This window comes from Pseudomonas lini (assembly GCF_001042905.1).
Classification (GTDB): Bacteria; Pseudomonadota; Gammaproteobacteria; order Pseudomonadales; family Pseudomonadaceae; genus Aquipseudomonas; species Aquipseudomonas lini.
Map to the genome: position 1 here is coordinate 54,979 of NZ_JYLB01000011.1, position 57,671 is coordinate 112,649.

Below are 57,671 nucleotides of genomic sequence, written 5' to 3' on the forward strand. Positions count from 1 at the left end.
CAGTGGATGAGCGAGTAAACCCGGCCCATAACTCTTTAACCCTTAGCCGTAGTTGGATTAGCTGATGAACAAATTGATCGTGAGTCTGCTGTTGACCGTGGGGATCTCCGGCATTGCCCATGCTGCAGGTGATGCGACTGCTGGTCAGGCGAAAGCCGCAGTATGTGGCGCCTGTCATGGCCCGGATGGCAATAGCATGGCGCCAAACTTTCCGAAACTGGCAGGTCAGGGCGAGCGTTATCTGAACAAGCAGCTGCACGACATCAAGGCCGGCAAACGCACGGTACTGGAAATGACCGGCCTGCTGACCAACCTGAGCGATCAGGACCTGGCTGATATCGCCGCCTACTACGCCAGCCAGAAAGGCAGCGTCGGCGCCGCCGACCCGAAAGTCGTGGCTCGCGGTGAAGCACTGTTCCGTGGCGGTGATCTGGCCAAGGGTCTGCCAGCCTGCACCGGCTGCCACTCTCCAGACGGCAAAGGCAACGCTGCTGCCGGCTTCCCGCATCTGGGCGGCCAGCATGCCCAGTACGTCGGCAAGCAACTGACCGATTTCAGAAAAGAAGAAGGTGGCCGGACCAACGACGGCGATACCAAACCGATGCAGAGCATCGCTAAAAAGCTGAGTGACGAAGATATCGCCGCAGTCTCCAGCTATATTCAAGGCTTGCACTAAGGCCTGCGATCGAGCGTTGCGAGTGATGTACATCTCTTGCAACGTTAACACTCGATTAATCCGTCGATGCAAACATAAAAAGGGTAGCTTTGGCTGCCCTTTTTTGTGGCCGCTGCCGTTACACTACAGCACTCAAGCCCGCCAGGATCTGTCTGAAAACAGGTCGCGCGAGGCGCCCCAATTGTCCAGGAGTAAAGCATGCGTAATCTGATCATCAGCGCCGCGCTCGTCGCTGCCAGCCTGTTCGGCATGACTGCCCAAGCCGCCGAAAAACCTGAAGCGCCCTATGTCGAACTGAGCAATCCGGTCCCGGTGGCCGTGCCTGGCAAGATCGAAGTCGTGGAGCTGTTCTGGTACGGCTGTCCGCACTGCTATGCCTTCGAACCTGTCGTTAACCCATGGGCTGAAAAGCTGCCTGCCGACGTGAATTTCGTGCGTATTCCGGCGATGTTTGGCGGCCCTTGGGACGCACACGGCCAGATGTTCCTGACGCTTGAAGCCATGGGTGTCGAGAACAAGGTTCACGCAGCGGTGTTCAACGCGATTCAGAAAGAACACAAGAAACTGACCGACAAACAAGACATGGCGGACTTCCTGGCGACCCAAGGTGTAGACAAGGACAAGTTTCTGGCCACCTTCGACTCCTTCGCCATCAAGGGCCAGATCAACAAAGCCAAAGAACTTGCAAAGAAATATGAAATCACCGGCGTGCCTACCATGGTCGTCAACGGCAAGTATCGTTTTGACATCGGCTCTGCCGGTGGTGCCGAACAAGCGCTGAAACTGGCCGATCAACTGGTCGCCAAAGAGCGAGCGGCAACCAAGGCCGTCGCCAACTAAGCGCGGCACCTGCCATGCGCCGCTGGGGAACTGAACGCATCGTTGGCCTGCATCATCCGCAGGTCAACGAGCATCACCTGGAATCGACGGGGTTGCCCGTGGACAGCCGTCTGCGTTTGCTCAGTTTCAATATCCAGGTCGGCATCAGTACCGAGCGCTATCGGCACTATCTGACCCGCGGCTGGCAACATCTTTTGCCGCACAACGGGCGTGCCGATAACCTGCAAAAAATCGGCAATCTGCTGGGCGACTTCGATCTGGTCGCCTTGCAGGAAGCCGATGGCGGCAGCCTGCGATCAGGCTACGTCAATCAAGTCGAACACTTGGCGCAGCTCGGCGCCTTCCCCTACTGGTATCAACAACTCAATCGCAATCTGGGTCATCTCGGTCAGCACAGCAATGGCGTGCTCAGCCGGCTGCGCCCGTGGGCAATTGAAGATCATCCGCTACCGGGGCCCAAGGGTCGCGGAGCTATTCTGGTGCGCTTTGGCGAAGGTCCTGAGGCGCTGGTGGTAGTCATGATGCACCTGGCGCTGGGCGCTCGCGCCCGCAGCCTGCAACTGGCTTACATCCGCGAGTTGATCGGCGGTTATAAACACCAGGTGCTGATGGGCGACATGAACACCCATGCCAGTGACTTGCTGCAAAACTCCCCGTTGCGTGATTTAGGCCTGCTCGCGCCGCAACTGGAAGCGACCTTCCCCAGCTGGCGCCCACAGCGTTGCCTGGACCATATTCTGCTCAGCCCCACCCTGACCCTTGAAAAGGTCGAAGTGCTGGCACATCCCATTTCCGATCACCTGCCGGTCGCGGTAGAGATTCGTCTGCCGGGTTCGCTCACGGCCGATGCATTGCCCGCGTTGAGTCCTGCCTGAATGAGCGACGAAGCACAGCGCTGGAAAGAGAAATACCTCAAAAGCATCGAACAACAAGAAAAACTGGAACGTCGATGGGACGCCCGGCTTGATCTGCTGCGTCGTGGGCTGGTGCGCAGTACCCTGGCCGCGGAAGGTACCGATCGCGCCGTTGATCAATGCATGAAGGAAATGCGTGAAGTCGTACGCACCGATGACATGGATGCCGGCCTGGCTGCCTTGCTGCCGCGCCTGGAAAAAGCCGTGCTCGACTCTGAGCAACGCCGGGAAACCCGAGTCGATCAAGTCAGTGCCGCACTGACGGCGCTGGTCTCTCAGCTGCAAGCGTTGCCACTGCCCAGGGAAGTGAGCCGGCCACTGAAAAAATTCGCCAAACAGCTCGACGGACGCGTAAGCCAGGCTCGCGAAATTCCGTTGCTGCTTAGCGAGCTGAGCGGCTTGCAAGGCAAAGCCTTGAACCTGCTGGAGAACCCTGCCGAACCTGATCGTCCGGGGTTTCTGCAGCGGTTGTTCAGTAGGGAAACGGAGGAGACTGCGCCACAGATCGTCGCCCCCGAATCACAAAGACCTGCCGCGCAACCTGTCGAACCGGTTGCAGCAGCGCCGACCGTGCCCCTGGAAGCGACGGTCAATCTCGCGCCAGCCGCCGATAAACCGCAAGTGGTGCTGCCAACTGTAGAAGTCGCTCTACCCGCCGCTGCACCGCTGCAAATTCAGGCGCCAACAACAATGGCACCTGCGGCTGAAGTCATGGCGTTTGTCCCGCCAGTCCTTGATCCAGAAGCTAAAAGCAGTCAGATCCCAGAGCCTCAAACACGATTACACATTGAGCGACCACAAGAGCCGGCTCCCTCAATTGCCGCCCCGGTCACTGCGGCCCCCTTGGCAATCAATCCCGATGAACTGACTCCGGTCACTATCGATCCAGAGCCGTCTGAGCACGATATTCTGTATGCCCTGCCGGACTCGCCGAAACCGTCCTACAGCTCTGTCGCCAAGCATATCGAAGAAACGCTGCTGGGCCTTCTCGATGATCTGGCGTTGCCCGAGCGCCATCGTCCGCAAGCCGAGGCGATGCGCGATCGTCTTCAAAATGGCTTGAACTGGTACGAACTACTACCCATCCTCGATGACCTGGCCACATTGATGCTGGCAATCACCGACAGCGGCCAGCACGAATTCGAAGCGTATCTACAGCAACTCAACGAACGACTTGAGTCATTCCAGAGCAACCTGCAGGCCGCAAGCGACGGCCACGCCGACAACCGTTCGGCCGCGCGCGAGATGGACACGCAGATTCGCGAGCAAGTCGACGGCTTGCAAAGCAGCATGCAGGAAGCGGCAGATCTTGATGATCTCAAGCATGTGCTGGAAAACCATCTCGAAGGCCTGCTCGGCACCATGGACCAACACCAGAAGCAGCGCGATGAGCGTGAGCAGGAAGTAGCAGCCCGTCTGCAAAGCCTGGCCGAAAGGGTTGCCCATATGGAGCAGGAAGCCCTGGGCTACCGCGAGCATCTTGAAGAACAGCGCCAGAAGGCGTTGATCGATCCATTGACCAGCCTGCCGAATCGAGCAGCCTGGAGCGAGCGCCTGGAGCATGAAGTCGGCCAATGGCAGCAACATGGCAATACCCTGTTGCTGGCAATGCTCGACCTCGACCATTTCAAACGCATCAATGACAACTATGGGCATCTGGCGGGCGACAAGGTGCTGAAAATCATCGCCAGCGTGCTACGCAAGCGACTGCGCGGGACTGATTTCATCGCCCGATTTGGCGGTGAGGAGTTTGTACTGTTGATGCCTGCCACAATCCCTATGGTCGGCGCGAAACTGCTGGAAACCTTGCGCGCATCGATCGAAGCCTGCCCGTTCCACTTCAAGGGCGAGCGAGTCACCATCACTATTTCCATGGGACTGACAGCATTCAGGGCTGGGGAACACAGCGACCTGGTGCTTAAAAGAGCCGATCAGGCGCTATATCGTGCGAAAAATACTGGACGAAATCGGGTAGAACTGGGCTGACGGCCAATTGTTCCATTTTGTTTAAAGGAACGTTTTTTGCCGTCAGCGCCGCAAGGCGATACGTTACACTGTTGCATTATTGTCTCGCGTGTATTGCCCTAGCCATGAAATGTCTTGTTCTTATTGCGTCGCTGCTTCTATTAGCCGGTTGTGCCAGCGGCCCCCGAATCGATACCAGCCACCCTTCAGCCAATCACGACAGTCGTATTCAGTTCGTGGTGATGCATTACACCTCCGCATCCCTGGAAGAGTCGTTGCAATTGCTGACCCATGGCGAGGTCAGTAGCCACTACCTCATCAGCGACGACAAGCGCGCCACTATTTATAAGCTGATGGATGAAAATTTCCGGGCCTGGCACGCTGGTGAAAGCGAATGGCAAGGCCGGACCTGGCTGAACTCCAGTTCCATTGGTATCGAGATCGTCAATCAGGGCTTTAAGGACACCCCGAACGGGCGTCTTTGGTATCCCTACAGCGAAGCCCAGATTCAGTCGATGATCTTCCTGCTCAAGGACATCAGTAAGCGCCAAGGGATCAGCCCCCGCCACATCATCGGTCATAGCGACATCGCACCGATGCGCAAACTCGACCCAGGCCCGCTGTTCCCCTGGAAGCGCCTGGCTGCCGAAGGCCTGGGGATCTGGCCAGACGAGCAGACCGTGGCGCGGCAGCAAGTGCAGTTCGCCGTGCAACTGCCAAGCATCAGTTGGTTTCAGGGACAGCTTGCCCGCTTGGGCTATGCCACGCCGCAAACCGGCGAACTGGATGTAGAAACACGTAATGTACTGGCGGCCTTTCAGCTGCATTTTCGCCCTTCCCGTTTCGACGGTACACCGGACGCACAAACCGCGGCGATTCTTCAGGTGTTGAATCAGACAAAATAATGACGCCCGCCCGACGGTCAGCGCTTTTTCCAAATCAGCAGCTATAACTCATTGGTAATTCTTCGGATATTCCATGATGCCTGCTGCTCGGGAGAGACTGCATAGCTGGTTCTATCGCCCTTGGTTTTTGGCGATGCTGGCTACTGCCTTGAGCGCAACGCTTCTAACGGTTGGCAGTTTGTTCGTGGCGATGAATCAAGTCGAGCACAATGAAAGCCAGGAAATGAATGCCCAGGGAGAACGTTTTCTGGTCCGTCTGGAGCAGCTGTTCGGGCAGTTGCGCGAAAGCCTAGATGATCTGCAAGCCCAACCGCTGCGAGGTTGCGATGACGAAATGATCGCCACCCTGCAGCAGGTCAGCTTCAATTACCGCTTCGTTTATGAAGCCGCTTATATGGACACTTCGCGAACCTGCTCCAACCGCCCCCGCCAGGAAGGGGTATCGCTGATCCGACCGCCGGACATCAAGGGCCCCACCTACAGCTATTGGCTGAACACCACCACCGAACCCGATGAGAACCGCGCCGCACTGATGCTTGGGCGCGGCAATTTCCGGGTGGCGACGTCGCGCGGGCATTTGACCGATATGGTCGATCTGTCTCCGGGGAGCAGCCTGTTGGTGGTACTCGACCAGGGCACCCGGGCGATTCCGGTACTCGGTGTCGCGCAGGCCTGGCCCCCCGCGGAGCCCTGGCCCCCGAAAAGCCGCGATGCGCTGCAAGTCACCCATACCCGACTGATTTACCGAATGCCCACTAACACCCCCGAATACCAACTGGTACTGATCACCCCACGCACTGGAATGCATGTACCGGCGGTATGGTGGTGGCTACTGCCGGCCAGCCTGGCGCTGAGTGCCTGTGTCGGTATTCTGGTGTTTTTGCTGGTACGCCAGCGTCAGTCGCTGGATGCCGAACTGCAAGGCGCCATACGGCGAGGCGAGCTACAGGTGTTGTATCAACCGATCTTCGACCTCGACAGCCGCAACTGCGTCGGTGCCGAGGCCCTGCTGCGCTGGCGAAGGCCGGACGGCACGCTGACCAGTCCCGACCTGTTCATTCCCATGGCGGAGAATACCGGCCAGATCCGCCAGATGACCGACTTCGTATTGCAGCGCCTGCTGGAACAGCTCGGGCAACTGTTGCGGTCCAATCCGCAGCTGTACATATCGGTCAACCTGGCAGCCTGCGATGTCATGGTGCCGCGTATCGGCCAGGTGATGGCGCGCCTGCTGAGTGTGCACCGAGTGGCGGCCAGGCAGATTGCCTTTGAAGTGACCGAGCGCGGATTGGTCGATGTGGTGGTGGCCAGAGAAAACCTGCAAGCCCTGCGGGATGTCGGGCATCAGGTGCTGATCGATGACTTTGGCACCGGCTATTGCAGCCTCGCCTACCTGCAAACCCTACCGGTGGACTGCCTGAAAATCGACAAGGCGTTTATCGATGCACTAGGCCATGATGCTGCCAGCAGCGGCGTGGCACCGCACATCATTCGCATGGCTCAGGCCCTGCAACTCAAGGTGATTGCAGAAGGCATCGAACATGAAGCCCAGGCGGTGTTTCTGAGCAGCGAGGGGGTGAAGTTTGGTCAGGGCTGGCTGTTCGCCCATGCACTGAGCGCCGTGCAGTTCATCGAACTGATTACCCGTGGCCGCCGACTGAGCACGCGACGCCTGGACGACGAGGCCTGAGAGGGCCCCCAGTTTATATCGCCAGCGCCATGTAGAACTGCGTCCCCTGCCCCGGCCGCGAGTAAACACCCATCCGCCCGCCATGCAGTTGCACGATTTCCTTGCACAGCGCCAGACCAAGCCCGGCACCGCCCTTTTTACGGCCGACCTGGACAAAGGGCTCGAAGATCCGTCCCTGCTGGCCGTAGGCAATGCCTTCGCCGTTGTCCTCGACGCTGATAATCATCCGCTCGCCATGGCGCCGGGCTTGCAAACGGATTAGTCCATCGTGGGAGGTATGGCGCAACGCGTTGTCGATCAGGTTATCGAGCACCCGCTCCAGTTGCGCCTGATCGGCTTGCAGCCGCGGCAACGGTCCCTGCACTTCCACCAGCAGTTCAATGCCCTTCTCCTGTGCCGGGCCGGCAAAACGTATCTGGGCCTGATCCAGCAAGTCTTCGATGGAGCACGGTGCCAGCGTGAGTTTTTGCAGGCCGTTTTGATAGCGAGAGAAATTCAGCAGGTCGTTGATCAACTGCATCAGGCGCTGCATTTCTTCGTTGACGGTGTCCAGCAGGTCGGCTTCGCGGGAGTCTGCGGCAAAATGCGTCCGCTCGCGGAACAAGCCGAATGCCATGTGCATCCCGGTAACCGGTGTGCGCAACTCATGGGAGGCACGCAAGACGAACTCGCTGCGTACCCGTTCGAAGGCACGCTGTTCGGTGACGTCATGCAACACCATCACCGCGCCGAGAATATGACCCTGGGTATGGCTGACTGGCGTCAGGCTATACGTCAGCAATCGCGACTCGCCATCGACCTCGATGCTCAGGTCGTCCGGCGCTCGTTCCAGGGTGCCGCCGCGCAACACCAGTTGCAGTTGCTCATCCAGTTCGGGACGCTCAAGCGCCGTGCCCAGCCCTTGGCCGAGACGATCGGTGTCCCAGCCTAGCTGGCGCTGAGCCACTGGGTTGAGGTGCTCGAGATGACCTTGACGATCGATAATCAGCAAACCGTCGTCGATGCTGTCGAGCACCGCTTGCAAACGTTGCTGGCCGGCGAGCAGCTCGTCGATATTGGTAGCCTGGTGCTCACGCAGGGCCTCAGCCATGATTCCGAACCGCCGGCTCAACTGGTTCATTTCCACCGCGGACGAAATCGGCAGGGTCACTTCGAAATTGCCCTGGCCGATATTGTCAGCTGCCTGCACCAGAGCCTCGATCGGAGCCCCGAACCGCCGGGCGATCGCATGGGCGGTAATGAACCCGATGAACAACACCGCTACCCCGACCAACCCAAGCAGGCCGGCAATCAACAGTGCCCGCTCCCGGGACTCGCGCTCGATCTCAGTGATGTTATCCAGTGCGCGCTTCTGTTCAGAGATCAAACCGTTACGCAACGCGTTGAATTTTTCCGTGAGATCTCCGTCATCATTGACTACCTGTACCGGAGCGCGGGAAAGATCAAAGGCCTGCAGTAAGCTCTGATAATCAGCCTTGGCCTTTCTGAAACCATACTGGCCACCCTCGCTGGACGGCTCGCGAGCAATGCCTTCGTCAAGCAATTCGAGGGAATGCTGCCTGGAGGCCTCGAACGCCGCAGGGTCAGGGTTCTCGCCAAGCACGATAATCAGTTGATCACCCAGGCTCTGACGCAGCTTCAATCCCAGATCCAGCGTGACGAAGTTGTCACGGAGCAGGGCTTCCTGAGTCCCAGCCATCTGCATCACGCTGACCAGCCCGAGCAAGAGCCCTAGCAGCGCCACGGTGATCAGCGCGGAAATACTCAGAAACAGCCGGGTGCGCAACGTCATCGCCAGTTTCATCGGTTAAGACTCACAGGTTGTACTGCTTGCGTTTGCGGTACAGGGTCGAGGCATCGATACCCAGGGTCTTCGCCGCCTGGTCCAGCGTGTCGGCCGTGGCGAGGACCGCGCCAATGTGAGCTTTCTCCAACTCATCCAGGCTCAACGCAGCACCAATGCGCGGCGTGTGGTTGGCCGGGATCTCGGCCATGCCCAAGTGGCTGAGCTCTACCCGCTCCTGCGGACAAATAATGCTCGCGCGCTCCACCACGTTGCGCAGTTCGCGAATGTTGCCCGGCCAGCGGTAGCTGAGCAGCGCTTCGCGGGCCTCGTCGCTGAAACACCGGGCCGGACGCGAGTATTCCTTGACGAAGCGCGCCAGGAAGCGGTCTGCCAGGTTCAGAATATCTTCCCTGCGCTCGCGAAGCGGCGGTAGGTGCAAGGTGATGACGTTCAGGCGATAGAGCAAATCTTCACGAAAACGACCATCGCGGACCATGTCTTCCAGGTTGAGGTTTGTGGCTGCGAGGATTCGCACGTCGGCGCGACGGGTCACCGGGTCGCCCACGCGCTCGTATTCCTTGTCTTGGATGAAACGTAACAATTTTGGCTGCAAGGTCAGTGGAAAATCGCCGATCTCGTCGAGAAACAACGTTCCGCCGTCGGCCTGATTGACGCGACCCAAGGTGCTTTCGCTGGCACCGGTGAAGGCGCCCCGGCTGTGGCCGAAAAGCTCGCTATCCATCAACTCTGCAGTCAGGGACGGGCAGTTGATGGTGACGCAGGATTTCTTCTGGCGTTTGCTCCAGCCGTGAATCGCCCGTGACAGCTCACCTTTACCGGTGCCGGACTCGCCGAGAATCAGGATGTTGGCGTCAGTACTGGCGACCTGACGTGCGGTTTCGAGCACCACTTTCATGGCCGGACTGTGGGAATCCAGGCCCTCCTTGGGTTTGCGCACTTCACCTTCGAGGGCTTCCAGCCGCGCCGAGAGTTGTCGCACTTCCAGCTGTTTGGCCGTGGCCAGACGCAACTGGTCGGGGCTGCAAGGTTTGACCAGATAGTCGGCGGCACCGGCCTGAATCGCATCCACCGCAGTGTCCACGGCCGAATGAGCAGTCACGATCACCACCCGCATCCACGGCGCCTGGATGCGCATTTGGGCCAGTACATCGAGCCCATTGTCTTCACCCAGCCGCAAATCGAGAAAGCACAGATCGAAAACCTGGCGCTGCAACAAGGCTTCGGCCTGAGCAGCGCTGGTCGCGGTGGCCACGCTGTAGCCTTCATCTTCGAGGCAATAGCGAAAGGTTCGAAGGATGGCGGATTCATCATCCACCAGCAGAATGCGGCCTTGATGCTCAGTGGCTGATTCCATGTTCCTGCGCTCCTTTAATTGTTGATTTTGGTTAGGCCCAGAAAAATCGGGCAAGTTGCATGATTGATTGTGGCCGATTTCAGCTAAATCAGCGGAGCTATCTACTTATCAACAAGATAACCAACTGATTTATTTTATTTTTTATTAATGAACCGTTCTGCGCCGATGGCCTGCGTCCCTTTCTGACATCTGCGCCCTTCCCTCAATTCCAAAAATATTGAAAGTTTTCGCTAGTCCATCGTGCATTACGCACGACCTCAGAAGGTCCATCGTGCAGGATGCGTCCAAAACGATTTGGACAAACCATCTAATTCATTGATTTTTAACATATTAATACCAACAAAAAGCTGGCATGCAGGCTGCAGGAGTCTGGGTAACCAGGGCATTTAACGAATCAGCGCCCGCCAAAGATCACTACCCCAGCGTGGGAGGAACTTCAGGATGAATCGCCAAGGTGCCGCCCAATTGCGTATCTCGCCTTTGCTTGTCCAGCAAGGCTTGTTTGTCCTGCTGGCGCTATTGATCACCTTGATTGGCGGCCAGCAGTACTTGCGTTGGGAACAGAGCCAGCAGCCAGAGACGCCGCACCTGTCGATTCCACCTCAAACCCACTTCAGCGCCGCCAGCAGCAGCCTGGCTGACAGCGACTCGATGCGAATGATGGACGTCGACCAGGCCCAGCCTGTGGATGAGACGCCTCAGGAGCGTTGGGTGTTTTAAGCAAACGAACTTGGCGCGCTCAACGCGCCGGGATAAGCACCACAAGCAACACCTTTAAATAGAAGCGTAAGGAGAATCACCATGTTGAGCTGGGCAATCACATTCTTGATCATTGCCATCATCGCTGCAGTATTGGGCTTCGGTGGTATCGCGGGCACCGCCACGGGTATCGCCAAGATTCTCTTTGTCGTATTCCTGGTGATGTTCATTGCTTCCTTCTTCTTTGGCCGCCGCGGTCGAGGCTGAACATGAGCATTTCGTTAAAGACAGTGGCAGCCGCCCTGCTTCTGGGCGGCAATGCCATGGCGATGGCGATGGCGGCCAATGATGGCCAGATACGCCAATGAATGGCTCAATTGATGGAACAACTAAAAAAGATCCAGGCTGGTACTGAGTTTCGAAACACGAAAGAGGCCCCAGCGCTTCTTTCCACTGCGCTACCCGAGGACGGTAGACGCATGACCAAGGGGTCGGGACGTTCTGACTGTTTCAGGGTCGGAGTGACCTACGGGTACAGGGAGTACCTGCGCAAGGGCCGGGTCAGGCAAAGCTGCGACGCAAGTTCGCCGCAGGCAGCGCCTCGACGGACTTGCGGAGAGCTTCAACGTGCAAAACGTTGATCTAGAGCATTCAGCTCATCTGTTCTTAGTGCATATTCCCCGCAAAACCGTTTCGCGGTGTTTCTTCTTGACCGTATATCGAGAAAGCTCCGACTTTCCCGAGAAGAAAATTCGCAGCCAAACGTAGGCCTTTTCCTAAATTTCCGCCTATTTAAAAAACATCGACCTGCGCTGAAATGGCCGGCATACGGCACTTATGCCCGCCTGAATGTCGTATTCAAACCGGGTGGGATGCGGGTTTCAGTTAGAAAATCTCATGCCGATTCGGCATAGGGTAGGCGTTTACGGCATTAGACGGCGCTTCCCGGCATCGGAATAGTTGCGCCTTTTTCACTGCCTGAGAGCTGTAAATGCTCGCTCGCGGGGACCTTATACGGGGGCCGATGCAAGACTTGTTCGCCATTGAGCGTTTCAGTTCATGCATCAGCCTGAGTCAAACGCAAGTAAGGGTAAAGATATGAAGAAGGCAAAGCTTAGCCTCGCCTGGCAGATCCTCATCGGTCTGGTTCTGGGGATAGCAATTGGTGCACTGCTCAACCATTTCAGTGCCGAAAAAGCCTGGTGGATCAGCAACGTGCTGCAACCGGCAGGCGATATCTTTATCCGTCTGATCAAGATGATCGTGATCCCGATCGTGATCTCCTCGCTAGTCGTCGGCATTGCTGGCGTGGGCGACGCGAAGAAACTCGGTCGCATCGGTCTGAAGACCATCATTTACTTCGAAATCGTCACCACCATCGCCATTCTGGTCGGTCTGGTGTTGGCCAACGTGGTCCATCCGGGCACCGGCATCGACATGAGCACCCTGGGTACGGTGGATATTTCCAAGTACCAGGCCACTGCCGCCGAGGTTCAGCATGAACATGCGTTCATTCAGACCATCCTCAACCTGATCCCGTCGAACATCTTCGCGGCCATGGCCCGCGGCGAAATGCTGCCGATCATCTTCTTCTCCGTGTTGTTCGGTCTCGGTCTGTCGAGCCTGCAATCGGACCTGCGCGATCCGCTGGTGAAGATGTTCCAGGGCGTATCGGAAAGCATGTTCAAGGTCACCCACATGATCATGAACTACGCCCCGATCGGTGTGTTCGCATTGATCGCGGTAACCGTGGCCAACTTCGGCTTCGCCTCTCTGCTGCCACTGGCCAAACTGGTCGTTCTGGTTTACTTCGCCATCGCTTTCTTCGCCTTCGTGGTGCTGGGCCTGATCGCTCGCCTGTTCGGCTTCTCGGTGATCAAGCTGATGCGCATCTTCAAGGATGAGCTGGTCCTGGCCTACTCCACCGCCAGTTCCGAAACCGTGCTGCCGCGCGTGATCGAGAAGATGGAAGCTTACGGCGCGCCGAAAGCCATTTGCAGTTTCGTGGTACCGACCGGCTATTCGTTCAACCTCGACGGTTCGACCCTGTACCAGAGCATCGCGGCAATCTTCATTGCCCAGCTCTACGGCATCGACCTGTCGATCAGCCAACAATTGCTGCTGGTGCTGACGCTGATGGTCACCTCCAAAGGCATCGCCGGCGTACCGGGCGTGTCCTTCGTGGTGCTGCTGGCCACCCTGGGCAGTGTTGGTATTCCGCTGGAAGGCCTGGCGTTCATCGCCGGCGTCGACCGCATCATGGACATGGCCCGTACCGCGCTGAACGTGATCGGTAATGCCTTGGCCGTGCTGGTCATCGCACGTTGGGAAGGTATGTACGACGACGCCAAGGGCGAGCGCTACTGGAACTCCCTGCCGCACTGGCGCAGCAAGGAAAAGCTGCCGGTTGGCGAGATTTCCAGCAACTGACGTAGATCCCTGTAGGAGCGAGGCTTGCCCGCGAATGGGACGCCGCGGTGTTTCAGTTGCACCGCGTTATCGTTCTTCGCTGGCAAGCCATACTCCTACAGGACCGAGTTGCACGCACAATGTGTAGGGCGCAATCCCGCAGCGCGATAAACGCTCGCAAACAAACCCCGGAGAAATCCGGGGTTTGTCGTTTCTGCCTACCCCGCTATCATTCGCCGCATCTTCCGGGGGATTTGACTGATGCTTAATGGCCTGTGGCTTGGCTTCTTCATCGTGGCTGCCGTTTCGGCGCTGGCGCAATGGCTGATCGGCGGTAACGCCGGGATCTTTGCGGCGATGGTGGAGAGCATTTTCGCCATGGCCAAATTGTCGGTCGAGGTCATGGTCCTGCTGTTCGGCACCCTCACCCTCTGGCTGGGTTTTCTGCGGATTGCCGAAAAGGCAGGGATCGTCGAATGGCTGGCCAAGGCGCTGGGCCCATTGTTCCTGCGCCTGATGCCGGAAGTGCCGGCCGGTCACCCGGCCATCGGCCTGATCACCCTGAACTTCGCCGCCAACGGCCTGGGGCTGGACAACGCCGCCACACCGATCGGCCTCAAAGCCATGAAGGCGCTGCAAGAGCTCAACCCCAGCGACACCATCGCCAGCAACGCGCAGATCCTCTTCCTCGTACTCAACGCCTCCTCCCTGACCCTGCTGCCGGTGACGATCTTCATGTACCGCGCCCAGCAAGGCGCGCCCGACCCGACCCTGGTGTTCCTGCCGATTCTGCTCGCGACCAGTTGCTCGACCCTCGTCGGTCTATTGTCGGTTGCGTTCATGCAGCGTCTGCGCCTGTGGGACCCGGTGGTGCTCGCCTACCTGATTCCCGGTGCCTTGGCCCTCGGTGCGTTCATGGCGCTGCTGGCGACGCTCTCGGCGACCGCTCTGGCGGGCTTGTCATCGATCCTCGGCAACGTGACGCTGTTCGGACTGATCATGCTGTTTCTGATCATTGGTGCATTACGCAAGGTGAAGGTTTACGAAGCATTCGTCGAAGGCGCCAAAGAAGGCTTCGACGTAGCCAAGAACCTGCTGCCGTATCTGGTGGCGATGCTGTGTGCCGTGGGCGTGCTGCGGGCATCCGGAGCGCTGGACTTCGGTCTGGACGGGATTCGGCATCTGGTGGAATGGGCCGGTTGGGACACGCGCTTCGTCGATGCGCTGCCAACGGCCATGGTCAAACCCTTCTCCGGCAGCGCCGCGCGGGCGATGCTGATCGAAACCATGAAGACCTCCGGGGTAGACAGCTTCCCGGCGCTGGTGGCGGCGACGATTCAGGGCAGTACCGAAACAACCTTCTATGTGTTGGCGGTGTACTTCGGCGCGGTGGGCATTCAGCGCGCACGGCACGCGGTGGGGTGTGCGTTGCTGGCGGAATTGGCGGGTGTTCTTGGCGCGATCGGGGTTTGCTACTGGTTCTTCGGCTAAACCAGGAACCCTGTGGGAGCGGGCTTGCTCGCGAAGAGGCCGGTACATTCAACATCTCTGTTGACTGACACACCGCCTTCGCGAGCAAGCCCGCTCCCACATTAAATAGGCGTCGGACCTTTATGGCCTCAGCGGCGGCGCAACTTTCTGACCTTGCTCCACCGTCCAAGCCACCACCTGCGCCGTCAATTGGTCGCTGGCCAAGCCAAAACCGGTCACCACTGCCGGCACCTTCACATCACTCAACGGCTGACGCACTTCAAAGCGCCGGCTGGCGAGGATTCGCTGGTCATACCCACGCACCAGCAACGCATCCAGGCGCACGACCACACTCGCTGCCGTGCCCTGATACTCGGTCTGGAATGCTTGCAGGTTGCCGCCCAGTTCCAGGTCCGCCTGGAAATTGCTGTCATCGGTGCTGAGCAACGGCACCCGACCGTCACGCTGGAAACCATCGAGCAGACGATTGCGCAACAGCACCGGTGCCGGATCGCTCCAGCGTGAAGCCTTGTAGCTGCTGATCAGGTCACCTTGAGGTATCACTGCGATTTTCGGGTTATTCAAGGCTTCGCTGGTCTGAGGCTTGGCCAGCCGCAACGACCAGCGCTGCGGCGTGCCGTGTTGGGCCGATGCGTCGCGCTGTGCCGACGGCAGTCGATAGACATCGGACGGCTCGGCCTTGGGGAAAATCGAACAGGAAGCGATCAACGCAAAACCGGCGAGGAGGGCGAGATGAGCCAGCTTCATGGCGTGAACTCCTTGTTCTTGTCATTGCCCAGCAGGTAACCGCTGGGGTTGGCCTCAAGCCGCTGGGAAATGGTCCGCAACGAACTCAAGGTATCGCGCAGCTCGCGCACCGCCGGTGCCAGGCCATTGAGGCCCTGCATGCCGTTGTTGAGGGAGTCCTGATTGGCGGAGAGCAACGTGTTGATGGTCGCGCTGCTCTGTTCCAGGGACTTCATGGCTTGCTCGGCACTGCCGAACATCTGCTTGCCCTGATCGTTGAGCAGGCCGTTGGCGTTGCGCATCAACGCGGTGGTCTGTTCCAGGGTGGCGCTGGCCTGCTTGCCAACCGAAGCCAGTTGCTGCATCGCCTGACGAATATCGCCGCGCTGATCGGCAATGGCGCCGGTGGTTTGCTCCAGGTTCTCCAGGGTGCTGCTGATACGCGCGACGTTCTCCGAGGAAAACAGCTGATTGGCGTTGTGCATCAACACGTTCACGCCCGCCATCAGATCGCTACTGTCATTCATCAACCGGGCAATGGGCGAGGGCGATGCAATGATTGTCGGCAAATCGCCGTCCTTGCCCTTGAGCGTCGGACTTTGTGGCGTGCCGCCGCTGAGCTGGATGATCGAAGTCCCGGTGATCCCGGTCAGCGCCAGTTTGGCCTGGGTGTCTTCTTTGATCGGAGTGTCTCCGCCCAAGCGAATCCGCGCCAACACCCGGCGCGGATCATTCGGGTCCAGGCGCAGCATCACCACGTCGCCGACCTTGATCCCGCTGTACTGCACGGCGCTACCGTTGGACAGGCCGCTGACCGCCTCGTTGAAGACGATTTCGTAATCCTTGAATTCGGTATCGACACTGGACTTGGCCAGCCACAGACCGAAGAGCAGGGCGCCTGCCACCACTATGACGGTGAACAGGCCGATCAATACGTGATGGGCTCGGGTTTCCATGTCAGACCTCGTTGAGCTGGTTAGCGGCCGTCAGCGCCGCGCGGCCGCGAGGGCCATGGAAGTATTCGTGAATCCACGCATCATCGGTTTCCGACACCTTGTCGATCGCGTCCGCCACCAGCACTTTCTTCTGCGCCAGCACTGCCACCCGGTCGGTGATGGTGTAGAGCGTGTCGAGGTCGTGGGTCACCAGAAACACGCTCAGGCCCAAGGCATCGCGCAGGGTCAGGATCAGCTGATCGAAACCTGCGGCGCCAATCGGGTCTAGACCGGCGGTGGGCTCGTCGAGGAACAGGATGTCCGGGTCCAGGGCCAAGGCACGGGCCAGGGCCGCGCGCTTGATCATGCCGCCGGACAGTGAAGCAGGGTATTTGTCAGCCGCCGACAACGGCAACCCCGCCAACGCCAGTTTCACCGCCGCCAGGTGCTCGGCGTCGGCACGGCTCAGGCCAGCATGTTCAATCAGGGGCAGGGCGACGTTCTCAGTCACGGTGAGCGAAGAGAACAAGGCACCTTTCTGGAACAACACACCGAACCGCCGTTCGACCAGCGAGCGCTCGTGTTCCGACAGGCTCGGCAAGTTCTTGCCGAAGACCTTCACCAGCCCTTCGCTGGGCTGACGCAGACCGACAATGCTGCGCAGCAGCACCGATTTGCCGCTGCCGGAACCGCCGACCACCGCCAGAATCTCGCCCTTGTACAAGTCCAGGTCGAGGTTCTCGTGCACGCTCTGTCGGCCGAAGCGATTGCACAGCCCGCGGACTTCGATCACCGCCTCTGAAGGCGCTCGGGGTAAACGACTCACCAGTCCATCTCCATGAAAAACAACGCAGCCACGGCGTCGAGCACGATCACCACAAAAATCGACTGCACCACACTGGACGTAGTGTGCGCGCCGACGGACTCGGCGCTGCCGCTGACCTTGAAGCCCTCGAGGCAGCCGATGGCGGCAATCAGGAACGCAAAAATCGGTGCTTTGACGATCCCCACCAGAAAGTGCTGAACGCCAATGTCCGATTGCAGCAGTGACAGGAACATCGCCGGCGAGATATCCAGCGACAGCGCGCAGACTACGCCACCGCCGACAATCCCTGACACCATCGCCAGAAAGGTCAACATCGGCAGCGCCACCAGCAACGCCAGGACGCGGGGTACTACCAGCAACTCCATCGGGTCGAGGCCGAGGGTGCGGATCGCGTCGATTTCTTCGTTGGCCTTCATCGAACCGATCTGCGCGGTGAACGCACTGGCGGTGCGGCCCGCCATCAGGATCGCCGTGAGCAACACGCCGAACTCCCGCAGAAAAGAGAACGCCACCAGGTCCACGGTGAAAATACTCGCGCCAAAACTGGCCAGCACCGTCGCCCCGAGAAACGCCACCACAGCGCCCACCAGAAAGGTCAGAAGGGCGACGATGGGCGCGGCGTCGAGGCCGGTCTGTTCAATGTGAGCGACCATCGGCGTGAGGCGCCAGCGCTTGGGCCGAAACAGTCCGCGAGCGATGGTTTCCAGGATCAGGCCAACGAACCCCAACAGTTGCAGCGTGTCCCGCCAGACTGTGTCGACCGCACGACCAATGCGGGTCAGCAGTTGAATGCCGACGCTGATTTCCGGCTCTTTGATCGGCACACAGAAATCGGTGAGTGAGCAGTACACCGTCTGCAACAAGGCGCGATCAGCGCAAGAAAGGGTGCAATCGGGATGTTCGGCAGATTTGCCCAGACGCTCGGCCCCCAGCAGCTCCACCAACAATGACGCACCCGCCGTATCGAGCGCACCGAGGCCATTGAGATCGATGTGGGTGTTGCTGTCGTATTGGCCACGGAGCTTTTCGCTCAGGCGGCTGAGATCGGCGTAATGGGCGAGCGTCCAGTCACCCGTGACCCGCAACAGGGCAGGGCTGTGCGAGGTGTCCAGTCGGGCACTGCCGGGCATTGTGCTGCTAGTCATAAGCTCCGTGCTTGTTCGGCTATTACGCAGATCTGACTAATAGCACGAACCGCGTTACTTTTCTTTGATGGGTGTGCTGTCCAGGACCTTGAAGCGCAGCACGCCAATCAACTGACCGTCTTCGGTGAGCACCCGAACCTGCCATTTGCCGGCGGGGTTGCCGGGGAAGTTCTGCTTGTGAGTCCAGGCGCGGTAGCCTTCCTTGCGCCCGCCGTGGATGTCCAGAGGAATACGGTCGACTTCTTTACCGTTGAACATCCAGACGTGATAAATCCGCTCGGCCAGACCCCGCGGAGCGTTGATCGCGGTATACGCGTACAACCCACCTCCGCGAATCTGTTCGGCGCTGACTTCTTCCAGGCTCTTGCCGGGGGTTCGATCCTGCATTTGGGTGCTGATCGCCACATCGGTCATCCACAGAGTTGCCGGCGGAACCCAGGAACGCAGCACCCAACCGGCGGCGCCGATGCCGACGGTGATGCTGAGGATCGCCAACGCATTGCGCACGGTACGAATCGGGAAGATCGAGGCCAGGCTCGGGAACGACAGCAGCATGGCAATGCCCAGCGCCAGCTTGAAGCTCTGGGCAGTGGTCAGGTGCAGGATGACGGGCAGGGCGGTCAGCAGAGCCGCGAACAGGGTCAGGGTGTGCAGCGCCAAAAACGCCCAGCGGCGCGGTGCCAGCCATTTGTAGTAGAGCGGGTCGATGATCGAAATCAGCGCCGCCATGCTCAGTAGTCCAGTGAAGAACAACTGGCCGCTGTTCCAGGTGGTGGTGATCAAAAAGAACGGCAGGACGAAGAACAGGCTTTCCTGATGGATCATCTGCGTCGCGTAACGCAGCAGCGGCTGAGGTATTTCGCGCTTGAAGACCCTGGCGAACAGCTTGGTGAGGCTGTTTTCCAGCATCAGCCAGACCCAGCTGATCAGCATGATGGTGGTGATCCACGTCGCCAGACCTTGTTGGCGATCCACCAGCATGAAACTGCCGACCCCGGAGATGAAACCGCCAAGCGCAATGACCCCGGGATAGCGCTTCATCAATTCGAGGATGCGCTGTACGTACAGGGTCAGATTCGGCATTCGGCGATTCACAATAGTCGTGGGGAAAATCCTCGACAGGGTACCGCCCGAAGGACCCCTGTGGCGAGGGGGCTTGCCCCAATGCCGCGACGAAGATCCTGTAGGAGCGTGGCTTGCCCGCGAAGAATACACCGCGGTTTTTCAGGTATTACGCGTCATCGTTCTTCGCGGGCAAGCCACGCTCCCACAGGTTCTGCGCCTTGCCACAGGGAAATCATTACTTTCTGCGGCGAACGCGCCAACCCAATATTCCAAACACCATCAATCCAAATCCCCCGACAATCGCCCACATCACCTGGTCATAACTCATCAGCGGCTTCTCGATCCGCAGATACCCCGGCTGCAGCAGCAACTCGCGCATTGCCTTGTTCGCCTCGGCCAGTGTCACGTCTTGCAGTGCCTTGGCCGGGTTGACGAAATGGCCGTCCTCGTAGTCGCCAAGGGCGCTCCAGTAATAGTCCGCCAGGGCGCTGTTGCCTTGCACGGCCCAAGCCTGGCGAGCGATGGCGGCTTGCTTGAGACGGGCGAAGGTGGCGGCGTCGAGGCCGTTCTTGAGTAGATCGGCTTTAAGCTCATCCAGCACCTGTTCCGCTGCCAGCACGTCGTCGCGATCAAGGTCGGCGTTCAGGCTCATGAAGCCCACCCCGCCAAATACCTCGCGCTCGGCCGAGGGACCGTAGGACAGCCCATGGGCCAGGCGCAATTGGCGATAGAGCGCCCAATCCAGATAGTCCTTGAGCAGGTCGAAGGTTTCGTCATGCTGGTCTTCCAGCACCGGTTCCGGCACCAGCCAGTGCAACTTGGCTCCGCCGCCGACGAAACCGTTACTCAAATTGCGCTCGTGGGCCGCGCTGGCCTGAATGTCTGGCAGCGGCAGGTGAGCGCTAGGCTCAACCGCTTCGAGCGCACCATAGGCCCGTTCCAGATAGGCCGGCAGCAAGCGGTCGAGGTCACCGACCACGATCAGGGTCATGTTGTTGGGCGCGTACCAGTCCTTGCGCACCTTCTCCAATTGCTCGCGGGTCAGGTGATCGACTTGCGCGCGCTCGGGGCATTTGAGGCCCAGCTCCACCGCCAACTGATTACTCGCGGTGTGGCCCAGGTCCTGGCGATCCAGCCAGCGTTGCAGGTGCGAGTAATGACCACCGTCTTCGCGCTCGACCACTTGCTTGGCGACGTTGATCGCATTGTCATCGATCCGGGTCTGGGTCAGCAGCGCCAATAACAGGTCGAGGACCTTGCGCTGGTTTTTCGCCGGGGCTTCGATGACGAAAGTCGTGTCGGCATTGCTGGTGTAAGCATTCCACTCACCGCCCAAGGCCTGCATGCGCTCTTCCAGACCGCCTTCGCCGGTGGCGTCGATGCCGCTGAACAACAAGTGTTCGAGCAGATGCGGCAGCTCTTTGTCGGCACAGCTGAAATCATCCAGGCCCACGCCAACCACCAACCGGATCGCCACATGCCCGCGCTCGGTGCCCGGTTTGAGGACCAATTGCAGGCCGTTGCGCAAGGTGTAGCCCTCGACCTGAAAGCGATCCAGGGCAAATGAAGGCAGTGAGCCAAGCAGCAGACAAGCGAACAGCAGACAACGCATAACGAGTTTCCGTACGACCAGCGTAAGTTCAACAGACTTCAGGTAACTGTGGACGTTCAGGGTGAATGAGTGATGTCAGTCAAATCGTCGACCGCCAGAGCGCCGGTGTCCGAAGTGCCCAACACCGCATAGGCACTGCTGCAGAACAGCGAATTCAAGCGTCTCATGTCAGCAATCAGTTCCAGATGCAGCGAACTGGTCTCGATACTTTGCACGATCTTACGGTTTAAACGGCTGACATGAGCGTGGGCCAGGCGGCGCTCCTGCGCGCGAAAGCGACGTTTCTCACGCAGTAACTGGCGAGCACTTTCCGGGTCGGCACTAAGGAACACTGACAACCCCAGACGCAGGTTGGCAATCAGCTGACTGTGCAGCCCCGCCAACTCCTCCAGCCCGACCTCGGAAAAAGACCGGCGTTGCGAGGTTTTCTGCTGCTGAACCTTTCGCAGCATGCGTTCGATCAGGTCGCTGGAGAGTTTCAGGTTGATCGCCAGCTCGATGGTTTCCGCCCAGCGCCGACTGTCCTGCTCGCTGAGGTCTTCGCGGGGCATTTGTGCCAGATAGAGTTTGATGGCGCTGTAGAGCGCTTCGACATCATCGGTCAGGCGACGAATTTCCTGGGTGACGGCGGTCTGTTTGCCGCGCAGCACGTCGAGCATGGCTTCGAGCATGCTGTCGACCAAATCGCCGATGCGCAGGGTTTCCCGGGCAGCATTGGCCAGCGCCAGACTCGGGGTGACCAATGCGGTTGGATCAAGATGCCGCGGTTTGGCTGTGCCATTGATGTCCGGCCGCTCTGGCAGCAACCACGCACAGAGCCTGGCCATCGGCCCGACGCTGGGCAAGAGGATCAGGCAACGCACGGTGTTGTAGAGCAGGTGGAAGCCGATGACCATTTCCTGAGGGCTGAAGTCGAGGCTGTCGATCCAGTGCACCAGCGGGTCGAGCACCGGAATGATCAGCAGCAGGCCGATCAATTTGTACAACAGGCTGCCGAGCGCCACCTGACGGCCGGCTGCGTTCTGCATGCTGGTGCTGAGGAACGCCAGAATGCCGCTGCCGATGTTGGCACCGATCACCAGGCCGATGGCCACTGGCAGACTGATCACGCTGGCACCGGCGAGGGTCGCGGTCAGCAGGACGGCGGCCAGGCTGGAATAGGAAATCATCGCGAACAGCGCGCCGACCAAAGCATCGAGCAGGATGTCGCCGGTCAGGGAGGCGAAGATGACCTTCACCCCTTGCGCCTGAGTGATCGGCGCGGCGGCCTCGACGATCAGTTGCAGCGCCAGAATGATCAGCCCCAGACCGATGCTGACCCGGCCCATCTGCCCGACCCGGGTCTGCTTGCGCGACAGGAAGAAAATCACCCCGAGGAAAATCAGCAGCGGCGACAGCCACGACAAGTCGAGGGTCAGTACCCGCGCCATCAGCGCGGTACCGACATCGGCGCCGAGCATGGTCGCCAGCGCCGGCGTCAGCGCCATCAGGCCCTGACCGACAAACGAGGTCACGAGCATGGCGGTGGCATTGCTGCTCTGGACCATGGCGGTCACCATGATCCCGGCGACAAACGCCAGCCAGCGCCTGGACATGTTATGGGCGATCACGTGGCGCAAGTTGGAGCCATAAACCCGCAGGATGCCGGTTCGGACGATGTGCGTGCCCCAGATCAAAAGGGTCACGGCCGATAACAAATTGAGCAGGGTGAGCATGCAGGCCCCCTGTGGTGGTAGCGCCCCAGTGGGGCAAGTCAACGGTGCCGCGCGTTTTTCTACGTTCTACATAAGCTGTAGTTGGCTAACGGTCTGGGCGCCAGCATCGCATAGCTAAAGAGACGATTGAAACAAAACTGTCATGAAAACAGTTTGCTGCAGAGATGACAAAGGGGCCCGAAGGCCCCTTTGTCATCGCAGGGTGTTCGGGTTACTGACCCGGAACATCCTTGCGCAGTTTCACCGGATCCTGCTGTTTGCGCTTTCTCGCCATGGCGGTGCGCAACTTGATGTTGATCGCTTCCACCGCCAACGAGAACGCCATCGCGAAGTAGACGTAGCCTTTTGGCAAGTGCACGTCGAGCGATTCGGCAATCAGCACGGTACCCACCAGCAACAGGAACGACAGCGCCAGCATTTTCAGCGACGGGTGCTTGTCGATGAACGCGCTGATGGTGCCCGAGGCCGCCATCATTACCAGTACGGCAACGATGATCGCCGCAACCATGACCGGTACGTGGGAAACCATGCCCACCGCCGTGATCACCGAGTCCAGCGAGAACACGATGTCGATGATCGCGATCTGGATGATGGTGTACAGGAAATTGCCGCCCTTGCCCGAAGGCTCGTCGCCGCCTTCATCTTCACCTTCCAGCGCGTGGTACATCTCTTGCGAGCTCTTCCACAGCAGGAACAGACCACCGAAGAACAGGATCAGGTCTCGCCCGGAAATACCCTGGCCGAATACTTCGAACAGGTCTGCGGTGAGGCGCATGACCCAGGTGATCGACAGCAGCAACAGGATCCGCGTGATCATGGCCAGCGCCAGGCCGAAAATCCGGGTGCGCGCCTGCATGTGCTTGGGCATGCGGCTGACCAGGATCGAGATCATGATGATGTTGTCGATGCCCAGGACGATCTCCAGGGCAGTCAGGGTAAAGAAGGCAACCCAGATTTCAGGGTTGGTCAGCCATTCCATGTGTATTCCTTTGAGCGAGTGTTTAAACCACAAAGGGCCCGGGCTTCAAACAACAAAGCCTGGACCCGTCATGGTGAGTCTTGGGCTTATAGAGTGCTGAACAGCGGAAAAATCCCCATCAGCAACGCAGCGACCAGTATGCACAGGCAAACCAGCACTGCCCACTTCAAGGTGAACCGCTGATGGTCACCGAATTCGATACCGGCCAGGGCCACCAACAGGTAGGTTGATGGTACCAGCGGGCTCAACAAGTGGACGGGCTGACCGACGATCGAGGCACGTGCCATTTCCACCGCGGTTATACCGTAATGACTAGCGGCTTCGGCAAGTACCGGTAACACGCCGTAATAAAATGCATCGTTCGACATGAAGAACGTGAACGGCATGCTCACCAGCGCGGTGATCACGGCCAGGTACGGGCCGAGGAAATCCGGGATGACCGCCAGCAGGCTTTTCGACATGGCATCGACCATACCGGTGCCCGTCAGGATACCGGTGAAGATACCCGCGGCAAAGATCAAACCGACCACCGCCAGCACGCTACCGGCGTGGGCCGCGACGCGATCCTTCTGCTGTTGCAGGCAAGGGTAGTTGACGATCATCGCGATACTGAAGGCCACCATGAACAACACCGGCAACGGCAACAGGCCGGCGATCAGAGTGCACATCAGCGCCAGGGTCAGGGCGCCGTTGAACCAGATCAGCTTTGGACGACGAGCATCCGGGAATTGCGAAACGCTGATTTCGCTGTGGTCGACTTCATCGCCCACCAGGTGCAATTCACCCAGACGCGCACGCTCGCGTTTACCGTAGAAGTAGGCAATCGCCAGAATCGCCACCACGCCGGCCAGCATTGCCGGAATCATTGGCACAAAGATGTCGGACGGGTCGACATGCAGCGCACTGGCCGCACGAGCGGTCGGGCCGCCCCAAGGGGTCATGTTCATCACGCCACCGGCGAGGATGATCAGACCGGCCATGATCCGCGGGCTCATGCCGATACGGCTGTAGAGCGGTAGCATGGCGGCCACGCAGATCATATAAGTGGTCGCGCCGTCACCATCGAGGGAGACGACGAGCGCCAGTACGGCGGTGCCGACCGAAACTTTCAGCGGATCGCCCTTGACCAGTTTGAGGATCTTGCGCACGGCCGGGTCGAACAGGCCGGAGTCGATCATCAGGGCGAAGTAGAGAATGGCGAACATCAGCATCACGCCGGTCGGCGCGAGCTTAGTGATGCCTTCGAGCATCATCGGGCCGATTTTCGGCGAGAAGCCGCCGAACAGGGCGAAGATGATCGGGATGATGATCAGGGCGATCAGCGCGGACAGGCGCTTGGTCATGATCAGGAACATGAACGTGATGACCATGGCGAAGCCAAGGAAAGTCAGCATAGGAATACTCCAGGCGTAGCGCGGCTAGTAAATGGGCGAACCGGATGAGGTCAGCGCAGAACGGGAAGCACGAGGCGTACGGGCGGAGTTGCAGCGAAGAGGCGGGTAGTAGCGGACATCAGAATCACCATTGTTGTTGTTTAATGGACCGGGCGGGCAATAAAACACTCGCATTGGCCAACCGGTCTGTTGCCGGCAGTGAGGGCGATCCTAATCGGGGAAGCTTTCAGCCAGCTTTCGCGAGTGAAAGCATTGACCGAATGTACAACCGGTCGTCGGCCCGGTTGAAAGGCCGTAATCACGGGGTCAGGAGCAAAAGACATGGGTGAACTTCACACCGGCGGTTGCCACTGCGGACAAATCCGCTATCAATTCAGCGGGCCATTGCACGACATCGCTCACTGTCATTGCTCGATTTGCCGACGGGTCAGCGGCGGGATCGTGACCACCTGGATCACCGTGCCCGCCTCAGCATTTGAATGGATGGCGGGTACGCCATCCCGGTACGAGTCTTCGTCTACTTGCGTGCGATATTTCTGCCCAAACTGTGGGGCGCAACTGGCGCTGGTGACGCAGCTCAGCCCCGAGAGCATCGATGTGACCATCGCCACCCTCGACCATCCCGAGCAGGCACCGGCCGAGCGGCATATCTGGACGGACAGTCGTTTGCCGTGGCTGCATCTGGACGAGCACTTGCCCGGTGAGGCGCAAGAACAACTCTGATCAGAAAACAGACAGGTTCAGCGGCCGGATCGCGCCCATCCAGATCGCGTGCTCGGTGTGGTCGAGCAGATCGTCGCCGGTGTCCGGGTGCAGGAATATCACTAATCCCTTACGGTTGAGCGCCAGCCACGGCAACACCTCGCCAATGTACTGCGGCTCGAAAGCCAATTGGCAGCTCCAGTCTGGATGCGGGCCGACCGGGCGTTCGTGCATTCGGCCCATCTTCAGCGGAAACAATTGCACTGCCTGTTCACACAGGGCCCGGGCCTGCGGCAGGGTACTGGCGTCGAAATAGACATGGGCGTGGTAGCCCTTGATCGTTTGCATCTGACCCCCTCTGAAACCTTGTCGAACCCTCGCCGCTTCCCGCAGGTCACACACCATATACGCAGGAAAGTAGGGAGCACGGCCATGAAAAATGCCGAAACCCCGGTGGTGAAGGTAGTGCTTTATGGTGCCATGAGTAGCTTGGGCAGTGCGCTGATGGCTGAAATGCTGCGGCGCCAGCATGAAGTGATCGCGATTCTCGATGACCTGAACGCGCTCGCGCCGCGCCCGGGTTTACGCACCAAGGCCGGTGACCTGTTCGATGCCAAGCGGGTCAAGCAAAGCGTGGCCGGCTGTTCGGCGGTGATCTGCCTGCTCGATGCGCCAGGGTTGCCGATGAACAGTGAGCACATCGAAAAATCCATCGTGCCCGGTCCGGTCGAGGAGGTGCTGGCGGTGGATGCACTGATCGACGGCATGCAGGCCGCAGGCATTTCCCGGCTGTTTGTGGTGGGCGATTTCGAGGTGCTGGACGACCCGGAAATAGAAGACCCGTTGCAACGCCACGCCGCCGAAGAAATCCGCGAGGCTCTGCAAAGCAGCTCTTTGCACTGGACCTTGGTCAACGCACCACGCCGCGTGCCCGGCCTGACCATCGAGCATTTCAGTCACGTCAGCAGTAGCCTGGAACCTGGCCTGGCCGCAGCGCTGGAACGGCTGAACAGGGTAGCCGTAGGGATTGCCGATGAGCTGCACCTGAACCTGCATGTTGGTGAGCATGTGAATTTTATTGCGACATCGGAATAGTAAAAATCGTCCGAACCCGTTTACACCGCAATCGAAGGTAAAGGGAGACCATTGAGCGATTGCGCACTGCTGGCCTGTTCCGCCATCAACCAATCCACAAACAGTTGAATCAATGCCCCACGCCGTTTGCGCTGGGGCAGAACCACGTAATAACCCAGCCTGGAAATCACCGTGTCGGCGATGGGGCGACACAACAAACCTTGCGCCAACAAGTTATCCACAAGGTGCCGCCACCCAATCGCAACGCCCTGGCCGCCAATTGCCGCTTGAATCAGCAGGGTGTAATTGTCGAAGCGCAGTTGTCCCGGGGACGGGGTCGAGGTGATCCCCAATTCGCGAAACACGCCACTCCAATCAAACCAGTTGCTGCTGTGTTCGCCTCGCAGGTGCAGCAGCGGAAACTCCAGCAATGCCTGAGCCGGCAAGGGCAGGGCACGGTCCTTCAATAGCAGCGGGCTGCACACCGGAAACACCTCTTCGCTGAACAGCCAGTGACTCTCGCCTTGCTTGAACCGGCCATCCCCGAACAGCACCGCCACATCGATATCGGTTCGCAGCATGTTGTGGCTGCGTTCGCTGGTGACCAGGCTGACGTCCACTTGAGGGTTGGCGGTGTGGAAGCGGTGAAGTCGCGGCATCAGCCAGTACGCGGCGAAGGCGAAGTCGGTGGCCACCTGCAACACTTCGTGCTGTTGCTGTGCGCTGATTGCGCTCAATCCTGCATCGATATTCTGCAAACCGAGCTGAACTTGCTCGAACAGAATGGTCCCGGCCTCAGTCAGCTCAATTCCGCGATAAATACGATCGAACAACCGGGTCGCGAGCTGTTCTTCCAATCGTTTGATCTGCTGACTGATGGCCGGTTGCGTGGTGCCGAGCTCCACCGCGGCGGCGGTGAAGCTGCGCTGCCGGGCCGCGGCTTCAAAGGCGCGCAGCAAGTCCAGAGACAAATCACCGAGGGCGTCATACATAAGCTGTGCTTATCCTAGTCATTGCCTAGCATGGGCTTTACCACAAGGTTAATGGACTCCATGCTCGATCACAGCACTCTCGCATAAATATCCACTATGGAATGCCGCGATCACATGAAGCGCAAAAATATTCTTTTCATCATGGCCGATCAAATGGCCGCGCCAATGTTGCCGTTCTACGGCCCTTCGCCTATCAAACTGCCGAATCTCAGCCGCCTCGCCGCCGAAGGCGTGGTGTTCGACGCCGCTTATTGCAATAGCCCTCTTTGCGCGCCGTCGCGTTTTACTCTGGTCAGCGGTCAGTTGCCGAGCAAGATCGGCGCCTACGACAACGCGGCCGATTTCCCCGCCGACGTTCCAACCTATGCCCATTACCTGCGTCGCCTCGGTTATCGCACCGCGCTGTCGGGCAAGATGCACTTCTGCGGCCCGGACCAGTTGCACGGCTATGAAGAACGCCTGACCAGCGACATCTACCCGGCCGATTACGGTTGGTCGGTGAACTGGGATGAGCCGGATGTGCGGCCAACCTGGTATCACAACATGTCGTCGGTGCTGCAAGCCGGGCCTTGCGTGCGCACTAATCAACTGGATTTCGACGAAGAGGTGGTGTTCAAGGCCCAGCAATACCTGTTCGATCACATTCGCGAGGATGGCGATCAGCCGTTCTGCCTGACCGTGTCGATGACTCACCCACACGATCCGTACACGATTCCCAAAACTTTCTGGGATATGTACGACGACGCCGACATCCCTTTGCCCGAAACACCCGCACAGGATCAACTTGATCTTCACTCCCAGCGTTTGCTCAAGGTCTATGACCTTTGGGACAAGCCGCTGCCTGTGGATAAGATTCGCGACGCGCGACGCGCCTACTTCGGTGCATGCAGCTATATCGACAGTAACGTCGGCAAACTTCTGCAAACACTCGAGGAAACCGGGCTGATCGATGACACCATCGTCGTATTCTCCGGTGACCATGGCGACATGCTCGGCGAGCGCGGCCTCTGGTACAAAATGCATTGGTACGAAATGGCTGCCCGTGTACCGCTGTTGATCAGTGCACCAGGGCAATTCGGGGCCGGCCGGGTCAGCGCGGCGGTGTCCACTGCCGACCTGCTGCCGACCTTTGTCGAATTGGCCGGCGGCTCGCTGGAACCGGGTCTGCCGCTGGACGGCCGTTCGCTGGTTTCGCACCTGCAAGGGCAGGGCGGTCACGATGAAGTTTTCGGTGAATACATGGCTGAAGGCACCATCAGCCCGTTGATGATGATTCGCCGTGGTGCCTACAAATTCATCTACAGCGAAGACGATCCTTGCCTACTCTTCGATGTACATAACGACCCCAAGGAACAGGAAGAACTCAGCCAATCGCCGCAACATCGGCAGCTTTTCGAGGAGTTTCTCGCCGAAGCGCGGGCCAAATGGGATATCCCGGCGATCCACCAACAGGTGCTCGCCAGTCAGCGACGCCGGCGTTTCGTCGCCGACGCCCTGACCATCGGCAAGCTGAAGAGCTGGGATCACCAGCCGCTGGTGGACGCCAGCCAGCAGTACATGCGCAACCACATCGACCTCGACGATCTGGAACGTAAAGCACGTTATCCACAACCCTGCCAAAACCAATAATGTTAAGGGGAAGTCCATGCAAAGGTTATCCACAGTACTGACGGTCGGGCTTCTGGCTCTGGGCAGTGCCTCGGCCTATGCCGAGCAAAGCTGCGAGACGGTGAAAATGGCCGATCCTGGCTGGAGCGACATTGCTGCAACCAACGCCATCACCGGGTTTCTGCTGGACGGCATGGGCTACAAGGCCAAGGTCGATACGCTGGCAGTACCGATCACCTTTGGCGGTCTGAAGGATGGCCAGGTGGACGTGTTTTTAGGTAACTGGATGCCGGCGCAGCAAGGCTTCTACGACAAGTTCGTGGCCAATGGCGACGTTACGCAACTGGCGAAGAACCTCGACGGCACCGAGTTCACGCTGGCGGTCCCGGATTACGTTTGGGACGCGGGTGTGCATAACTTTAACGACTTGAACAAGTTTGCTGACAAGTTTGACAAGAAGATCTATGGCATCGGCTCTGGCGCCCCGGCGAACATCTCGCTGCAAGAGATCATCAAGAAGAACGACTTCGACCTGGGGCAGTGGAAGCTGATCGAATCCAGTGAGCAGGCGATGCTGGCCGAAGTGTCTCGCGCGGTGAAGAAACAGAAGTTCGTGACCTTCCTCGGCTGGACGCCCCACCCGATGAACGTGCAGCTGAAAATGCATTACCTGAAGGGCGGCGAGAAGTACTTCGGCGACACCGGCAGCGTTTATACACTGACCCGCAAAGGTTATGCACAGGCCTGCCCGAACGTCGGCAAACTGCTCACCAACCTGAGTTTTACCCAGGAAATGGAGAACAGCATCATGGCCGAGGTGGTGAACAAAAAGATCAGCAATGCCGCGGCGGCCAAGGCATGGATCAAGGCCAATCCGGCGGTGCTGGATAAGTGGCTGGACGGGGTGAAGACCGTGGACGGGAAGGACGCGTTGCCGGCCGTGAAAGCCAAGCTCTAAGTTCATGTGGGAGCGGGCTTGCTCGCGAAGGGGTCATCAGATCCGGCATTTATATCGACTGACACACCGCATTCGCGAGCAAGCCCGCTCCCACAGTGGGAACGATCAGCGTGGGTCCTGATACTCTTCCGTAAAACCCCACCCGAGAGGACCCATGGCCTTCCCCAGCCGCCATTCACTCTTTCCCTTCCTGACCTGGTTGCCCCGGCAAACCCGCGCCAGCGTCGGCCGTGACCTGATCGTCGGCCTGAGCGGTGCGATTCTCGCGTTGCCACAATCGATTGCCTACGCCCTGATCGCCGGTCTCCCACCGGAATATGGCTTGTACGCCGCGATCATCCCGGTGCTGATCGCCTGCCTGTGGGGTTCGTCGTGGCATTTGATCTGCGGTCCTACGGCGGCCATTTCCATCGTCCTGTACGCCAGCGTCAGTCCTCTGGCCGTCCCCGCGTCGCAGGACTACGTCACGCTGATCCTGCTTCTGACACTCCTTGCGGGCATTTTCCAGTGGTTGCTGGGTTTGCTGCGTTTCGGCGCCCTGGTGAATTTCGTCTCTCACTCAGTGGTGCTGGGCTTCACCCTTGGCGCAGCGGTGGTGATTGCCATTGGGCAACTGCCGAACTTGCTGGGGTTGGATGTGCCCAACCAGGCCACGGCGCTGAACAGCCTGGTGCTGCTGTTCAGTCATCTCAGTGAGGTGGACAAACCCTCGCTGGTACTGGGCCTGGCCACGGTGGTGATAGGCATCGTGCTAAAACTGCTGGTGCCGCGCTGGCCGACGCTGTTGATCGCTCTGGCCTTGAGCGGGTTGCTGGTATGGCTGTGGCCAGCGATGTTCGGTCATGTGAAGCTAGTCAGCGCCTTTGTCGGGCGGCTGCCGCCCTTCAGCCCGTTGCCGCTGGACCTAGACCTGGTGTTGCGCCTGCTGCCTAGCGCGGTGGCGGTCGGTATGCTCGGGCTGGTGACAAGCCTGTCGATTGCCCGCTCCTTGTCGGCGCGCTCGCAGCAGTTGCTCGACGCCAATCAAGAAGTCCGCGCCCAGGGTTTCTCGAACATGGTCGGGGCGTTTTTTTCCGGCTCGCTGTCAGCCGGTTCCTTCACCCGCTCGGCCCTGAGCTATGACGCCGGTGCCTGCTCACCGTTGGCGGGCGTTTTTTCAGCAGTGTGGGTGGCGTTGTTCGCTATCTTCGGCGCGCTATTGATCGCGCACATTCCGATCCCGGCCATGGCCGGCAGCATTTTGTTGATCGCCTGGGGATTGGTCGACCATCGCGGCATTCGCGCCTTGTTGCGGGTCAGCCGTGCCGAGTTTCTGGTCATGGCGCTGACCTGTGTCGCGACGCTGTTGCTGGAGTTGCAAACGGCGATCTACGCCGGCGTGCTGGCCTCGCTGTTCTTCTACCTCAAACGCACCTCGCAACCTCGGGTGCAGTATTGGCGTGAGGGCGACGAAGACATTCTGCGAGTCGGCGGTTCGATTTTTTTCGGCGCCAGCCATTACCTGCAAGTGCGTTTGCAACGGATGCAAGGCGCGCGGGTAGTGATCGAGGCGCAGCAGATCAACTTCATCGACTATTCGGGCGTGGAAATGCTGCACCAGGAAGCGCGACGGCTGCTGCGCCAGGATCGCAGCCTGACCTTGCGGCGAGCACGGCCGCAGGTGGTGGAGGAATTGAGAAAGCTCGAAGGCGCGGAGAAATGCCCGATCCGGTTTGAAGATTGAAACACTCGACCCTGGAATAAACACCGACTTGTGGCGAGGGGGCTTGCCCCCGTTCGGCCGCGCAGCGGTCGTGGCAGTTTTGGGACGGCTTCGCCGTCCAACGGGGCGATGCGGCGTTCCGACAAGCCCCCTCGCCACAAAAGCCTAGAGCGCGAGCTGGCGGCGGAGTTCGGCCAATACCGGCGCGGTATCCGGGCGCACACCGCGCCACAGGTAGAAAGCTTCCGCCGCCTGCTCGGCCAGCATTCCCAGACCATCCATCGCCACCGCCGCGCCGTGCTCGCTGGCCCAACGGCAGAACGAAGTCGGATCTTTGCCGTACATCATGTCGTAGCAAACCGTCTTGCCCGGCTCGATCAAACTGCTGGCAATCGGCGGTACATCGCCTGACAGACTGGCGGACGTAGCGTTGATGATCAGGTCCACCGGCTCCTGCAACCAATCGAAACCACTGGCCGATACCGGCCCCAGATCCGCGAACAATTCCGCCAGCAATTCGGCTTTTTCCACCGTACGGTTGGCGATGATCACCGACGCCGGTTGCTCCGCCAGCAGTGGCTCCAGCGCACCGCGCACCGCACCGCCGGCCCCGAGCAGCAGGATGCGTTTGCCCGCAAGGCTGAATCCGGCGTTGGCCGTCAGATCCCGCACCAGCCCGGCGCCATCGGTGTTGTCACCCAGCAAACTGCCATCGGTCAGTTTGCTCAAAGTATTCACCGCGCCGGCCCGCTGCGCTCGCTTGGTCAAGCTGTTCGCCAAACGATAGGCGTCTTCCTTGAACGGCACCGTCACATTCGCCCCACGCCCTTCGCGGAAAAATGCCTGGGCACAGCCGGAAAAATCGTCGAGGGGCGCCAGCAAAGTGCTGTAGTCCAGTTTTTGCCCCGTCTGCTCGGCGAACAAACGGTGGATCAGCGGCGACTTGCTGTGGCCAATCGGGTTACCGAATACGACGTAACGGTCCATCTACATTCCTCAACCGTAGGAGCTGCCGAAGGCTGCGATCTTGACTGCAGCCCCGACGATGCAAAAACTCAAACCCTGGAATCAGGCCTTGGCCAACCAATCGCGGTCTTGCAAGAAGTACTCGGTCAGGCGCGCTTCTTCACTGCCCGGCTCGGCCTTCCAGTCGTAGGCCCAGCGCACTTGCGGCGGCAGTGACATCAGGATCGATTCGGTACGTCCGCCCGATTGCAGGCCGAACAGCGTGCCGCGGTCATAGACCAGGTTGAACTCGACGTAACGACCACGGCGAAACTCCTGGAATTCCCGCTGTTTGGCCGTGAACGCATCATTCTTGCGGCGCTGCACGATTGGCAGGTACGCGTCGATAAACGCATCGCCGATGGCGCGCATGAAGGCGAAGCTGGTGTCGAAGTCCCACTCGTTCAAGTCATCGAAAAACAGGCCGCCGATGCCACGCGGCTCGTGACGATGCTTGATGTGGAAGTAACTGTCGCACCATGCCTTGTAGCGCGGGTAGACGTCCGGGCCAAACGGCGCGCAGGCCTGTTCGGCGACGCGGTGCCAATGCACGCAGTCTTCTTCATTACCGTAATAAGGGGTCAGGTCGAAGCCGCCACCGAACCACCAGACCGGCTCTTCACCTTCTTTTTCAGCGATGAAAAAGCGCACGTTGGCGTGGGACGTCGGTACATGGGGGTTATGCGGGTGAATCACCAAGGACACGCCCAGGGCTTCGAAGCCTCGGCCGGCCAATTCTGGCCGATGAGCGCTGGCGGAGGGTGGGAGACCGCTGCCAAAGACGTGGGAAAAGTTGACGCCGCCCTTTTCAATGACCGCGCCGTTTTCGATCACCCGGGTGCGACCGCCACCACCGGCAGGCCGGGTCCAGGCGTCTTCGACGAAATGCGCGCCGCCGTCTTCAGCTTCCAGGGCAGCGCAAATGCGGTCTTGCAGGTCGAGCAGGTAGGCTTTTACGGCCTCGGTGCGGGTAGTCATGGCATCACCTTGAATCGGGCAAAGCTACGCGGCGCTCATACAGGCCGGCGGCAAATTGCTGCGTAGGATAACACTGCACCTTGTGCCGTCGCAGTTGACGAAGGTCAAGCTTTAAGAGTCCGATAGGCCGCTTGGCGCTACAACTCTAGAAGCTAATACTTAAGGAAAGTGCAGATGGCAAAGCGTATCCAGTTCCGCGCCCATGGCGGTCCCGAAGTGCTCGAGCATGTCGATTACCAGCCCGCCGAACCCGGTCCGCTGCAGGTGCGCGTGACCAACAAGGCCATCGGCCTGAACTTCATTGACACCTATTACCGCGGTGGCCTTTATGCGCCACCCGCCTTGCCGTCGGGCCTGGGCGCGGAGGGCGCGGGTGTGGTCGAGGCGGTAGGCAGCGAAGTCACCCGCTTCAAGATCGGCGATCGCGTGGCTTACGGCAGTGGCCCATTGGGCGCTTATAGCGACGTTCATGTCTTGCCGGAAGCCAATCTGGTACATCTGCCGGACGCCATCAGCTTCGAACAGGCCGCCGGCGTGATGCTCAAAGGCCTGACCGTGCAGTACTTGCTGCGCCAGACATATGAACTCAAGGGTGGCGAAACCATTCTGTTCCACGCAGCAGCCGGTGGCGTCGGCTCACTGGCCTGCCAATGGGCCAAGGCCTTGGGCGTGAAGCTGATTGGCACGGTCAGTTCACCCGAAAAAGCCGCCCTGGCGAAGGCCAATGGTGCCTGGGCGACCATCGATTACAGCCATGAAAACGTCGCGCAACGCGTGCTGGAATTGACTGACGGTAAAAAAGTGCCGGTGGTGTACGACGGTGTAGGCAAAGATACCTGGCTGACGTCACTCGACAGCGTCGCACCTCGAGGGCTGGTGGTGAGTTTCGGTAATGCTTCGGGCGCAGTGGACGGAGTGAATCTGGGGATTCTCGCGGGGAAGGGTTCGCTGTACGTGACCCGACCGACCCTGGCGACCTACGCCAACAACGCTGAAAACCTGCAAAGCATGGCCGATGAGCTGTTCGAGATGATCATCAGCGGCAAGTTGAAGGTGGACATCAGTCAGCGGTATCCATTGGCTGAAGCGGCGAAAGCACAGATCGAATTGTCGGCGCGGCGCACGACGGGCTCAACCGTTTTGTTGCCTTGAGGACGCCATCGCGGGCAAGCCCGCTCCCACAGGATTTCGGTCGTTCACATAATTTGTATACGCCTCGGACCTGTGGGAGCGAGGCTTGCCCGCGAAGAACGATGACGCGGTCTCAATCCGGGCGCACAACGTGGCCGGTCGCCAGATCGCGAATCACGCTCGGATTCTTGCGCCCACCCAGATTGCCACCCAGCACCCAATCAACCTGACCACGGAAATACTGCTCCACGCGAAGCCGCGTCCGCGCCGCTGGTTGCCCCTGAGGGTTGGCCGAGGTCGACACCAGCGGCCCGACCAACGCACACAAATCCCGCACCAGTGGGTGATCGCTAACCCGCAACGCCACTGTTTCGTGCACGCCGGTAATCCACTGGGGCAACAAATTCTGATGCGGCACCAGCCAGGTGTTGGGGCCCGGCCAAGTGCTGGCCATGCGGTCCATCCACAATTCAGGGAAGTCTTCGAAGAGGAAGTCGAACTGGCGAATATTGTCGGCCACCAGAATCAGGCCTTTATCCACAGACCGTCCCTTGATCGCCAGCAGACGATAGACCGCCTCTTCGTCCCAGGGGTCGCAACCCAGGCCCCAGACAGCTTCGGTTGGGTAGGCAATCACCGCGCCTGCGCGAATGGCTCTTGCGGCTTGTTGCACACGCCAACTGTTAACCATGAAAAACTCTCCGGAATAAGGCTCTGCGCAGTTTACCGATCTTCCATGCAAAACCTAGCCTGTAAAATCTAGTGCCCCCGCGCAAGCCAGCGGCCACTTTCACAGACCGCACGGCCGTCCATCTCCAGCTCCGTCAGCGCTGCCAGCACTTTCGACAACGCCCAGCCGCTGGTGATCGACAAGGCTTCGCTGGTAAGGGGCGCCGCGTGGAGCAATATGAGCAGCGGATGAGTTTCTGTCACCGGCGGCGTTTCTGTGGATAACGGCAGCCGTTGCCAGCCGCGCAAGGCTTCGAGGATGTGCTCGATGGTTTCCACCAGCACCGCGCCGTCGCGGATCAGTTGATGGCAACCCTTTGCGCCAGGGTGATGGATCGACCCCGGTATCGCATACACCTCACGCCCCTGTTCCGCCGCCAGCCTGGCGGTGATCAATGAACCACTGGCAACACTCGCCTCGACCACGAGCACACCGAGGGACAAACCGCTGATGATTCGATTGCGTCGGGGGAAGTTGCTGGGGGAAGGGCCGGCGTCCAGCGGGAACTCCGAAAGTACCGCGCTTCCCGAGGCGATCATGGCCTCTGCCAGTCGCTGATTGCGCTGTGGATAAAAATTTTCCAGCCCCGTGCCAAGTACGCCGACCGTTTGCCCGCCAACGTCCAGAGCCGCCTGATGCGCCGCAGCATCGATGCCCAGGGCCAGACCGCTGGTGATGACAAAACCGGCGCCGGCCAGAGTGCGGGAAAACGCGGCGGCGGTGTCCATGCCTGGTCGCGAAGCACGACGGCTGCCAACCATCGCCAGCTGTGGTTTTTCCAGAATTCCCGGATCACCCGCGACGAATAACAGCGGCGGCGCATCACTGATTTGCGCCAGCAGAGCGGGGTAGTCAGGTTGGTCCCACATCAGTAAATGCTGGCCCGGACGCTCTAACCAGGCTAATGCATGGCTGGCGCCGTCACGAATTTCGCTGGAGCGCCGGGCCTCCGCGCAAGCGAGTGGCAGGCCCAACGCACGCCAGGCACTGGCCGGTGCGCTGATGGCTTTGGAGGCAAAGCCGAAGGCCTCAAGCAATTTCTTGAAACGCGCAGGGCCAAGCTCCGGTAAACGGTGCAAGCGTAAACGGGCTTCCAGTTCCGCAGGGGAAACGGACGTACAGGCAGACAGCGACATGGATCATCCTTGATCGTTATAGAGTCCCGTCGAATCGGGAATAAGCTGTGGATAACTCTGTTGGTAACTTGTGAGCAGGCTTACGGATTTCGCACCTTGTCCATCACCGCCAAAGAGCGCGATGCGTTAAGGACAAGCCCGTAGCTGAGCTTGTCGTAGGTGCGGAAGACCATCAGCAAACCGGCCCGCTCGTCGGGAATTTTCAATGGCTGGCCAGTGATCCGGTCACGCACGGTTTCACCGGTTTTCATCACCACCAGCACATTGCCTTCGGCCAGGCCATCGCGCTGCCCCTTGTTCAGCGTGACGACATCCAGCGCGCCGATCTGGGTGACCCCGCGCGGCACATCAATAATCAGGCCGTTGATTTCGGTTGTCGGGGCACTGGGCATGAAGGTCGAATTGATCGAGCGCTCTTCGCCGCTGAACAGCCGGTCGCCGAGTCGCACTTCCTGAGTGGTGCGTTGCAGGGCCAGGGTGGCGACGTCGCCTTCAGTGGCAATGATCTCGCCGCCACCGATGTCGTCGGCGTTGATCCCCAAAAACTCCTTGCTCTGCGGATCGGTGTAGACCTTGCCCTGACGGAAGATGCCGTACGACGGTTGTGCCGGGTCGAAATGGCCACGGGCGAATATTCGATCACCGGTACCGCTGAGCACCCGTTCGGCATCGCCGGCGACGATGTAGGGCGCCTTGTCGAAATCCTCTGCCTTGTCGACGATGCGATTGCTCAGCAGAAAGCTGTTGATCGATTTCAGCGGAATGCTCGGAATGGCATCGGCCACCGGCGAGCTGCGGATTCGTGGCGAAAGCTTGATTGTGCCCCGGGAAGCGCCGCGATTGAGGGTCAGGCGTGGCTGACCGTTGACGTAAACCAGCGACAGCGTATCGCCCGGATAGATGAGATTGGGGTTTTCGATCTGTGGATTGGCCTGCCAAAGCTGCGGCCATTCCCACGGTTCACGCAGGTATTTAGCGGAAATGTCCCAGAGTGTGTCCCCTGCCACCACGGTGTATTGCTGTGGAAAACCTTCCCTGAGTTGCACTTGCCCGTGCGCAAAACCGGCCGAGGCCAGAAGGAGCAAGGCGAGTAGTGATTTCCTCATGCGGTGAATCCCTTTATTATGTACGTTCGCGTGAAACGCCAGAGCCCTCGTGGCTCGCTTCCTGCTCATTATTGAAAAGCCGGAAGCTACGTTCACAACGGTAGCCTGCATCCTCGGACTCGCCAGGCCATCGACCCGACTTTACCTCACACGTGCAGCAATTGAGCTTATGGCCATTTTAGACATCCTCGAATTCCCCGACTCGCGCCTGCGCACTATCGCCAAACCAGTGGCTGTAGTGGACGACGAAGTGCGTCAGTTGGTCGATGACATGTTTGAAACAATGTATGAAGCGCCAGGCATCGGCCTCGCCGCGACCCAGGTCAACGTGCATAAACGTATCGTCGTGATGGACCTCTCCGAAGACCGCAGCGAACCGCGGGTGTTCATCAACCCCGAGTTCGAAGTCCTGACCGACGAAGTGGACCAGTACCAGGAAGGCTGCCTTTCGGTGCCGGGTTTCTACGAAAACGTCGACCGCCCGCAAAAAGTCAAGATCAAGGCCCTGGACCGCGACGGCCAGCCGTACGAACTGATCGCCGAAGGCCTGCTCGCGGTGTGCATCCAGCATGAATGCGACCACCTCAACGGCAAATTGTTCGTTGATTACCTGTCCACGCTCAAACGCGACCGGATCAAGAAGAAACTGGAAAAGCTCCATCGCCAGAACGCTTGATGCCCTTCTTTCAAAGGCTTGCCGCGGCAAGCCTTTTTCTTTTCAAGACGCTTTGTAATTGAGAGCTTTCATGACTGAGCCACTGCGCATTGTCTTTGCCGGTACCCCGGAATTCGCCGCCGAACACCTCAAGGCCCTGCTCGACAGTCCTTACGAGATCGTTGCGGTCTACACCCAACCGGACCGTCCGGCGGGCCGTGGGCAGAAGCTGATGCCGAGCCCGGTCAAGCAGTTGGCGTTGGAAAACAACATCCAGGTGTTGCAACCGCCGACCCTGCGCAACGAAGACGCTCAGGCTGAACTGGCTGCACTGAAACCGGATTTGCTGGTAGTGGTCGCTTACGGGCTGATCCTGCCGCAAGTGGTGCTGGATATTCCGCGTCTGGGTTGCATCAACAGCCACGCTTCCTTGCTGCCACGCTGGCGCGGTGCGGCACCGATCCAGCGCGCCGTTGAGGCGGGCGACAGCGAAAGTGGCGTGACCGTGATGCGCATGGAACTGGGCCTCGACACCGGGCCGATGCTGCTCAAGGTCACCACGCCGATCAGCGCCGAAGACACCGGCGGCAGCCTGCATGATCGCCTCGCAGAGATGGGCCCACCGGCCGTGGTTCAGGCGATTGCCGGCCTGGCCGCAGGCACTCTGGAAGGCGAAGTGCAGGACGACAGCCTCGCCACCTACGCACACAAATTGAACAAAGACGAAGCGCGCATCGACTGGAGCCGCCCGGCAATTGAGCTGGAGCGCCTGGTTCGCGCCTTCAACCCATGGCCGATCACCCACAGCACGCTGAACGGCGAAGCGCTGAAAGTGCTGGCTGCGAGCCTGGCCGAAGGGCAGGGCGCGCCGGGTGAAATCCTCAGCGCCAGCAAGGACGGCTTGGTCGTCGCCTGCGGTGAACAGGCGCTGTGCCTGAGCCGTCTGCAATTGCCCGGCGGCAAGGCGCTGAACTTCAGCGACTTGTTCAACAGCCGTCGTGAGAAATTCGCCGTCGGCACCGTTCTCGGTCAAGCGGCGGACGCTCAATGAATCCACGTCTGGCTGCCGCCAAGGCACTGGCTGCTGTTCTTAACGGAAAAGCCTCACTCAACAGTTCTCTGCCGACGCAAATGGACAAGGTCGAAGACCGTGATCGCGGCTTCACCCAGGACCTGGCGTTCGGCACGGCTCGCTGGCAGCCACGTTTGTCGGCGTTGGCGGCCAAGTTGCTGCAAAAGCCGTTCAAAGCAGCTGATGCCGATGTCGAGGCGCTGTTGCTGGTCGGCCTCTACCAACTGCTCTACACCCGGGTTCCGGCCCACGCGGCCATCGGTGAAACCGTCGGTTGCGCCGACAAACTGAAAAAGCCCTGGGCCAAAGCCTTGCTCAACGCCGTGCTGCGCCGTGCCCAACGCGAAAGCGAAGCGCTGCTGGCCGAGCTGGAGCACGACCCGGTGGTGCGCACCGCTCACCCACGCTGGCTGCAAAAATCCCTCAAAGCCTTCTGGCCTGAGCAGTGGGAAGCCATTTGCGCGGCGAATAACGCGCACCCGCCGATGATTCTGCGGGTTAATCGTCGTCACCAGACTCGCGATGCTTATCTCGGGTTGCTAAGTGAAGCGGGTATCGCCGCCACGCCGTGTGTTTACAGCCGGGACGGCATCATCCTCGACGCCGCCGCCGACGTGCGAAGCCTGCCAGGTTTCGCCGAAGGCTGGATCAGCGTGCAGGACGAAGCCGCGCAACTGGCCGCCGATCTGCTGGACCTCGCGCCAGGCCAACGGGTGCTGGACGCTTGCTGCGCACCGGGCGGCAAAACCTGCCACATCCTTGAGGCCGAGCCCAAACTGGCCGGCGTGGTGGCTGTGGATCTGGAAGCCAAACGTCTAGTGCGAGTACGGGAAAACCTTGCACGCCTGGGCCTGAGCGCCGAACTGATCGCCGCCGACGGCCGCGATACCGCCACTTGGTGGGACGGCAAACCGTTCCAGCGCATCCTGCTGGATGCACCATGCTCGGCTACCGGAGTGATCCGTCGTCACCCGGACATCAAACTGACCCGCCAACCCGATGACATCGCCGCGCTGGCGGTGCTTCAGGGCGAGCTGCTTGATGCCATGTGGATAACGTTGGAAGTGGGCGGCATTCTGCTTTACGCCACCTGCTCCACGTTGCCGACCGAGAACACCGAAGTCATCGAGGCGTTCCTCGCTCGCACACCGGGTGCCCGCGAACTCGACATCGCCAGTCAGGCCGGCATCAAGCAGCCCCACGGTCGCCAATTGCTGGCCCAGGAAGGTGGCCACGACGGGTTCTACTACGCCAAGCTGATCAAGATTGCCGCCGCGCGCGGTTAACCGGTTTTAAGGGAGTGACTGGATGAAAATCATCATCCTCGGCGCAGGGCAGGTCGGCGGTTCGCTGGCAGAACACCTGGCCAGCGAAGCCAACGACATCACCGTGGTCGACACCGATGGCGAACGCCTGCGCGACCTCGGCGATCGGCTGGACATCCGCACCGTACAGGGTCGCGGTTCGCTGCCGACCGTACTGCGTCAGGCCGGTGCCGACGACGCCGACATGTTGGTTGCAGTGACCAACAGTGACGAAACCAACATGGTGGCTTGTCAGGTCGCTCACACCTTGTTCCACACGCCAACCAAGATCGCCCGAGTCCGCGAAGCCGCGTACCTGACCCGCGCCGACCTGTTCGATAACGAAGCGATTCCGGTCGACGTGCTGATCAGTCCGGAGCAAGTCGTTACCAACTACATCAAGCGCCTGATCCAGCATCCGGGTGCGTTGCAGGTCATCGACTTCGCCGAAGGCAAAGCACAGTTGGTGGCAGTGAAAGCCTATTACGGCGGCCCGCTGGTGGGTCAGCAACTGCGCCAGTTGCGCGAACACATGCCGAATGTCGAAACCCGCGTTGCGGCGATTTTCCGTCGTGACCGGCCGATCCTGCCTCAAGGCGATACGGTGATCGAGGCCGACGACGAAGTATTTTTCATCGCAGCCAAAGCGAATATTCGCGCGGTGATGAGTGAAATGCGCCGCCTCGATGAAAGCTATAAGCGCATCGTCATCGCCGGTGGCGGGCAGATTGGCGAGCGTTTGGCCGAGGCCATCGAAAGCCGCTATCAGGTGAAGATCATCGAGATGAACCCGGCCCGCTGCCGCCATCTCTCGGACACCCTCGACAGCACCGTGGTGTTGCAAGGCAGTGCCTCCGACCGCGACTTGCTGATGGAAGAGAACATCGCCGACGCCGACATCTTCCTGGCGCTGACCAACGACGACGAAGCCAACATCATGTCGTCGCTGCTCGCCAAGCGCCTGGGCGCGAAGAAGGTGATGACGATCATCAACAACCCGGCCTACGTCGACCTGATCCAGGGCGGCGACATCGACATTGCCATCAGCCCGCAATTGGCGACCATCGGCACCTTGCTGGCCCACGTGCGGCGCGGCGATATCGTCAGCGTGCACTCACTGCGTCGAGGTGCGGCGGAAGCCATCGAGGCCATCGCCCACGGTGATGCGAAGTCGAGCAAGGTGATCGGCAAGGCCATCGAAAACATCGGCCTGCCGCCGGGGACCACCATTGGCGCGATCATTCGCGATGAGGAAGTGATCATCGCCCACGACAACACAGTGATCGAAGCTGGCGACCATGTGATTCTGTTCCTTGTGGATAAAAAGCATATTCGGGATGTGGAAAAGCTGTTCCATGTGGGCTTGAGCTTTTTCTGATGATCGTTCCCACGCTCTGCGTGGGAATGCCTCAACGGACGCTCCGCGTTCGGCTTTGAATGGGACGCAGAGCGTCCCGGGCTGCATTCCCACGCAGAGCGTGGGAATGATCACTGACTGAGGAAGCACCGATGATCGAATCCCTGGAAAAAATGCTCGCCAAGGGTGTGGATAACTCGCTGCTGCGTTTCGGCCTGGGTAAGGGTTATCTGGATCTGGGTGAAAATGCCAAGGCCGCGGAGCATTTCCAGCGCTGCGTCGAGTTCGATCCGAAGTATTCGGCAGCCTGGAAGCTATTGGGCAAGGCCCATCTGGCGCTGGCGGATTACGCGGCGGCGCGTCAGGCCTGGGAACAGGGCCTGGAAGCCGCCCGCAACCATGGCGACAAGCAGGCGGAGAAGGAGATGACAGTGTTTCTGAAAAAGCTTGAGCGTCAGGCGCACGCAGGCCAATAAAGATCAAAAGATCGCAGCCTTCGGCAGCTCCTACGGGATGTACGCCGAGCCTTTGTAGGAGCTGGCGAAGCCTGCGATCTTTTGATTTTTTGCATCAATACCAGCGTTCTTCACCCGGCGGACGCTTCTTGAAGCGCTTCATGCTCCACATGTACTGGCTCGGATAAGCCCGCACATAGCGCTCGACCACCTGGCTCATCGCCGCGCAGGAGGTTTCGGTATCGGTGCTGTACATGGCCTCGGGGGCGGCTTCGAGGATCACTTTGTAACCCGAACCGTCCGGCAGCCGCAGGGCATGCAGGAACACGCCGACCGCTTTGCCGCCGGCCAGCATGTTTGGGACGAATTTACTGGTCAGGGCCTGAGTGGCGAAGAACGGCACGAAGATCCCGGCGGATTCGGCCGGTTCCGGGTCTGCCGGAATACCCACTGCCCCCCCTTTGCGCACTTCCTTGATCACGCTGAGGATGCCTTCCTTGGTGGAAGCGGCCACCCGGTTACCCAATTGCACCCGCTGCTTGCGCAATAACTCATCCACGGCCTTGAGTTTGGGCGGACGGTAGAAAATGATCGGTTTGCACTGGTTGCAATAGAAATGGTTCAACACTTCCCAGTTGCCCAGGTGACTGGTGATGCCGACCACGCCTTTGCCGGAGGCGAGAGCATCCTTGAGCACGTCGAGACCTTCGACTTCGCGCACCAGATCAATGGATCGCTGAGCCGGCCAGATCCACGCGCAAGCGCTCTCGGTCAGGGACTTGCCAATGTCTTTCAGGCTCTGGCCCACCAGACGCTCGCGTTCGGCCGGGTCCATCTGCGGAAAGCACTTGGCGAGGTTGATCCGCACCACGTCGCGGGAACGGTTGGGGGTTTTCCACATGATCCAGCCAATCGCCGAACCCACCGCCTGCACTGCCCGCCAAGGAAGCAGGGCAAACAAACGCAGAGCGCCTACCAGCAAGGCGCCTTTCAACTTATCCACAGGTCACTCCTGATCTTGTGCTGTGCGCGAGGCGGCTATTCTAACCGCCGTTCGCCAAGGTGGCGTAGCGATCGCAATCCCGAGTGTGGTCCATGACCATGCCCGAGGCCTGCATCAACGCGTAACAAATGGTCGGGCCGACGAACGTGAATCCGGCTTTTTTCAGGCCTTTGCTCATCTCGACGGCGACCGGTGTCACGGCCGGCACTTCACTGCGATCCTTGAAATGATTGATCACCGGCGTTCCGCCGACGAACGACCAGAGAAACGCCACCGGGTCCTCCAGCGCCAGCCAGGCCTGGGCATTGCGCCGGGCGGCATTGAGTTTGAGGCGATTGCGTATGATCCCCGGATCGAGCATCAATTCATCGATTTCCGCATCGCTCATCTGTGCCACGCGCTGTACGTCGAAGCTAAACAGTACCTCGCGATAGCGCTCTCGTTTGCGCAACACGGTGATCCAGGAAAGCCCGGCCTGGAACCCTTCGAGCAAAAGCAACTCGAACAAACCCTGCGCATCGCGTAGCGGCGTGCCCCACTCCTGATCGTGATAAGCCATGTACAGCGGATCTTCGGTACACCAAAAGCAGCGTGGCATAAGGCTCCAGGGGGCGTGCGCAGGACCGAATCGGGTATACTCCCGCTCTTTAAATCGCAGCCCAAGAAACAGGTGAATTTCGTGAGCCAGCCTACGCCAGCCGTGCGTACCTTCCAAGACTTGATCCTCGCCCTCCAGCAATACTGGGCCGAGCAAGGTTGTGTGGTACTTCAGCCCTACGATATGGAAGTAGGCGCCGGCACTTTCCACACTGCCACGTTCCTGCGCGCCATTGGCCCGGAAACCTGGAACGCCGCTTATGTGCAGCCCAGTCGTCGCCCGACTGACGGCCGCTACGGCGAAAACCCGAACCGTCTGCAGCACTACTACCAGTTCCAGGTAGTCCTGAAGCCGAACCCGGACAACTTCCAGGAACTGTACCTGGGCTCCCTCAAGCACGTGGGCCTCGACCCGCTGGTGCACGACATCCGTTTCGTCGAAGACAACTGGGAGTCGCCAACGCTGGGCGCCTGGGGTCTGGGCTGGGAAGTCTGGCTCAACGGCATGGAAGTGACGCAGTTCACTTACTTCCAGCAAGCGGGCGGCATCGAGTGCTACCCGGTGACCGGCGAGATCACTTACGGTCTGGAGCGTCTGGCCATGTACCTGCAAGGCGTGGACTCGGTCTATGACCTGGTCTGGGCTGACGGTCCGTTTGGCAAAGTGACCTACGGCGACGTGTTCCACCAGAACGAAGTGGAGCAGTCGACCTACAACTTCGAACACGCCAACGTCGAGAAGCTGTTCGAGTTGTTCGACTTCTACGAAAGCGAAGCCAAGCGCCTGATCGAACTCGATCAGCCATTGCCGTTGCCGAGCTACGAAATGGTGTTGAAGGCTTCCCACACCTTCAACCTGCTGGATGCGCGCCGGGCGATCTCGGTGACCGCGCGTCAGCAATACATTCTGCGTGTACGCACCCTGGCGCGTTCCGTTGCGCAAGCCTACCTGTTGGCTCGCGCCAAGCTGGGCTTCCCGATGGCGACCCCGGACCTGCGTGATGAAGTACTGGCCAAGCTGGAGGCTGCACAATGAGTGCTCAAGATTTTCTGGTTGAATTGGGCACCGAAGAACTGCCACCCAAAGCCCTGAATACCCTGGCCGAAGCGTTTATGGCCGGTATCGACAAAGGCCTGCAAGCCGCCGGCCTGAACTACGAAACCAAAACCGTCTACGCCGCGCCACGTCGCCTGGCCGTGCTGATCACCGCGCTGGCAACCCAGCAGCCGGATCGCAGCATCAACCTCGACGGCCCGCCGCGTCAGGCCGCGTTCGATGCCGAAGGCAACCCGACTCAAGCGGCCCTGGGCTTCGCCAAGAAGTGCGGCGTCGACCTGAGCGAAATCGATCAGAGCGGTCCGAAACTGCGCTACAGCCAAAGCATCGCCGGCAAGCCGACCGCGAGCCTGATGCCAACCATCGTCGAAGATTCCCTGAACGACCTGCCTATCCCCAAGCGCATGCGCTGGGGTGCTCGCAAGGAAGAATTCGTTCGCCCGACTCAATGGCTGGTAATGCTGCTCGGTGACCACGTCATCGACTGCACTATCCTCGCGCAAAAGTCCGGCCGCGATTCCCGTGGTCACCGCTTCCACCATCCTGAAAGCGTGCGCATCACCTCGCCGGCCAACTACCTGAGCGATCTGCGCGCGGCTTACGTGCTGGCCGACGCCAACGAGCGTCGCGAACTGATCAGCAAGCGCACCGAAGAACTGGCGACGCTGCAGGAAGGTACGGCCATCGTGCCGCCAAGCCTGCTCGACGAAGTGACCGCGCTGGTTGAATGGCCGGTGCCGCTGGTGTGCTCGTTCGAAGAACGTTTCCTCGACGTGCCGCAAGAAGCGCTGATCACCACCATGCAGGACAACCAGAAGTATTTCTGCCTGCTGGATGCCGACGGCAAGTTGCTGCCTCGTTTCATTACCGTGGCCAACATCGAAAGCAAAGACCCGCAGCAGATCATCGCCGGTAACGAGAAAGTGGTTCGCCCACGCCTGACCGACGCCGAGTTCTTCTTCAAGCAAGACAAGAAGCAGAAACTCGAAGACTTCAATCTGCGTCTGCAGAACGTGGTGTTCCAGGAAAAACTCGGCAGCGTCTACGACAAGGCCGAACGCGTTTCCAGACTCGCTGCGTTCATCGCTCAACGTATTGGCGGTAACGCCGCATGGGCTTCCCGTGCCGGCCTGCTGTCCAAGTGCGACCTTGCGACCGAAATGGTCGGCGAGTTCCCGGAGATGCAAGGTGTCGCCGGTTACTACTACGCCCTCAACGACGGCGAGCCGGAAGAAGTCGCACTGGCGCTGAACGAGCAGTACATGCCGCGCGGCGCCGGCGCTGAACTGCCGACCACCCTCACCGGTGCTGCAGTGGCCATCGCCGACAAGCTCGACACGCTGGTGGGTATTTTCGGTATCGGCATGCTGCCTACCGGGAGCAAAGACCCGTATGCCCTGCGCCGTGCAGCGCTGGGTGTATTGCGCATCCTGATCGACAAGAAGCTCGACCTCGACCTGAACGACGCCGTGGCGTTTGCCGTGAATGCGTTCGGTACCAAAGTGAAGGCTGCCGGCCTGAATGACTCGGTGCTGGAATTCATCTTCGACCGTCTGCGTGCCCGTTATGAAGACGAAGGCGTTGATGTCGGGACTTATCTGTCGGTACGTGCCCTGAAGCCGGGTTCGGCGCTGGACTTCGATCAGCGTGTACAAGCGGTAGAAGCGTTCCGCAAATTGCCGGAAGCCGCAGCCCTGGCCGCTGTGAACAAGCGCGTTTCGAACTTGCTGAGCAAGGTCGAAGGCTCTGTTCCTTCGGTCGTTGAAGCCAAGTACTTCGACAACGCCAACGAGTTCTCCCTGTATTCGGCGATCCAGCAGGCTGACCAGGCTGTTCAGCCAATGGCCGCTGCTCGTCAGTACAGCGAATCGCTGGCGCGTCTGGCCGCCTTGCGCGAGCCGGTGGATGCGTTCTTCGAAGCGGTGATGGTCAACGCCGAAGATGCCAAGGTGCGAGCCAACCGCTATGCGCTGCTGGCGCGTCTGCGTGGGTTGTTCCTCGGCGTCGCCGACATTTCGCTGCTGGGCTAAGGGGCTGCTGTTGAAACTGCTGATTCTCGATCGGGACGGGGTGATCAATTACGACTCCGATGCGTACATCAAGTCGGTGGAGGAGTGGATTCCGCTCCCCGGTTCGATCGAAGCGATCGCGCAGTTGAGCAAGGCCGGCTGGACGGTGGCGGTCGCTACCAACCAGTCGGGCATCGCTCGCGGCTACTACGACATCGCCACCCTGGATGCCATGCACGCTCGCTTACGCGAGCTGGTGGCGGAGCAGGGCGGTGAAGTCGGGCTGATCGTCTATTGCCCGCACGGGCCAGACGATGGCTGCGATTGCCGCAAACCAAAACCCGGGATGTTGAAAACCATCGCCGCGCATTACAACGTTTCGCTGACGAATCTATGGTTCGTCGGCGATACTCTCGGTGACCTGGAAGCCGCCAGAGCCGTCGACTCTCAGCCAGTTTTGGTAAAGACCGGGAAAGGCGAAAAGACGCAGGACAAGACCCTACCGGCGGGCACCTTGATTTTTGACGATCTGGCGGCGATTGCCGCGGAACTTATCCACAACTAAGGCTCTTCTGACATCCTGGCCAAGGACTGATCGGGAGTGCGCTTGAATAGGCGGGCAATGCCCGCAACGGTAAATGTCGCCATGTCGATACTGCAGGCCATCAGAACTTTCCTCTTTTACCTGCTGCTGGGCACCAGCTCTTTGCTCTGGTGCACCCTGAGCTTTTTTATCGCGCCGTTTCTGCCATTCAAGGCGCGCTATCGCTTTATCAACGTGTACTGGTGCCGCTGCGCCTTGTGGCTGAGCAAAGTCTTTCTGGGTATCCGTTATGAAGTGAAGGGTGCCGAGAACGTGCCTGACCAGCCCTGCGTGATTCAGTCGAACCACCAGAGCACTTGGGAAACATTCTTTCTCTCGGCGTACTTCGAGCCCCTGAGCCAGGTGCTCAAGCGCGAACTGCTCTACGTTCCGTTCTTCGGCTGGGCCATGGCCATGCTGCGACCGATCGCCATCGATCGTGGCAACCCGAAAGCAGCGCTCAAGCATGTGGCGAAGAAGGGCGATGAGCTGCTCAAGGACAATGTCTGGGTACTGATCTTCCCGGAAGGGACTCGCGTTCCTTACGGCACCATCGGCAAGTTCTCCCGCGGTGGCACCGCGTTGGCTGTCAATGCGTCATTACCGGTGTTGCCGATTGCGCACAATGCCGGCAAATTCTGGCCAAAAGCCGGTTGGGCGAAGCAGGAGGGCGTGATCACCGTGATCATTGGCGCGCCAATGTACGCCGAGGGTAGTGGGCCGCGGGCCATCGCCGATCTGAATGATCGGGTGCAGGCCTGGAACGAACAGATGCAGCGCGAGATGGGTTCACTGCCAGCAGCTCCGGCGGCACCCAACGCTACTGATCAAGTGACTGTCTGAGATTCTGTGGATAACCTGTGTACCGTTTTGTTGAAAAACGTCGTTTTTAGCTATTAAGCTTATGATTTACATACATATTTCTTAAGTAAATAAAACGTCGAAAAAGGTGCATAAGTTTATTTAGGACGTAAAAAAACCGGCTGATATAGCCGGTTTTTTTATGCCCGCTGAAAACGTCTGTATCACTCGCTCAATAGCGGTAACTGGACGCTGAACGTCGAGCCTTGCCCCACCACGCTACGACAGGAAATCCGCCCGCCGTGACGATCTACCACGGCCTTGACCATGGACAAACCCAGCCCCAGACCGTCGCTGCCATGAGCCGAGGCAAAACGCCGATACTGACAGAACAACTCGGGAAGTTCATCGACAGCAATCCCTCGGCCCTGATCGGCGATTTCGCACAGTAGCCAGCCCTCGGCACAACTCACCCGCACCGAGATCCGCGACCCCGCCGGACTGTACTTGATGGCGTTTTCCAATAGGTTGAACAGTGCCCGTGTCAGTAGCGATTGATCGGCCAGGACCAGCGCTTCGGCGTCTTCGTCGAGGTCATGCAGCAACTGAATATTCTTCAGATGAGCGATGCTCGAGGCTTGGTCGAAGGTATCGAGCAACAACATTGCGAACATGCTCGGCTGAAACTGATAGGCCTCGGACTCGGCTTTTGCCAACTGCACAAAAGCCTCGGTCAAGTTCAGCGCTTTGCGCACTTGTAACTCGATCTGACTGAACACTTGAGTGTCGCCGGACACCTGATGCCGCTGAACATCGAGCAAGGCCAGAATTGCAGAGTGAGGAGCTCTGAGGTCGTGAGACAAAAAGCGCAGCAGTACGGCGCGCTGTTCTTCGGCGTCCCGCTCGACGCTCAAGTCAGTAAGGCTCAGTAGCCAGCCAATCACGGAGTCGCCCTCGGCCGGCAACAGCGGTGCCAGGTCCAGACGCAGACTACGTGCCTGAGTGTCACGAAACTCCAACGGCTCCAGGGTCGACAACGCAGATGGCATTCCGTTGGACGGCACCGGGTAACCCAGGTCGCTCAGTTGCTCGAGCATGTCTTCGCCCACCAGACCACGACAAAACACTTCTCGAGCCTTGCGGTTGGCCAGCAGAATACGTCCGTTCGGATCGCTGATCAGCGTCGCCACCGGCAGGTATTCAAGTCCATCGGCGATGAAACGTCGGGTGTCGCGGGTCCGGCTCATAGCCTGCTCCAGCGCAACGATTTGCCCTTGCAGCACATCACCGGCCGGAGCCTGGGTGCGACGACGTTCGGGAAAAACTTTTGGCTCGCTGTCCAGGCGCGCCAGTTCCCAGCCGAAATAGGCGAGCACCGCGTTCAGCCTTCGCCAATTCCAGATCAGATAACCCAGCATCATCCCTAGCAGGCTCGCAGCCGGGGACCACCACCAGCCAAGCCGCAACAGTACACCCGAGCCCAGCAGAGCAGCGGCCATTGCACCTAGGGTCAGCCATAGGGCGCGACGCGGACGCACCAAGAGCAGGCCCAGCAACTCTCCGACAATCACTACCGATAGCAACGCCGCCAAGCGCTTATCGAGAACCACAATGTTGCGCTTTTGTAGCAGTCCGTTGAGGATATTCGCCTGAATCTCGATGCCCGATGTGGTGCCGATGCTGGCCGATTGCGGTGTCACGTAGCGGTCGCCCAGGCCTGCAGCGGTCGAGCCGATCAGGATCAAGCGATCGCGCAGCAATTCGGGTGGGACTTCACCGCGCAATACGCTGACGTAGGGCACAGTGGGAAAGCCCGCGTCGGAATGGATGAAAGGAATCCGTATTTCGTGGGCTCGCTGCCAGCCTTGCACCGATGGCAGCGCCGGGGTACCCGGCATTGGTGCATTTCCCTTATCGGCGAGGGTTTCTTCGTACAGCAGCCAGGCCAGTTGCGGGCGTGTTTTTTGCGCCGGTCCTTCGCTTAAATACACGCTGCGCACGATCCCGTCGGCGTCCGCTTCGGCATTGATATGCCCGACGCCTTTGGCACAGTGGTTCAGCGGATCCACTGGTTCAATTTCCCCCAAGGGCTGACCATAACGCGCTACATCTTCGCGCAGCAGCGGCACGAAAACATTACCGGCCCGGCAGGCCGCCTGAGCCAAAAGGTGATCGTTCTCGGGTTCGCTATCAGGCTCGCTGAAAATTACGTCGAATAGAACGCCTTTAACGTTCGCGGCGCTGAGCCGATCCAGCAGTTGCGCGTGCGTCGCCCGCGACCACGGCCATTGGCCGATCTGCTGCAAGCTGTAGTCGTCGATCGTGACAATGAGTATTCGCGGGTCCACCGGCAGCGGGTTCAGTCGGCGCAGGTTGTCGTAGAGCAGTTTGCTCAGGACCAGACCCTGACTCATGGACAGCATCGCCGTCAGCGGCAACAGAATCAGACAGACCCACAGCCACTCACGGACCATCCGCCGAAACAATCGCTGAGCCTGGGTCGGCTCGCGGTCATCCTTCCTTGGCCGGTTCTTCATCGGTCGTCTGCCAGGGCGCTATTGGACACGCGTGGTCCTGGGGTAATAGAAAATGTCATACACCCCGGTCTCTCCCTCTAACCCCTGAGCATCATAGGCTGACAGGCGAACATGGTAGAAAAACGCTTTCAGCCCGCTGAACTTGACCTCGGGTGTGCTGGAAAACTGCTCTTGCTTGATGTCCAGAAAGGCTTCGTCGGTAGCCACTTGCGCCCGATAACGCGTAGCCCCTTCGATGGGTTTCATGATCAATTGCCAGATAGGCACATTACCCGTCTGACCGGCCTGCCCCAACAAACCTGGGGCGGGTAACAAGTCGATTGGCGTCAACGCGCCTTGTTTCTGAATACGCAAACCTTGACGGGCCATGACCTGGACCTCGTCATCCTCAGGGCTCTGAGTCCGTTTGGCAGCCGACCGGGCAGGGCGGGCGCCCGACGTTTCCACATCACGATTAACCGCGACTTGCCCGTTCAGAACCTCCAGTAGCGCCTGGCCATCGTCATCGTTGCGCACCCGGAAATGCGTGCCCCGTACGCCCAGTACGCCGACCGGCGTGACGATCTGAAAGCGATCACGGTCGCTGGCCCGCTTGATCACATACGACTCAACCTGCCCCTGCTCAAGAATGACCTGAGGGATCGAATGTTCTTCATTGAGATGCAAGGTGATATGGGAACTGGAGGGCAACACCATCCGCGAGCCATCACCCAGGGACAGGCTGACAAATGCCGAGGGCGATGTCTTGATGCCTTCCTGCTCGTCAATCGACGTACCTTCCTGCAGTGGCGTCTGCTTGCCTTTGGCGTCCAGCTTCCAGGCTTCGCCGGTCAAATGCTCGACAGTCGCCGGTAGTGGTTGGCCACGGCATTGTTGGTTTTCATCGATATAAGGCAGGCGTTTTGCCGAGGCGACAGTCGCTGATGCACTCTGGGTGAACAATCCCATCAGGCCAGCAACCAGTAAAAGACAGACACCCGAACGGCGGGGGAGCAATAAGGTCATGGGGTTCATGGATTGCTTTTTATGCTCTTATGGAAATCTTGCCGGGGAAACGTACGCGCTTGACGCACGATACCTGACTGGATGCTCTGGCAGATAGCCATGGGGTAAAGGAAATGACACATCCCTGTGTCGGAGCTGAGCAGGCACTCCGTGTTTTCCCCTGAACTGCAGACTCGCCGAAAACCGGCGATCGACGGCCCTGCAGAATTGGCGTTGACGCTCCCTGCGTCGGGGCACATCCCAATGCCCCTGTGCCGCTCAGCGACAACGAATTTACCGGCATAAGTGACCTTGCGAGCCGATTCTCAATATTTGTTCAGAATTGGCCGAAGGCTAAAACACCCAGCGTTGTTGCGTTGAAGGGATGTCGAGCTCTACGGACTCCATCGGGGGGGAGTGCATCGGGGCAAAGCCTGGCGAGTCCCCCACGACCGTGTTTGTCTCCGTTGGACCGAAGTAACGCGGTCTAGCCTCATGGTCAATGATTGGAGTCGACTGAACCGTGGTACATCCCAGGCCAAGACCAGCCGCCAACATCAACGCTGCCAACCTTGTGAATCCATTAGAGAGAATCTCTAGACGCATCTTCCCCACAGTCCCTCTTAAGCATTCTGCCGATGGTTCATCGCCTACCGGCGAAGTGACATCAGCGTAGCCATACTTGGGAACTTCGCAGCAATCCGCCACAATTGTTCAGATTCAATCAATCAGCCTAAACTCCCGTGGGAATTTTTACTTTGCACTTACGAGATGAAGGAAACACTCGGCATGCGTGTCGCAATACTGGATGACGAGCCCGCCGAACTCCGCCGGGTGGAACAGACACTGCGACAGATCCCCGTCACGGGAGAGCAGGCGTGGATGCTGCATTGCTTCGAGCGGGGAGAGGACCTGCTACGGCAACTCCGGCGGGAGACCTTCGATCTGCTGATCCTCGATTGGCAACTGCCCGATATCAGCGGCCTGGCATTGTTACGCTGGACCCGTGAACACATGGACGTGCCACCAGCCGCGATCATGCTCACCAGTCGCGATACCGAAAGCGATATCGTCCAGGCATTGAACGCCGGGGCCGACGATTATGTGAGCAAACCGTTTCGTCCCAATGAGCTGATGGCTCGGGTCAGCGCGGTGCTACGTCGTCATGGGCTGCAACGCGCGGCAGCCACCGAAATACTGACCTTCAATGACCTCGAATTCGACGACGCCGAACTCACCGTCACCCGCGCCGCCACCCCCATCAGCCTGACCGAACGGGAATACCGTCTCGCCCGTTGCCTGTTCGCCAATCTGGGCCGACCTTTGTCCCGTGAATACTTGTATGAGCGCTTTTGGACTCATGAAGAAATAGTCTCCTCGCGCCCGCTGGATACTCACATTTATCGCCTGCGCAACAAGCTGGGCCTGACGGCTGATCGCGGTTGGCAACTGCTGACGATTTACGGGTATGGGTATCGGCTTGAGAGCGTGGCCACTGCTAGCGAATGACGACGTTTCGACGATCAATAAAAAAGGCCAACGCTAAGCGTTGGCCTTTTTCGTTTTAGCGGTCCTGCCGGATCAGAAGTCCAGGTTGGAAACCGCCAAGGCGTTGCTTTCGATGAAGTCACGACGGGGTTCGACCGCATCACCCATCAGGGTGTTGAAGATCTGGTCCGCGCCAATGGCGTCTTCGATGGTCACTTTGAGCATCCGGCGCTGGCTTGGGTCCATGGTGGTTTCCCACAGCTGATCCGGGTTCATTTCGCCCAGACCTTTGTAGCGCTGGATCGTGTGACGCTTAGTGCTTTCAGCCATCAGCCATTCAAGTGCTTCCTTGAATTCGGTGACCGGCTTCTTGCGCTCGCCGCGCTGGATGTACGCCCCGTCGTCCAGCAAGGTGCTCAATTGAGCGCCCAACGACACAACAGTCTTGTAATCGTTACTGCCGAAGAAATCGCGGTTGAAGGTGATGTAGTTCGACAGGCCGTGGGAGATCAACTCGACCTCTGGCAGCCAGACGTTACGTTCACGGTCTTCACGCAGGCTGGCTTTGTAAACCAGGCCGGATTTCTCGACGGTGCGCAGACGAACTTCGAACTGAGCCATCCAATCCTGCATCGCTGCGTGATCGGACAGTTGCTCCATGCTCACCGCTGGCAGGTAGATGAAGTGCTCGGTCAGTTCCTGCGGATACAGGCGCGACAAACGCTTGAGGGTCTTCATCACCAAGCGGAAATCATTCACCAGACGCTCAAGGGCTTCGCCGGAGATACCCGGGGCTTCCTCGTTCAGGTGCAGGCTCGCGTCTTCCAGGGCCGACTGCGTCATGTACTCTTCCATGGCGTCGTCGTCTTTGATGTATTGCTCTTGCTTGCCTTTCTTGACCTTGTACAGCGGTGGCTGAGCGATGTAGATGTAACCGCGCTCAATCAACTCTGGCAACTGACGGAAGAAGAAGGTCAGCAACAGGGTACGGATGTGCGAACCGTCGACGTCAGCATCGGTCATGATGATGATGTTGTGATAACGCAGCTTGTCGATGTTGTACTCGTCGCGGCCAATGCCGCAGCCGAGCGCAGTGATCAAGGTGCCCACTTCCTGAGAAGAGATCATCTTGTCGAAGCGTGCCTTCTCCACGTTCAGGATCTTGCCCTTGAGCGGCAGGATGGCCTGGGTGCGTCGGTTGCGTCCCTGCTTGGCGGAGCCGCCAGCAGAGTCACCTTCCACAAGGTACAGTTCGGAGAGGGCAGGGTCTTTTTCCTGGCAGTCAGCCAGTTTGCCCGGCAGGCCGGCGATGTCCAGCGCGCCTTTACGGCGGGTCATCTCACGGGCCTTACGCGCTGCTTCACGCGCACGCGCCGCGTCGATCATCTTGCCAACAACCAGCTTGGCTTCGTTCGGGTTCTCCAGCAGGAAGTCGGAGAAGTACTTGCCCATTTCCTGTTCGACCGCGGTCTTCACTTCGGAAGACACCAGCTTGTCTTTGGTCTGGGAGCTGAACTTCGGATCCGGCACTTTTACCGAAATGATCGCGGTCAGGCCTTCGCGGGCGTCGTCACCGGTGGTGGCAACTTTGTGCTTCTTCGCCAGACCTTCAGCTTCGATGTAGGTATTCAGGTTACGCGTCAGTGCGGAACGGAAACCCACCAGGTGAGTACCGCCATCGCGCTGCGGAATGTTGTTGGTGAAGCACAACAGGTTCTCGTTGAAGCTGTCGTTCCACTGCAGGGCGATTTCCACGCCGATGCCGTCTTCACGCTGGATGTTGAAGTGGAACACCTGATTGACCGCAGTCTTGTTGGTGTTCAGGTATTCAACGAACGCACGCAGACCGCCTTCGTACTTGAACAACTCTTCCTTGCCGCTGCGCTCGTCCTTGAGGACGATGCCGACACCGGAGTTGAGGAAGGACAGTTCGCGAATCCGCTTGGCCAGGATGTCCCAGCTGAAATGGATGTTCTTGAAGGTTTCAGCCGAAGGTTTGAAGTGAATCTGGGTGCCAGTGGTTTCGCTCTCGCCAACGATTTTCATCGGCTCTTGCGGAACACCGTGGACATAAGTCTGTTCCCAGATCTTGCCGCTGCGGCGAACGGTCAGGATCAGTTCTTTGGACAGTGCGTTCACCACCGACACACCTACACCGTGCAGACCGCCGGATACCTTGTAGGAGTTATCGTCGAACTTACCGCCGGCGTGCAGCACGGTCATGATGACCTCGGCTGCCGAAACGCCTTCTTCTTTGTGCACGTCTACCGGGATGCCACGACCGTTGTCGCGAACGGTGATGGACTCGTCCGGGTGGATGATAATGCTGATGTCGTCGCAATGGCCGGCCAAAGCTTCGTCGATCGAGTTATCGACCACCTCGAACACCATGTGGTGCAGACCACTGCCATCGTCAGTGTCACCAATGTACATACCGGGACGTTTGCGTACGGCATCCAGGCCTTTCAGCACTTTAATGCTCGTTGAGTCGTACGTATTTTCTTCGCTCAATGCCTTCACTCCCGATGGTCGTGGGTCTGGGTGATACGGCCCTGTTCCACGTGGAACAAAGCGACTGGCGTTTCCGTCTGCCAGCCTTCCCTCAATAATTCGTGATCTACACAGGTGATAAAGACCTGGCAGCGTAAGTCTTCCAGCAAGCGGCAAAGCGCGCGACGGTGGTGCTCGTCCAGTTCAGACGGCAGGTCATCCACCAGATAAATACACTGGCCGCGACGGGCCTGGCTAACCAAGTGCCCTTGGGCGATCCGCAATGCACAGACCACCAACTTCTGCTGGCCACGAGACAAGATGTCCGCGGCGTTATGTGCGCCCAATCTAAGACGCAAATCAGCGCGTTGTGGTCCGGCTTGGGTATGACCCATTTGCTGATCCCGCTGAAGGGACCCGGCGAGCACGGCACTCAACTCACGGTCTTTGTCCCAACCTCGGTAATAGCTGAGCGTTAAGCCCTCAAGCTCAACCAGTTCGCTCAAGGTCTGTTCAAAGACTGGTTTCAAGGCTTTGATGTAAGCGCGGCGGTATTCATCTATTTCAGCGCTGGCCTGGCACAGTTCTCTGTCCCAAACCGCTTGCGAAACGGCGTCAAGTGTACCATGTCGCAGCCAAGAGTTTCTCTGGCGCAAGGCCTTCTGCAAGCGCTGCCACGTGGACATGAATCGGGGTTCCACGTGGAACACACCCCAGTCGAGAAACTGTCGGCGAATCTTCGGCGCACCTTCCAGCAGGCGGAAGCTGTCCGGGTTGATCAACTGCAACGGCAGGATCTCTGCAAGTTGCGCAGCACTTCGGGCGTTCTGCCCATCGATGCGGATCTGAAACTCGCCCTGGCGGTCGCGAGATATCCCCAGCGCACTATGTCCACCCTCAGCCAGTTCGACCTGGCCAAACACCGTACACGCCAATTGCTCGTATTGAATGACGGGTGACAGACGGCTGCTACGAAACGAACGGGCAAGCCCCAGCAGATGAATGGCTTC

51 protein-coding genes (2 of these 51 only partly in view) are annotated in these 57,671 nt (G+C 59.2%); 27 read left to right on the forward strand and 24 right to left on the reverse strand.

Annotated elements, in window-relative coordinates:
- The 7 genes from TU81_RS26110 to TU81_RS26140 all read left to right on the forward strand — a co-directional run.
- Positions 1-18: the end of a c-type cytochrome gene (locus TU81_RS26110; protein ID WP_048397338.1), read on the forward strand. It extends 273 nt beyond the left edge of the window; the window shows 18 of its 291 coding nt (coding positions 274-291); its start codon lies off the left edge, out of view; the stop codon is at positions 16-18.
- Positions 19-64: 46 nt separating this feature from the next.
- A complete protein-coding gene (locus TU81_RS26115; protein WP_048397339.1) occupies positions 65-676 on the forward strand; it encodes a c-type cytochrome in 612 nt (203 codons plus the stop codon).
- A 198-nt stretch (positions 677-874) separates the two neighbouring features.
- Positions 875-1,516: a thiol:disulfide interchange protein DsbA gene (gene dsbA, locus TU81_RS26120; protein WP_038980345.1), complete on the forward strand. Its 642-nt coding sequence runs from the start codon at positions 875-877 to the stop codon at positions 1,514-1,516.
- 14 nt (positions 1,517-1,530) lie between these two features.
- Positions 1,531-2,391: an endonuclease/exonuclease/phosphatase family protein gene (locus TU81_RS26125; protein WP_038980346.1), complete on the forward strand. Its 861-nt coding sequence runs from the start codon at positions 1,531-1,533 to the stop codon at positions 2,389-2,391.
- Positions 2,392-4,416 (forward strand): GGDEF domain-containing protein, encoded by a 2,025-nt coding sequence (locus TU81_RS26130; RefSeq protein WP_048397340.1) that lies wholly within the window; start codon positions 2,392-2,394, stop codon positions 4,414-4,416.
- Positions 4,417-4,520: 104 nt separating this feature from the next.
- A complete protein-coding gene (locus TU81_RS26135) occupies positions 4,521-5,300 on the forward strand; it encodes an N-acetylmuramoyl-L-alanine amidase (protein ID WP_038980348.1) in 780 nt (259 codons plus the stop codon).
- A gap of 73 nt (positions 5,301-5,373) precedes the next feature.
- The gene (locus TU81_RS26140; RefSeq protein WP_038980349.1) at positions 5,374-6,990 is read left to right on the forward strand and encodes an EAL domain-containing protein; all 1,617 of its coding nucleotides are present in this window, start codon (positions 5,374-5,376) and stop codon (positions 6,988-6,990) included.
- A gap of 13 nt (positions 6,991-7,003) precedes the next feature.
- Here TU81_RS26140 and TU81_RS26145 read toward each other — a convergent pair whose 3' ends face one another.
- Positions 7,004-8,794: an ATP-binding protein gene (locus TU81_RS26145; protein ID WP_048397341.1), complete on the reverse strand. Its 1,791-nt coding sequence runs from the start codon at positions 8,792-8,794 to the stop codon at positions 7,004-7,006.
- A 10-nt stretch (positions 8,795-8,804) separates the two neighbouring features.
- Positions 8,805-10,151, reverse strand: coding sequence for a sigma-54-dependent response regulator transcription factor AlgB (gene algB, locus TU81_RS26150; protein ID WP_038980351.1), 1,347 nt, complete (start codon positions 10,149-10,151; stop codon positions 8,805-8,807).
- 441 nt (positions 10,152-10,592) lie between these two features.
- Between algB and TU81_RS26155 the strand changes: the two genes are divergently transcribed.
- The 4 genes from TU81_RS26155 to TU81_RS26170 all read left to right on the forward strand — a co-directional run bounded on the left by TU81_RS26155 (position 10,593) and on the right by TU81_RS26170 (position 14,750).
- Entirely contained in the window at positions 10,593-10,871 is a 279-nt protein-coding gene (locus TU81_RS26155) for a hypothetical protein (protein WP_048397342.1), read from the forward strand.
- 81 nt (positions 10,872-10,952) lie between these two features.
- Positions 10,953-11,117 carry a DUF1328 domain-containing protein gene (locus TU81_RS29920; protein WP_003177151.1) on the forward strand — a complete coding sequence of 55 codons (165 nt, stop codon included), beginning with the start codon at positions 10,953-10,955 and terminating at the stop codon, positions 11,115-11,117.
- A gap of 831 nt (positions 11,118-11,948) precedes the next feature.
- Positions 11,949-13,280, forward strand: a complete 1,332-nt coding sequence (gltP, locus tag TU81_RS26165; RefSeq protein WP_038980359.1) for a glutamate/aspartate:proton symporter GltP — start codon at positions 11,949-11,951, stop codon at positions 13,278-13,280.
- 240 nt (positions 13,281-13,520) lie between these two features.
- Positions 13,521-14,750 (forward strand): nucleoside recognition domain-containing protein, encoded by a 1,230-nt coding sequence (locus TU81_RS26170; RefSeq protein WP_038980361.1) that lies wholly within the window; start codon positions 13,521-13,523, stop codon positions 14,748-14,750.
- Positions 14,751-14,870: 120 nt separating this feature from the next.
- Here TU81_RS26170 and TU81_RS26175 read toward each other — a convergent pair whose 3' ends face one another.
- The 9 genes from TU81_RS26175 to TU81_RS26215 form a co-directional block, all read right to left on the reverse strand.
- Positions 14,871-15,497: an ABC-type transport auxiliary lipoprotein family protein gene (locus tag TU81_RS26175; RefSeq protein ID WP_038980362.1), complete on the reverse strand. Its 627-nt coding sequence runs from the start codon at positions 15,495-15,497 to the stop codon at positions 14,871-14,873.
- Positions 15,494-16,432: an MlaD family protein gene (locus TU81_RS26180; protein WP_048397343.1), complete on the reverse strand. Its 939-nt coding sequence runs from the start codon at positions 16,430-16,432 to the stop codon at positions 15,494-15,496. The genes TU81_RS26175 and TU81_RS26180 overlap by 4 nt, the downstream gene beginning before the upstream one ends.
- Before the next feature lies 1 nt (position 16,433).
- The gene (locus TU81_RS26185; protein ID WP_038980365.1) at positions 16,434-17,237 is read right to left on the reverse strand and encodes an ABC transporter ATP-binding protein; all 804 of its coding nucleotides are present in this window, start codon (positions 17,235-17,237) and stop codon (positions 16,434-16,436) included.
- Positions 17,234-18,382 (reverse strand): ABC transporter permease, encoded by a 1,149-nt coding sequence (locus TU81_RS26190; protein ID WP_048397345.1) that lies wholly within the window; start codon positions 18,380-18,382, stop codon positions 17,234-17,236. The genes TU81_RS26185 and TU81_RS26190 overlap by 4 nt, the downstream gene beginning before the upstream one ends.
- A 54-nt stretch (positions 18,383-18,436) precedes the next feature.
- Positions 18,437-19,465, reverse strand: coding sequence for a DUF5924 family protein (locus tag TU81_RS26195; RefSeq protein WP_048397346.1), 1,029 nt, complete (start codon positions 19,463-19,465; stop codon positions 18,437-18,439).
- A 217-nt stretch (positions 19,466-19,682) separates the two neighbouring features.
- Entirely contained in the window at positions 19,683-21,059 is a 1,377-nt protein-coding gene (locus tag TU81_RS26200) for a M16 family metallopeptidase (RefSeq protein WP_048397347.1), read from the reverse strand.
- A gap of 56 nt (positions 21,060-21,115) precedes the next feature.
- Positions 21,116-22,774, reverse strand: coding sequence for a Na/Pi cotransporter family protein (locus tag TU81_RS26205; RefSeq protein ID WP_038980369.1), 1,659 nt, complete (start codon positions 22,772-22,774; stop codon positions 21,116-21,118).
- A gap of 211 nt (positions 22,775-22,985) precedes the next feature.
- Positions 22,986-23,753 (reverse strand): TerC family protein, encoded by a 768-nt coding sequence (locus tag TU81_RS26210; protein WP_038980370.1) that lies wholly within the window; start codon positions 23,751-23,753, stop codon positions 22,986-22,988.
- An 86-nt stretch (positions 23,754-23,839) separates the two neighbouring features.
- Entirely contained in the window at positions 23,840-25,147 is a 1,308-nt protein-coding gene (locus TU81_RS26215) for a CitMHS family transporter (RefSeq protein ID WP_038980371.1), read from the reverse strand.
- Between the two features lie 321 nt (positions 25,148-25,468).
- Here TU81_RS26215 and TU81_RS26220 point away from each other — a divergent pair, with 321 nt between their 5' ends.
- Complete coding sequence (locus TU81_RS26220) at positions 25,469-25,870, forward strand: GFA family protein (RefSeq protein ID WP_038980372.1); 402 nt, start codon at positions 25,469-25,471, stop codon at positions 25,868-25,870.
- On the opposite strand, the gene TU81_RS26225 is transcribed toward TU81_RS26220, so the two are convergent.
- Complete coding sequence (locus TU81_RS26225; protein WP_048397348.1) at positions 25,871-26,197, reverse strand: DOPA 4,5-dioxygenase family protein; 327 nt, start codon at positions 26,195-26,197, stop codon at positions 25,871-25,873.
- An 84-nt stretch (positions 26,198-26,281) separates the two neighbouring features.
- On the opposite strand from TU81_RS26225, the gene TU81_RS26230 reads away from it, so the two are divergent.
- Entirely contained in the window at positions 26,282-26,944 is a 663-nt protein-coding gene (locus tag TU81_RS26230; protein WP_038980374.1) for an NAD(P)-dependent oxidoreductase, read from the forward strand.
- A gap of 20 nt (positions 26,945-26,964) precedes the next feature.
- On the opposite strand, the gene TU81_RS26235 is transcribed toward TU81_RS26230, so the two are convergent.
- Positions 26,965-27,915: a choline sulfate utilization transcriptional regulator gene (locus TU81_RS26235; RefSeq protein ID WP_038980375.1), complete on the reverse strand. Its 951-nt coding sequence runs from the start codon at positions 27,913-27,915 to the stop codon at positions 26,965-26,967.
- 114 nt (positions 27,916-28,029) lie between these two features.
- Between TU81_RS26235 and betC the strand changes: the two genes are divergently transcribed.
- The 3 genes from betC to TU81_RS26250 all read left to right on the forward strand — a co-directional run bounded on the left by betC (position 28,030) and on the right by TU81_RS26250 (position 32,204).
- Positions 28,030-29,544 carry a choline-sulfatase gene (gene betC, locus TU81_RS26240; protein ID WP_048397349.1) on the forward strand — a complete coding sequence of 505 codons (1,515 nt, stop codon included), beginning with the start codon at positions 28,030-28,032 and terminating at the stop codon, positions 29,542-29,544.
- Positions 29,545-29,560: 16 nt separating this feature from the next.
- Positions 29,561-30,481, forward strand: coding sequence for a choline ABC transporter substrate-binding protein (gene choX, locus TU81_RS26245; protein ID WP_048397350.1), 921 nt, complete (start codon positions 29,561-29,563; stop codon positions 30,479-30,481).
- A 154-nt stretch (positions 30,482-30,635) separates the two neighbouring features.
- Entirely contained in the window at positions 30,636-32,204 is a 1,569-nt protein-coding gene (locus tag TU81_RS26250; RefSeq protein ID WP_048397351.1) for a SulP family inorganic anion transporter, read from the forward strand.
- A gap of 144 nt (positions 32,205-32,348) precedes the next feature.
- Here TU81_RS26250 and aroE read toward each other — a convergent pair whose 3' ends face one another.
- Together aroE and hemF are read right to left on the reverse strand one after the other, a co-directional pair.
- A complete protein-coding gene (aroE, locus tag TU81_RS26255; RefSeq protein WP_048397352.1) occupies positions 32,349-33,170 on the reverse strand; it encodes a shikimate dehydrogenase in 822 nt (273 codons plus the stop codon).
- Positions 33,171-33,251: 81 nt separating this feature from the next.
- Positions 33,252-34,166: an oxygen-dependent coproporphyrinogen oxidase gene (gene hemF, locus TU81_RS26260; protein WP_008076302.1), complete on the reverse strand. Its 915-nt coding sequence runs from the start codon at positions 34,164-34,166 to the stop codon at positions 33,252-33,254.
- A 174-nt stretch (positions 34,167-34,340) separates the two neighbouring features.
- Between hemF and TU81_RS26265 the strand changes: the two genes are divergently transcribed.
- Complete coding sequence (locus TU81_RS26265) at positions 34,341-35,318, forward strand: NADPH:quinone reductase (RefSeq protein ID WP_048397354.1); 978 nt, start codon at positions 34,341-34,343, stop codon at positions 35,316-35,318.
- Positions 35,319-35,430: 112 nt separating this feature from the next.
- Here the strand turns inward: TU81_RS26265 and TU81_RS26270 are convergent, their stop codons facing one another.
- The 3 genes from TU81_RS26270 to TU81_RS26280 form a co-directional block, all read right to left on the reverse strand.
- On the reverse strand, positions 35,431-35,988 hold the full coding sequence (locus TU81_RS26270; RefSeq protein WP_038980384.1) for an L-threonylcarbamoyladenylate synthase: 558 nt from the start codon (positions 35,986-35,988) through the stop codon (positions 35,431-35,433).
- Between the two features lie 68 nt (positions 35,989-36,056).
- Positions 36,057-37,163 (reverse strand): DNA-processing protein DprA, encoded by a 1,107-nt coding sequence (dprA, locus tag TU81_RS26275; protein WP_048397355.1) that lies wholly within the window; start codon positions 37,161-37,163, stop codon positions 36,057-36,059.
- Between the two features lie 80 nt (positions 37,164-37,243).
- On the reverse strand, positions 37,244-38,269 hold the full coding sequence (locus tag TU81_RS26280) for a LysM peptidoglycan-binding domain-containing protein (protein WP_038980388.1): 1,026 nt from the start codon (positions 38,267-38,269) through the stop codon (positions 37,244-37,246).
- A 169-nt stretch (positions 38,270-38,438) separates the two neighbouring features.
- On the opposite strand from TU81_RS26280, the gene def reads away from it, so the two are divergent.
- The 5 genes from def to TU81_RS26305 all read left to right on the forward strand — a co-directional run bounded on the left by def (position 38,439) and on the right by TU81_RS26305 (position 43,133).
- The gene (def, locus tag TU81_RS26285; protein WP_008007919.1) at positions 38,439-38,945 is read left to right on the forward strand and encodes a peptide deformylase; all 507 of its coding nucleotides are present in this window, start codon (positions 38,439-38,441) and stop codon (positions 38,943-38,945) included.
- 70 nt (positions 38,946-39,015) lie between these two features.
- Entirely contained in the window at positions 39,016-39,975 is a 960-nt protein-coding gene (fmt, locus tag TU81_RS26290; RefSeq protein WP_048397356.1) for a methionyl-tRNA formyltransferase, read from the forward strand.
- The gene (rsmB, locus tag TU81_RS26295) at positions 39,972-41,282 is read left to right on the forward strand and encodes a 16S rRNA (cytosine(967)-C(5))-methyltransferase RsmB (RefSeq protein ID WP_038980392.1); all 1,311 of its coding nucleotides are present in this window, start codon (positions 39,972-39,974) and stop codon (positions 41,280-41,282) included. The genes fmt and rsmB overlap by 4 nt, the downstream gene beginning before the upstream one ends.
- A gap of 22 nt (positions 41,283-41,304) precedes the next feature.
- Positions 41,305-42,678 carry a Trk system potassium transporter TrkA gene (gene trkA / locus TU81_RS26300; RefSeq protein WP_038980394.1) on the forward strand — a complete coding sequence of 458 codons (1,374 nt, stop codon included), beginning with the start codon at positions 41,305-41,307 and terminating at the stop codon, positions 42,676-42,678.
- Positions 42,679-42,809: 131 nt separating this feature from the next.
- Complete coding sequence (locus TU81_RS26305) at positions 42,810-43,133, forward strand: tetratricopeptide repeat protein (RefSeq protein WP_038980395.1); 324 nt, start codon at positions 42,810-42,812, stop codon at positions 43,131-43,133.
- Positions 43,134-43,227: 94 nt separating this feature from the next.
- Here the strand turns inward: TU81_RS26305 and TU81_RS26310 are convergent, their stop codons facing one another.
- Complete coding sequence (locus TU81_RS26310; protein WP_008007909.1) at positions 43,228-44,115, reverse strand: lysophospholipid acyltransferase; 888 nt, start codon at positions 44,113-44,115, stop codon at positions 43,228-43,230.
- A gap of 40 nt (positions 44,116-44,155) precedes the next feature.
- Positions 44,156-44,713 carry a DNA-3-methyladenine glycosylase I gene (tag, locus tag TU81_RS26315; protein ID WP_048397357.1) on the reverse strand — a complete coding sequence of 186 codons (558 nt, stop codon included), beginning with the start codon at positions 44,711-44,713 and terminating at the stop codon, positions 44,156-44,158.
- An 81-nt stretch (positions 44,714-44,794) separates the two neighbouring features.
- Here tag and glyQ point away from each other — a divergent pair, with 81 nt between their 5' ends.
- The 4 genes from glyQ (at position 44,795) to TU81_RS26335 (ending at position 49,204) form a co-directional block, all read left to right on the forward strand.
- The gene (gene glyQ / locus TU81_RS26320) at positions 44,795-45,748 is read left to right on the forward strand and encodes a glycine--tRNA ligase subunit alpha (protein WP_003213601.1); all 954 of its coding nucleotides are present in this window, start codon (positions 44,795-44,797) and stop codon (positions 45,746-45,748) included.
- Entirely contained in the window at positions 45,745-47,799 is a 2,055-nt protein-coding gene (gene glyS, locus TU81_RS26325; RefSeq protein ID WP_048397358.1) for a glycine--tRNA ligase subunit beta, read from the forward strand. Before glyQ ends, glyS begins: the two co-directional genes overlap by 4 nt.
- 4 nt (positions 47,800-47,803) lie before the next feature.
- Positions 47,804-48,343 (forward strand): D-glycero-beta-D-manno-heptose 1,7-bisphosphate 7-phosphatase, encoded by a 540-nt coding sequence (gene gmhB / locus TU81_RS26330; protein ID WP_167344829.1) that lies wholly within the window; start codon positions 47,804-47,806, stop codon positions 48,341-48,343.
- Positions 48,344-48,424: 81 nt separating this feature from the next.
- Positions 48,425-49,204: a lysophospholipid acyltransferase family protein gene (locus TU81_RS26335; protein ID WP_038980400.1), complete on the forward strand. Its 780-nt coding sequence runs from the start codon at positions 48,425-48,427 to the stop codon at positions 49,202-49,204.
- A 182-nt stretch (positions 49,205-49,386) separates the two neighbouring features.
- Here TU81_RS26335 and TU81_RS26340 read toward each other — a convergent pair whose 3' ends face one another.
- Positions 49,387-51,699 carry a CHASE2 domain-containing protein gene (locus TU81_RS26340; protein WP_038980401.1) on the reverse strand — a complete coding sequence of 771 codons (2,313 nt, stop codon included), beginning with the start codon at positions 51,697-51,699 and terminating at the stop codon, positions 49,387-49,389.
- An 18-nt stretch (positions 51,700-51,717) separates the two neighbouring features.
- Entirely contained in the window at positions 51,718-52,647 is a 930-nt protein-coding gene (locus tag TU81_RS26345; RefSeq protein ID WP_173667534.1) for a FecR family protein, read from the reverse strand.
- Between the two features lie 825 nt (positions 52,648-53,472).
- Between TU81_RS26345 and TU81_RS26350 the strand changes: the two genes are divergently transcribed.
- A complete protein-coding gene (locus tag TU81_RS26350) occupies positions 53,473-54,192 on the forward strand; it encodes a response regulator transcription factor (protein WP_048397362.1) in 720 nt (239 codons plus the stop codon).
- 72 nt (positions 54,193-54,264) lie between these two features.
- Here the strand turns inward: TU81_RS26350 and gyrB are convergent, their stop codons facing one another.
- Both gyrB and recF read right to left on the reverse strand, forming a co-directional pair.
- Positions 54,265-56,682 (reverse strand): DNA topoisomerase (ATP-hydrolyzing) subunit B, encoded by a 2,418-nt coding sequence (gene gyrB / locus TU81_RS26355; protein WP_007902994.1) that lies wholly within the window; start codon positions 56,680-56,682, stop codon positions 54,265-54,267.
- A gap of 5 nt (positions 56,683-56,687) precedes the next feature.
- Positions 56,688-57,671, reverse strand: partial view of a DNA replication/repair protein RecF gene (recF, locus tag TU81_RS26360; RefSeq protein ID WP_048397363.1) — the 3' portion only. It continues 120 nt past the right edge of the window; the window shows 984 of its 1,104 coding nt (coding positions 121-1,104); its start codon lies beyond the right edge, outside the window — the gene reads right to left on this strand; it ends in the stop codon at positions 56,688-56,690.

Bases quoted from the DNA above. Each gene is read 5' to 3' on its own strand.
- TU81_RS26115 (WP_048397339.1), top strand. From the start codon at position 65: ATGAACAAATTGATCGTGAGTCTGCTGTTGACCGTGGGGATCTCCGGC.
- dsbA (WP_038980345.1), top strand. From the start codon at position 875: ATGCGTAATCTGATCATCAGCGCCGCGCTCGTCGCTGCCAGCCTGTTC.
- TU81_RS26125 (WP_038980346.1), top strand. From the start codon at position 1,531: ATGCGCCGCTGGGGAACTGAACGCATCGTTGGCCTGCATCATCCGCAG.
- TU81_RS26130 (WP_048397340.1), top strand. From the start codon at position 2,392: ATGAGCGACGAAGCACAGCGCTGGAAAGAGAAATACCTCAAAAGCATC.
- TU81_RS26135 (WP_038980348.1), top strand. From the start codon at position 4,521: ATGAAATGTCTTGTTCTTATTGCGTCGCTGCTTCTATTAGCCGGTTGT.
- TU81_RS26140 (WP_038980349.1), top strand. From the start codon at position 5,374: ATGATGCCTGCTGCTCGGGAGAGACTGCATAGCTGGTTCTATCGCCCT.
- TU81_RS26145 (WP_048397341.1), bottom strand. From the start codon at position 8,794: ATGAAACTGGCGATGACGTTGCGCACCCGGCTGTTTCTGAGTATTTCC.
- algB (WP_038980351.1), bottom strand. From the start codon at position 10,151: ATGGAATCAGCCACTGAGCATCAAGGCCGCATTCTGCTGGTGGATGAT.
- TU81_RS26155 (WP_048397342.1), top strand. From the start codon at position 10,593: ATGAATCGCCAAGGTGCCGCCCAATTGCGTATCTCGCCTTTGCTTGTC.
- TU81_RS29920 (WP_003177151.1), top strand. From the start codon at position 10,953: ATGTTGAGCTGGGCAATCACATTCTTGATCATTGCCATCATCGCTGCA.
- gltP (WP_038980359.1), top strand. From the start codon at position 11,949: ATGAAGAAGGCAAAGCTTAGCCTCGCCTGGCAGATCCTCATCGGTCTG.
- TU81_RS26170 (WP_038980361.1), top strand. From the start codon at position 13,521: ATGCTTAATGGCCTGTGGCTTGGCTTCTTCATCGTGGCTGCCGTTTCG.
- TU81_RS26175 (WP_038980362.1), bottom strand. From the start codon at position 15,497: ATGAAGCTGGCTCATCTCGCCCTCCTCGCCGGTTTTGCGTTGATCGCT.
- TU81_RS26180 (WP_048397343.1), bottom strand. From the start codon at position 16,432: ATGGAAACCCGAGCCCATCACGTATTGATCGGCCTGTTCACCGTCATA.
- TU81_RS26190 (WP_048397345.1), bottom strand. From the start codon at position 18,382: ATGACTAGCAGCACAATGCCCGGCAGTGCCCGACTGGACACCTCGCAC.
- TU81_RS26195 (WP_048397346.1), bottom strand. From the start codon at position 19,465: ATGCCGAATCTGACCCTGTACGTACAGCGCATCCTCGAATTGATGAAG.
- TU81_RS26200 (WP_048397347.1), bottom strand. From the start codon at position 21,059: ATGCGTTGTCTGCTGTTCGCTTGTCTGCTGCTTGGCTCACTGCCTTCA.
- TU81_RS26205 (WP_038980369.1), bottom strand. From the start codon at position 22,774: ATGCTCACCCTGCTCAATTTGTTATCGGCCGTGACCCTTTTGATCTGG.
- TU81_RS26210 (WP_038980370.1), bottom strand. From the start codon at position 23,753: ATGGAATGGCTGACCAACCCTGAAATCTGGGTTGCCTTCTTTACCCTG.
- TU81_RS26215 (WP_038980371.1), bottom strand. From the start codon at position 25,147: ATGCTGACTTTCCTTGGCTTCGCCATGGTCATCACGTTCATGTTCCTG.
- TU81_RS26220 (WP_038980372.1), top strand. From the start codon at position 25,469: ATGGGTGAACTTCACACCGGCGGTTGCCACTGCGGACAAATCCGCTAT.
- TU81_RS26225 (WP_048397348.1), bottom strand. From the start codon at position 26,197: ATGCAAACGATCAAGGGCTACCACGCCCATGTCTATTTCGACGCCAGT.
- TU81_RS26230 (WP_038980374.1), top strand. From the start codon at position 26,282: ATGAAAAATGCCGAAACCCCGGTGGTGAAGGTAGTGCTTTATGGTGCC.
- TU81_RS26235 (WP_038980375.1), bottom strand. From the start codon at position 27,915: ATGTATGACGCCCTCGGTGATTTGTCTCTGGACTTGCTGCGCGCCTTT.
- betC (WP_048397349.1), top strand. From the start codon at position 28,030: ATGAAGCGCAAAAATATTCTTTTCATCATGGCCGATCAAATGGCCGCG.
- choX (WP_048397350.1), top strand. From the start codon at position 29,561: ATGCAAAGGTTATCCACAGTACTGACGGTCGGGCTTCTGGCTCTGGGC.
- TU81_RS26250 (WP_048397351.1), top strand. From the start codon at position 30,636: ATGGCCTTCCCCAGCCGCCATTCACTCTTTCCCTTCCTGACCTGGTTG.
- aroE (WP_048397352.1), bottom strand. From the start codon at position 33,170: ATGGACCGTTACGTCGTATTCGGTAACCCGATTGGCCACAGCAAGTCG.
- hemF (WP_008076302.1), bottom strand. From the start codon at position 34,166: ATGACTACCCGCACCGAGGCCGTAAAAGCCTACCTGCTCGACCTGCAA.
- TU81_RS26265 (WP_048397354.1), top strand. From the start codon at position 34,341: ATGGCAAAGCGTATCCAGTTCCGCGCCCATGGCGGTCCCGAAGTGCTC.
- TU81_RS26270 (WP_038980384.1), bottom strand. From the start codon at position 35,988: ATGGTTAACAGTTGGCGTGTGCAACAAGCCGCAAGAGCCATTCGCGCA.
- dprA (WP_048397355.1), bottom strand. From the start codon at position 37,163: ATGTCGCTGTCTGCCTGTACGTCCGTTTCCCCTGCGGAACTGGAAGCC.
- TU81_RS26280 (WP_038980388.1), bottom strand. From the start codon at position 38,269: ATGAGGAAATCACTACTCGCCTTGCTCCTTCTGGCCTCGGCCGGTTTT.
- def (WP_008007919.1), top strand. From the start codon at position 38,439: ATGGCCATTTTAGACATCCTCGAATTCCCCGACTCGCGCCTGCGCACT.
- fmt (WP_048397356.1), top strand. From the start codon at position 39,016: ATGACTGAGCCACTGCGCATTGTCTTTGCCGGTACCCCGGAATTCGCC.
- rsmB (WP_038980392.1), top strand. From the start codon at position 39,972: ATGAATCCACGTCTGGCTGCCGCCAAGGCACTGGCTGCTGTTCTTAAC.
- trkA (WP_038980394.1), top strand. From the start codon at position 41,305: ATGAAAATCATCATCCTCGGCGCAGGGCAGGTCGGCGGTTCGCTGGCA.
- TU81_RS26305 (WP_038980395.1), top strand. From the start codon at position 42,810: ATGATCGAATCCCTGGAAAAAATGCTCGCCAAGGGTGTGGATAACTCG.
- tag (WP_048397357.1), bottom strand. From the start codon at position 44,713: ATGCCACGCTGCTTTTGGTGTACCGAAGATCCGCTGTACATGGCTTAT.
- glyS (WP_048397358.1), top strand. From the start codon at position 45,745: ATGAGTGCTCAAGATTTTCTGGTTGAATTGGGCACCGAAGAACTGCCA.
- TU81_RS26335 (WP_038980400.1), top strand. From the start codon at position 48,425: ATGTCGATACTGCAGGCCATCAGAACTTTCCTCTTTTACCTGCTGCTG.
- TU81_RS26340 (WP_038980401.1), bottom strand. From the start codon at position 51,699: ATGAAGAACCGGCCAAGGAAGGATGACCGCGAGCCGACCCAGGCTCAG.
- TU81_RS26345 (WP_173667534.1), bottom strand. From the start codon at position 52,647: ATGGGATTGTTCACCCAGAGTGCATCAGCGACTGTCGCCTCGGCAAAA.
- TU81_RS26350 (WP_048397362.1), top strand. From the start codon at position 53,473: ATGCGTGTCGCAATACTGGATGACGAGCCCGCCGAACTCCGCCGGGTG.